The sequence below is a fragment of the Escherichia sp. KTE114 genome (assembly GCF_000407765.1).
Lineage (GTDB): Bacteria > Pseudomonadota > Gammaproteobacteria > Enterobacterales > Enterobacteriaceae > Escherichia > Escherichia ruysiae.
On the sequence record NZ_KE136626.1, the window covers coordinates 2751544 to 2809214 of the forward strand.

The 57671-nt window shown below is 51.7% G+C and carries 51 protein-coding genes and 1 tRNA gene (1 of these 52 running past the window's edge); 28 read left to right on the forward strand and 24 right to left on the reverse strand.

The window, feature by feature from the left end; genetic code table 11:
- The 10 genes from WC5_RS08055 to rlmC all read left to right on the forward strand — a co-directional run.
- On the forward strand, positions 1 to 61 hold the 3' portion of the coding sequence (locus WC5_RS08055; protein ID WP_001201566.1) for a YbjC family protein. It extends 227 nt beyond the left edge of the window; only the last 61 of its 288 coding nucleotides appear in the window; its start codon lies beyond the left edge, outside the window; the stop codon is at positions 59 to 61.
- Entirely contained in the window at positions 45 to 767 is a 723-nt protein-coding gene (gene nfsA, locus WC5_RS08050) for a nitroreductase NfsA (protein WP_000189119.1), read from the forward strand. Before WC5_RS08055 ends, nfsA begins: the two co-directional genes overlap by 17 nt.
- A 60-nt stretch (positions 768 to 827) precedes the next feature.
- A complete protein-coding gene (gene rimK / locus WC5_RS08045; protein WP_000684316.1) occupies positions 828 to 1730 on the forward strand; it encodes a 30S ribosomal protein S6--L-glutamate ligase in 903 nt (300 codons plus the stop codon).
- A gap of 87 nt (positions 1731 to 1817) precedes the next feature.
- Complete coding sequence (locus WC5_RS08040; RefSeq protein ID WP_000203025.1) at positions 1818 to 2294, forward strand: type III secretion system chaperone family protein; 477 nt, start codon at positions 1818 to 1820, stop codon at positions 2292 to 2294.
- Between the two features lie 350 nt (positions 2295 to 2644).
- The gene (potF, locus tag WC5_RS08035; RefSeq protein WP_000126057.1) at positions 2645 to 3757 is read left to right on the forward strand and encodes a spermidine/putrescine ABC transporter substrate-binding protein PotF; all 1113 of its coding nucleotides are present in this window, start codon (positions 2645 to 2647) and stop codon (positions 3755 to 3757) included.
- 94 nt (positions 3758 to 3851) lie between these two features.
- On the forward strand, positions 3852 to 4985 hold the full coding sequence (potG, locus tag WC5_RS08030) for a putrescine ABC transporter ATP-binding subunit PotG (RefSeq protein ID WP_000995983.1): 1134 nt from the start codon (positions 3852 to 3854) through the stop codon (positions 4983 to 4985).
- 9 nt (positions 4986 to 4994) lie between these two features.
- Positions 4995 to 5939 carry a putrescine ABC transporter permease PotH gene (gene potH, locus WC5_RS08025; protein ID WP_016158999.1) on the forward strand — a complete coding sequence of 315 codons (945 nt, stop codon included), beginning with the start codon at positions 4995 to 4997 and terminating at the stop codon, positions 5937 to 5939.
- Positions 5936 to 6781: a putrescine ABC transporter permease PotI gene (gene potI, locus WC5_RS08020; RefSeq protein ID WP_001061658.1), complete on the forward strand. Its 846-nt coding sequence runs from the start codon at positions 5936 to 5938 to the stop codon at positions 6779 to 6781. The genes potH and potI overlap by 4 nt, the downstream gene beginning before the upstream one ends.
- Positions 6782 to 6840: 59 nt before the next feature.
- Positions 6841 to 7329: a YbjO family protein gene (locus WC5_RS08015; protein WP_000389254.1), complete on the forward strand. Its 489-nt coding sequence runs from the start codon at positions 6841 to 6843 to the stop codon at positions 7327 to 7329.
- Positions 7330 to 7369: 40 nt separating this feature from the next.
- Positions 7370 to 8497: a 23S rRNA (uracil(747)-C(5))-methyltransferase RlmC gene (rlmC, locus tag WC5_RS08010; RefSeq protein ID WP_001149758.1), complete on the forward strand. Its 1128-nt coding sequence runs from the start codon at positions 7370 to 7372 to the stop codon at positions 8495 to 8497.
- A 28-nt stretch (positions 8498 to 8525) separates the two neighbouring features.
- On the opposite strand, the gene artJ is transcribed toward rlmC, so the two are convergent.
- The 6 genes from artJ to WC5_RS07980 form a co-directional block, all read right to left on the reverse strand.
- Complete coding sequence (gene artJ, locus WC5_RS08005) at positions 8526 to 9257, reverse strand: arginine ABC transporter substrate-binding protein ArtJ (RefSeq protein WP_010349646.1); 732 nt, start codon at positions 9255 to 9257, stop codon at positions 8526 to 8528.
- 275 nt (positions 9258 to 9532) lie between these two features.
- The gene (gene artM, locus WC5_RS08000) at positions 9533 to 10201 is read right to left on the reverse strand and encodes an arginine ABC transporter permease ArtM (RefSeq protein WP_000895401.1); all 669 of its coding nucleotides are present in this window, start codon (positions 10199 to 10201) and stop codon (positions 9533 to 9535) included.
- Positions 10201 to 10917 carry an arginine ABC transporter permease ArtQ gene (artQ, locus tag WC5_RS07995; RefSeq protein WP_001001680.1) on the reverse strand — a complete coding sequence of 239 codons (717 nt, stop codon included), beginning with the start codon at positions 10915 to 10917 and terminating at the stop codon, positions 10201 to 10203. The genes artM and artQ overlap by 1 nt, the downstream gene beginning before the upstream one ends.
- Positions 10918 to 10923: 6 nt before the next feature.
- Positions 10924 to 11655: an arginine ABC transporter substrate-binding protein ArtI gene (gene artI, locus WC5_RS07990; RefSeq protein WP_000756564.1), complete on the reverse strand. Its 732-nt coding sequence runs from the start codon at positions 11653 to 11655 to the stop codon at positions 10924 to 10926.
- Positions 11656 to 11673: 18 nt separating this feature from the next.
- A complete protein-coding gene (artP, locus tag WC5_RS07985; RefSeq protein WP_000027204.1) occupies positions 11674 to 12402 on the reverse strand; it encodes an arginine ABC transporter ATP-binding protein ArtP in 729 nt (242 codons plus the stop codon).
- Between the two features lie 217 nt (positions 12403 to 12619).
- A complete protein-coding gene (locus WC5_RS07980) occupies positions 12620 to 13135 on the reverse strand; it encodes a lipoprotein (RefSeq protein WP_010349649.1) in 516 nt (171 codons plus the stop codon).
- Positions 13136 to 13260: 125 nt separating this feature from the next.
- Here WC5_RS07980 and WC5_RS07975 point away from each other — a divergent pair, with 125 nt between their 5' ends.
- Together WC5_RS07975 and amiD are read left to right on the forward strand one after the other, a co-directional pair.
- The gene (locus tag WC5_RS07975) at positions 13261 to 13584 is read left to right on the forward strand and encodes a heavy metal-binding domain-containing protein (RefSeq protein WP_001160735.1); all 324 of its coding nucleotides are present in this window, start codon (positions 13261 to 13263) and stop codon (positions 13582 to 13584) included.
- Entirely contained in the window at positions 13581 to 14411 is an 831-nt protein-coding gene (amiD, locus tag WC5_RS07970; RefSeq protein ID WP_001255190.1) for an N-acetylmuramoyl-L-alanine amidase AmiD, read from the forward strand. Before WC5_RS07975 ends, amiD begins: the two co-directional genes overlap by 4 nt.
- Here the strand turns inward: amiD and WC5_RS07965 are convergent.
- The 4 genes from WC5_RS07965 to poxB all read right to left on the reverse strand — a co-directional run bounded on the left by WC5_RS07965 (position 14408) and on the right by poxB (position 19719).
- Positions 14408 to 15421: a 3-beta-hydroxysteroid dehydrogenase gene (locus WC5_RS07965; RefSeq protein ID WP_024191085.1), complete on the reverse strand. Its 1014-nt coding sequence runs from the start codon at positions 15419 to 15421 to the stop codon at positions 14408 to 14410. The genes amiD and WC5_RS07965 overlap by 4 nt on opposite strands.
- 99 nt (positions 15422 to 15520) lie before the next feature.
- Positions 15521 to 16951: an SDR family oxidoreductase gene (locus WC5_RS07960; RefSeq protein WP_001136575.1), complete on the reverse strand. Its 1431-nt coding sequence runs from the start codon at positions 16949 to 16951 to the stop codon at positions 15521 to 15523.
- Between the two features lie 10 nt (positions 16952 to 16961).
- Positions 16962 to 17963 carry a low-specificity L-threonine aldolase gene (gene ltaE, locus WC5_RS07955; RefSeq protein ID WP_000566423.1) on the reverse strand — a complete coding sequence of 334 codons (1002 nt, stop codon included), beginning with the start codon at positions 17961 to 17963 and terminating at the stop codon, positions 16962 to 16964.
- Positions 17964 to 18000: 37 nt separating this feature from the next.
- A complete protein-coding gene (gene poxB, locus WC5_RS07950; protein ID WP_000815333.1) occupies positions 18001 to 19719 on the reverse strand; it encodes a ubiquinone-dependent pyruvate dehydrogenase in 1719 nt (572 codons plus the stop codon).
- A 151-nt stretch (positions 19720 to 19870) separates the two neighbouring features.
- Between poxB and WC5_RS07945 the strand changes: the two genes are divergently transcribed.
- Positions 19871 to 20305 carry a DoxX family protein gene (locus WC5_RS07945; protein WP_000258530.1) on the forward strand — a complete coding sequence of 145 codons (435 nt, stop codon included), beginning with the start codon at positions 19871 to 19873 and terminating at the stop codon, positions 20303 to 20305.
- Between the two features lie 42 nt (positions 20306 to 20347).
- On the opposite strand, the gene hcr is transcribed toward WC5_RS07945, so the two are convergent.
- The 5 genes from hcr to aqpZ all read right to left on the reverse strand — a co-directional run bounded on the left by hcr (position 20348) and on the right by aqpZ (position 26570).
- Positions 20348 to 21316, reverse strand: coding sequence for an NADH oxidoreductase (gene hcr, locus WC5_RS07940; RefSeq protein WP_000178639.1), 969 nt, complete (start codon positions 21314 to 21316; stop codon positions 20348 to 20350).
- A gap of 11 nt (positions 21317 to 21327) precedes the next feature.
- On the reverse strand, positions 21328 to 22980 hold the full coding sequence (gene hcp, locus WC5_RS07935) for a hydroxylamine reductase (RefSeq protein ID WP_000458802.1): 1653 nt from the start codon (positions 22978 to 22980) through the stop codon (positions 21328 to 21330).
- 143 nt (positions 22981 to 23123) lie between these two features.
- Positions 23124 to 24023 (reverse strand): L-lysine exporter LysO, encoded by a 900-nt coding sequence (gene lysO, locus WC5_RS07930; RefSeq protein WP_000491125.1) that lies wholly within the window; start codon positions 24021 to 24023, stop codon positions 23124 to 23126.
- Positions 24024 to 24616: 593 nt separating this feature from the next.
- Positions 24617 to 25642: an IS110 family RNA-guided transposase gene (locus tag WC5_RS07925; RefSeq protein WP_016231645.1), complete on the reverse strand. Its 1026-nt coding sequence runs from the start codon at positions 25640 to 25642 to the stop codon at positions 24617 to 24619.
- 232 nt (positions 25643 to 25874) lie between these two features.
- Positions 25875 to 26570: an aquaporin Z gene (aqpZ, locus tag WC5_RS07920; RefSeq protein WP_010347562.1), complete on the reverse strand. Its 696-nt coding sequence runs from the start codon at positions 26568 to 26570 to the stop codon at positions 25875 to 25877.
- 423 nt (positions 26571 to 26993) lie between these two features.
- Between aqpZ and WC5_RS07915 the strand changes: the two genes are divergently transcribed.
- Entirely contained in the window at positions 26994 to 28652 is a 1659-nt protein-coding gene (locus tag WC5_RS07915) for an ATP-dependent endonuclease (protein ID WP_000599824.1), read from the forward strand.
- Here WC5_RS07915 and WC5_RS07910 read toward each other — a convergent pair.
- Positions 28649 to 29605: a VirK/YbjX family protein gene (locus WC5_RS07910; RefSeq protein WP_016231646.1), complete on the reverse strand. Its 957-nt coding sequence runs from the start codon at positions 29603 to 29605 to the stop codon at positions 28649 to 28651. The two genes, WC5_RS07915 and WC5_RS07910, sit on opposite strands and share 4 nt — an antisense overlap.
- Before the next feature lie 150 nt (positions 29606 to 29755).
- On the opposite strand from WC5_RS07910, the gene macA reads away from it, so the two are divergent.
- Positions 29756 to 30871: a macrolide transporter subunit MacA gene (gene macA, locus WC5_RS07905; protein WP_000797455.1), complete on the forward strand. Its 1116-nt coding sequence runs from the start codon at positions 29756 to 29758 to the stop codon at positions 30869 to 30871.
- The gene (macB, locus tag WC5_RS07900) at positions 30868 to 32814 is read left to right on the forward strand and encodes a macrolide ABC transporter ATP-binding protein/permease MacB (RefSeq protein WP_000188132.1); all 1947 of its coding nucleotides are present in this window, start codon (positions 30868 to 30870) and stop codon (positions 32812 to 32814) included. The genes macA and macB overlap by 4 nt, the downstream gene beginning before the upstream one ends.
- Positions 32815 to 32886: 72 nt before the next feature.
- On the opposite strand, the gene cspD is transcribed toward macB, so the two are convergent.
- Positions 32887 to 33111, reverse strand: a complete 225-nt coding sequence (gene cspD, locus WC5_RS07895) for a cold shock-like protein CspD (protein ID WP_000410785.1) — start codon at positions 33109 to 33111, stop codon at positions 32887 to 32889.
- A 149-nt stretch (positions 33112 to 33260) separates the two neighbouring features.
- On the opposite strand from cspD, the gene WC5_RS25665 reads away from it, so the two are divergent.
- The 3 genes from WC5_RS25665 (at position 33261) to clpA (ending at position 36061) form a co-directional block, all read left to right on the forward strand.
- Positions 33261 to 33335: a hypothetical protein gene (locus tag WC5_RS25665; RefSeq protein WP_212741843.1), complete on the forward strand. Its 75-nt coding sequence runs from the start codon at positions 33261 to 33263 to the stop codon at positions 33333 to 33335.
- Between the two features lie 98 nt (positions 33336 to 33433).
- Complete coding sequence (gene clpS / locus WC5_RS07890) at positions 33434 to 33754, forward strand: ATP-dependent Clp protease adapter ClpS (RefSeq protein WP_000520784.1); 321 nt, start codon at positions 33434 to 33436, stop codon at positions 33752 to 33754.
- Between the two features lie 30 nt (positions 33755 to 33784).
- Complete coding sequence (clpA, locus tag WC5_RS07885) at positions 33785 to 36061, forward strand: ATP-dependent Clp protease ATP-binding subunit ClpA (RefSeq protein ID WP_000934072.1); 2277 nt, start codon at positions 33785 to 33787, stop codon at positions 36059 to 36061.
- Between the two features lie 354 nt (positions 36062 to 36415).
- Here the strand turns inward: clpA and WC5_RS07880 are convergent.
- From WC5_RS07880 to trxB, 6 genes are all read right to left on the reverse strand, one after another.
- A tRNA-Ser gene (locus WC5_RS07880) sits at positions 36416 to 36503 on the reverse strand.
- A gap of 253 nt (positions 36504 to 36756) precedes the next feature.
- Positions 36757 to 36975 carry a translation initiation factor IF-1 gene (gene infA / locus WC5_RS07875; RefSeq protein WP_001040187.1) on the reverse strand — a complete coding sequence of 73 codons (219 nt, stop codon included), beginning with the start codon at positions 36973 to 36975 and terminating at the stop codon, positions 36757 to 36759.
- A gap of 284 nt (positions 36976 to 37259) precedes the next feature.
- Positions 37260 to 37964, reverse strand: a complete 705-nt coding sequence (aat, locus tag WC5_RS07870; RefSeq protein WP_016158981.1) for a leucyl/phenylalanyl-tRNA--protein transferase — start codon at positions 37962 to 37964, stop codon at positions 37260 to 37262.
- A gap of 44 nt (positions 37965 to 38008) precedes the next feature.
- The gene (cydC, locus tag WC5_RS07865) at positions 38009 to 39730 is read right to left on the reverse strand and encodes a heme ABC transporter ATP-binding protein/permease CydC (protein WP_016231647.1); all 1722 of its coding nucleotides are present in this window, start codon (positions 39728 to 39730) and stop codon (positions 38009 to 38011) included.
- Positions 39731 to 41497, reverse strand: a complete 1767-nt coding sequence (cydD, locus tag WC5_RS07860; protein ID WP_016231648.1) for a heme ABC transporter permease/ATP-binding protein CydD — start codon at positions 41495 to 41497, stop codon at positions 39731 to 39733.
- A gap of 122 nt (positions 41498 to 41619) precedes the next feature.
- Positions 41620 to 42585: a thioredoxin-disulfide reductase gene (gene trxB, locus WC5_RS07855; protein ID WP_000537426.1), complete on the reverse strand. Its 966-nt coding sequence runs from the start codon at positions 42583 to 42585 to the stop codon at positions 41620 to 41622.
- Between the two features lie 544 nt (positions 42586 to 43129).
- Here trxB and lrp point away from each other — a divergent pair.
- The 8 genes from lrp to WC5_RS07815 all read left to right on the forward strand — a co-directional run bounded on the left by lrp (position 43130) and on the right by WC5_RS07815 (position 55469).
- On the forward strand, positions 43130 to 43624 hold the full coding sequence (gene lrp / locus WC5_RS07850) for a leucine-responsive transcriptional regulator Lrp (protein WP_000228473.1): 495 nt from the start codon (positions 43130 to 43132) through the stop codon (positions 43622 to 43624).
- 134 nt (positions 43625 to 43758) lie between these two features.
- Positions 43759 to 47787, forward strand: a complete 4029-nt coding sequence (gene ftsK, locus WC5_RS07845; RefSeq protein WP_016231649.1) for a DNA translocase FtsK — start codon at positions 43759 to 43761, stop codon at positions 47785 to 47787.
- Between the two features lie 158 nt (positions 47788 to 47945).
- On the forward strand, positions 47946 to 48557 hold the full coding sequence (gene lolA / locus WC5_RS07840) for an outer membrane lipoprotein periplasmic chaperone LolA (protein ID WP_010352066.1): 612 nt from the start codon (positions 47946 to 47948) through the stop codon (positions 48555 to 48557).
- A gap of 10 nt (positions 48558 to 48567) precedes the next feature.
- Positions 48568 to 49911 (forward strand): replication-associated recombination protein RarA, encoded by a 1344-nt coding sequence (gene rarA / locus WC5_RS07835; RefSeq protein WP_000067772.1) that lies wholly within the window; start codon positions 48568 to 48570, stop codon positions 49909 to 49911.
- Positions 49912 to 50001: 90 nt separating this feature from the next.
- Positions 50002 to 51294, forward strand: coding sequence for a serine--tRNA ligase (serS, locus tag WC5_RS07830; protein WP_000886683.1), 1293 nt, complete (start codon positions 50002 to 50004; stop codon positions 51292 to 51294).
- A gap of 237 nt (positions 51295 to 51531) precedes the next feature.
- A complete protein-coding gene (gene dmsA, locus WC5_RS07825; RefSeq protein WP_000850273.1) occupies positions 51532 to 53976 on the forward strand; it encodes a dimethylsulfoxide reductase subunit A in 2445 nt (814 codons plus the stop codon).
- A 10-nt stretch (positions 53977 to 53986) separates the two neighbouring features.
- On the forward strand, positions 53987 to 54604 hold the full coding sequence (dmsB, locus tag WC5_RS07820; RefSeq protein ID WP_000213098.1) for a dimethylsulfoxide reductase iron-sulfur subunit DmsB: 618 nt from the start codon (positions 53987 to 53989) through the stop codon (positions 54602 to 54604).
- Between the two features lies 1 nt (position 54605).
- Positions 54606 to 55469 (forward strand): dimethyl sulfoxide reductase anchor subunit family protein, encoded by an 864-nt coding sequence (locus WC5_RS07815; RefSeq protein ID WP_000534710.1) that lies wholly within the window; start codon positions 54606 to 54608, stop codon positions 55467 to 55469.
- Positions 55470 to 55505: 36 nt separating this feature from the next.
- On the opposite strand, the gene ycaC is transcribed toward WC5_RS07815, so the two are convergent.
- Positions 55506 to 56132: an isochorismate family cysteine hydrolase YcaC gene (gene ycaC / locus WC5_RS07810; RefSeq protein WP_000165876.1), complete on the reverse strand. Its 627-nt coding sequence runs from the start codon at positions 56130 to 56132 to the stop codon at positions 55506 to 55508.
- A gap of 314 nt (positions 56133 to 56446) precedes the next feature.
- Between ycaC and WC5_RS07805 the strand changes: the two genes are divergently transcribed.
- Positions 56447 to 57595 (forward strand): MFS transporter, encoded by a 1149-nt coding sequence (locus WC5_RS07805; RefSeq protein ID WP_000109306.1) that lies wholly within the window; start codon positions 56447 to 56449, stop codon positions 57593 to 57595.
- Positions 57596 to 57671 lie beyond the last annotated feature (76 nt).

A 57671-nucleotide genomic window follows, 5' to 3' on the forward strand; every position in this document is an offset into this window, starting at 1 on the left:
GAATCATCCACCGGAATCTTCACGTTCAGAAAGAGAAAAAGATAATGACGCCAACCATTGAACTTATTTGTGGTCACCGCTCCATTCGCCATTTCACTGATGAACCTATCTCCGCTGAACAGCGTGAGGCGATTATCAACAGCGCCCGCGCGACCTCCAGTTCCAGCTTTTTGCAGTGCAGCAGCATTATTCGCATTACCGATCCCGCATTGCGTGAAGCCCTGGTGCCGCTGACCGGTGGGCAAAAACACGTTGCGCAAGCGGCGGAGTTCTGGGTGTTTTGCGCCGACTTTAACCGTCATTTGCAGATCTGCCCGGATGCTCAACTCGGCCTGGCTGAACAGTTGTTGCTCGGTGTTGTTGATACAGCGATGATGGCACAAAACGCCTTAACCGCAGCGGAATCGTTGGGGTTGGGCGGTGTATATATTGGCGGCCTGCGCAATAACATTGAAGCGGTGACGGAACTGCTGAAATTACCAAAGCATGTTCTGCCGCTGTTTGGCCTGTGTCTCGGCTGGCCTGCGGATAACCCGGATCTCAAGCCGCGTTTACCGGCCTCCATTTTGGTACATGAAAACAGCTACCAGTCGCTGGATAAAGATGCTCTGGCGCAGTATGACGAGCAACTGGCGGAATATTATCTTACCCGTGGCAGCAATAATCGCCGGGATACCTGGAGCGATCATATTCGGCGGACGATTATCAAAGAAAGCCGTCCTTTTATTCTCGATTATTTGCATAAACAAGGTTGGGCGACGCGCTAAAACCGTTACGGCGATGTATTATACGCGGGCTTTTGACCAGGTCTGACAGAGAGGTGCAGGGTGAAAATTGCCATATTGTCCCGGGATGGAACGCTCTATTCGTGTAAGCGGCTGCGTGAAGCCGCCATACAGCGTGGTCACCTGGTTGAAATTCTCGATCCGCTTTCTTGCTACATGAACATTAATCCTGCGGCGTCTTCCATTCACTATAAAGGCCGCAAACTCCCCCATTTTGACGCGGTGATCCCACGCATTGGCACCGCCATTACCTTTTATGGGACGGCGGCGCTGCGCCAGTTCGAAATGCTGGGCAGTTATCCGCTGAACGAATCGGTCGCGATTGCCCGGGCGCGTGACAAATTGCGTTCAATGCAACTGCTGGCGCGTCAGGGCATTGACCTGCCTGTCACGGGGATTGCGCATTCGCCGGATGATACCAGCGACTTAATCGATATGGTCGGTGGTGCGCCGCTGGTGGTTAAGCTGGTCGAAGGCACGCAGGGAATTGGTGTGGTGCTGGCGGAAACGCGCCAGGCGGCAGAAAGCGTGATTGATGCTTTTCGCGGCCTGAACGCTCATATTCTGGTGCAGGAATATATAAAAGAGGCGCAAGGGTGCGATATCCGCTGTCTGGTCGTCGGTGATGAAGTTGTCGCGGCGATTGAACGGCGGGCGAAAGAGGGCGATTTTCGCTCCAATTTGCACCGTGGCGGCGCGGCAAGCATCGCCAGTATCACGCCGAAAGAGCGTGAAATCGCCATCAAAGCTGCGCGAACGATGGCGCTGGATGTTGCCGGTGTGGATATTCTGCGTGCCAATCGCGGGCCGTTGGTGATGGAAGTGAACGCGTCGCCGGGGCTGGAAGGAATAGAAAAAACCACCGGTATCGACATTGCGGGTAAAATGATCCGCTGGATCGAACGCCACGCCACGGCAGAATATTGCCTGAAAACGGGTGGTTAGTCGCAATTACATTACTGATCATGGTTTTGCCTGCGCTTTTTGCGTAAGCTGTGCCAGTCTTTTTATCGGAAGAGGTTGTACAAAATTATGACATCGCTGGTCGTTCCTGGTCTGGATACGTTGCGTCAATGGCTCGATGACCTGGGGATGAGTTTTTTTGAATGTGATAACTGTCAGGCTTTGCATCTGCCCCATATGCAGAATTTCGACGGTGTCTTTGATGCCAAAATCGACCTGATTGATAACACAATCCTGTTTTCTGCCATGGCGGAAGTCAGGCCTTCAGCTGTGTTGCCGCTGGCGGCGGATTTATCAGCCATCAATGCCAGCTCACTGACCGTGAAAGCATTTCTCGATATGCAGGATGATAATCTGCCAAAGCTGGTGGTTTGCCAGTCTTTATCTGTTATGCAGGGCGTAACCTATGAACAGTTTGCATGGTTTGTACGCCAGAGCGAAGAGCAGATTTCGATGGTTATCCTCGAAGCTAATGCCCATCAGCTGCTGTTGCCGACTGACGATGAAGGGCAAAACAACGTTACCGAAAACTATTTCCTTCACTGATAACTCTCTTCGAGCACGCAGTCGCTGCCGCAGTGACTGCGCGTCGTAATATTTCCTGCTGATTTTAACCTTTCATTAAAGATTAATTCACTTCTATTGTGCCGGGTTTGCTTTATCACATAGAGCAAATACGCATAAAAATTTGTTAAATACCGTTTTTTAATTACAGCTATAGTTTCAAACCCTGGCTAAAGTTATTCTTGCGAGGCTTTTATATAGCGAGCAATGCTGGCCGGGAGAGAGTTCTCTTTTCTTGCACCGCGCCGATAAAAAATATGCACGTTTATTGCATATCTTTCAGTGTGACAACTTTTGTTCGTTTGTTAACGAACTTTCAGAAGGAAAGAGATATGACCGCCTTAAATAAAAAATGGCTATCGGGTCTGATTGCGGGTGCTCTGATGGCCGTCTCTGTCGGCACGCTCGCGGCTGAACAAAAAACACTCCACATCTATAACTGGTCTGATTATATCGCCCCGGATACGGTGGCAAATTTTGAAAAAGAGACCGGTATCAAAGTCGTCTACGATGTTTTTGATTCCAACGAAGTGCTGGAAGGCAAATTAATGGCGGGGAGTACCGGCTTTGATCTCGTTGTGCCGTCAGCCAGCTTTCTTGAACGCCAGTTGACTGCGGGAGTATTCCAGCCACTGGATAAAAGCAAATTGCCGGAGTGGAAGAATCTCGATCCAGAACTGCTGAAGCTGGTCGCCAAACACGATCCCGACAATAAATTTGCTATGCCCTATATGTGGGCGACGACCGGGATTGGCTATAACGTTGATAAAGTCAAAGCGGTACTGGGCGAAAACGCGCCCGTCGATAGCTGGGACTTGATTCTCAAACCTGAAAATCTGGAAAAACTGAAAAGCTGTGGTGTCTCTTTCCTCGATGCGCCGGAAGAGGTTTTTGCCACTGTGTTGAATTATCTTGGTAAAGATCCGAACAGCACCAAAGCGGATGATTACACCGGACCAGCGACTGACCTGCTATTGAAACTGCGCCCGAATATTCGTTATTTCCACTCTTCCCAATACATCAATGATCTGGCGAATGGTGACATCTGCGTGGCGATTGGCTGGGCGGGCGATGTCTGGCAGGCGTCAAACCGCGCGAAGGAAGCGAAGAATGGCGTGAATGTCTCTTTCTCAATTCCGAAAGAAGGGGCGATGGCATTCTTTGATGTATTCGCCATGCCTGCCGATGCCAAAAATAAAGACGAAGCGTATCAGTTCCTGAATTATTTGCTGCGTCCGGATGTGGTGGCACACATCTCTGACCATGTGTTCTATGCCAATGCGAACAAAGCAGCTACGCCGCTGGTGAGCGCGGAAGTGCGTGACAATCCTGGTATTTATCCTCCGGCAGATGTCCGCGCCAAAATGTTCACCCTGCAAGTGCAGGATCCGAAAATTGATCGTGTGCGCACCCGCGCGTGGACCAAAGTGAAGAGCGGAAAATAATCCGCAGCCGTAGATGCCGGACGGGCGCACCACCCCCGCCGGCAATTCGCACCATCATGGTGCGCTTGCACACATTAAATGCCGGAGAGCAGCCGTGAATGACGCTATCCCTCGCCCGCAGGCGAAAAGTCGTAAGTCTCTGACACCACTATTAGAAATCCGTAATTTGACCAAATCTTACGATGGTCAACATGCGGTCGATGATGTCAGTCTGACCATTTATAAAGGCGAAATCTTTGCACTGCTGGGCGCATCCGGCTGTGGCAAGTCCACACTGCTGCGTATGTTGGCAGGTTTCGAACAACCTTCTGCCGGGCAGATTATGCTTGATGGCGTCGATTTGTCACAGGTTCCGCCTTATCTGCGCCCCATCAACATGATGTTCCAGTCCTACGCGCTATTCCCCCATATGACCGTGGAGCAAAACATTGCCTTTGGTCTGAAACAAGACAAGTTACCAAAAGCGGAAATTGCCAGTCGGGTCAACGAGATGCTGGGGCTGGTGCATATGCAGGAGTTTGCCAGACGCAAACCGCATCAGCTTTCCGGTGGTCAACGTCAGCGAGTGGCGCTGGCCCGAAGCCTTGCCAAACGCCCGAAACTATTACTGCTCGATGAACCGATGGGCGCGTTGGATAAAAAACTGCGCGACCGGATGCAGCTTGAAGTGGTGGATATTCTGGAGCGTGTCGGCGTGACCTGTGTGATGGTAACGCACGATCAGGAAGAGGCGATGACCATGGCGGGGCGCATCGCGATTATGAATCGCGGTAAATTTGTTCAGATTGGCGAGCCGGAAGAAATTTATGAGCACCCGACCACGCGATATAGCGCCGAGTTCATTGGATCGGTCAATGTTTTCGAAGGACTGCTAAAGGAACGCCAGGAAGATGGCCTGTTGCTTTATTCGCCTGGGCTGGTGCATCCGTTGAAAGTCGATCCCGATGCGTCAGTGGTGGATAACGTGCCGGTGCATGTGGCGCTGCGTCCGGAAAAAATCATGCTCTGTGACGAACCGCCTGCTGATGGCTGCAATTTTGCAGTGGGAGAGGTGACACATATTGCCTATCTCGGTGATTTGTCTGTTTATCATGTCCGCCTGAAAAGCGGGCAGATGATCAGCGCCCAGTTACAAAACGCCCATCGTTTTCGCAAAGGGTTACCGACCTGGGGCGATGAAGTTCATTTGTGCTGGGAATCAGACAGTTGTGTGGTGCTGACGGTTTAAGGAGCAAAGATGAGTACACTTGAACCTGCTGCCCAGCCGGGTGGATTAAAGCAATGGCTTACACAGTGGCAAATGAAGCACGGGCGCAAACTGGTGATTGCGCTGCCGTATATCTGGTTGATTTTGTTGTTTCTGCTGCCATTTCTGATTGTCTTTAAAATAAGCCTGGCGGAGATGGCGCGCGCTATTCCACCTTATACCGAACTGATGGAGTGGGCTGACGGGCAACTTTCCATCACTCTTAATCTCGGTAATTTTCTGCAACTGACTGACGATCCGCTCTATTTCGATGCTTATCTCCAGTCGTTACAGGTGGCGGCGATTTCGACCGTTTGTTGCTTATTGCTCGGCTATCCGCTGGCGTGGGCAGTGGCGCACAGTAAACCGTCGACCCGCAATATCTTATTGCTGCTGGTGATCCTGCCTTCGTGGACCTCATTTTTGATCCGCGTTTACGCCTGGATGGGGATACTAAAAAACAATGGCGTGCTGAATAATTTTCTGCTGTGGCTGGGGGTTATCGATCAGCCGCTGACCATTCTGCATACCAATCTGGCAGTTTATATCGGCATTGTTTACGCCTACGTACCGTTTATGGTGCTGCCGATCTACACCGCCTTGATTCGTATTGATTATTCGCTGGTGGAAGCCGCGCTGGATCTCGGCGCGCGTCCGCTGAAGACTTTCTTTACGGTGATTGTGCCGCTTACCAAAGGTGGGATTATCGCCGGATCAATGCTGGTTTTCATTCCGGCGGTGGGTGAGTTTGTGATCCCGGAACTGCTCGGCGGCCCTGATAGCATCATGATCGGGCGCGTTCTGTGGCAGGAGTTTTTCAATAACCGCGACTGGCCGGTGGCTTCTGCGGTGGCGATCATTATGTTATTGCTGCTGATTGTGCCAATTATGTGGTTCCACAAATATCAGCAAAAAAGCGTGGGGGAACACGGATGAATAATTTACCGGTCGTTCGTTCGCCCTGGCGAATTGTGATTTTGTTGCTGGGCTTCACCTTTCTCTATGCGCCGATGCTGATGCTGGTCATCTATTCATTTAACAGTTCGAAGCTGGTGACGGTGTGGGCCGGTTGGTCAACGCGCTGGTACGGTGAGTTATTGCGTGATGATGCGATGATGAGCGCGGTCGGCTTAAGTCTGACGATTGCCGCCTGTGCGGCGACGGCGGCGGCGATCCTCGGGACTATTGCGGCGGTCGTGCTGGTACGTTTCGGGCGGTTTCGTGGATCGAATGGCTTTGCTTTTATGATCACCGCGCCGTTAGTCATGCCTGATGTGATCACTGGCCTGTCGCTGTTGTTATTGTTCGTTGCCCTTGCTCATGCCATCGGCTGGCCTGCCGATCGCGGTATGTTAACTATCTGGCTGGCGCACGTGACTTTCTGTACGGCTTATGTGGCAGTTGTTATTTCTTCGCGTCTGCGGGAACTGGATCGCTCCATTGAAGAAGCAGCGATGGATCTCGGCGCGACGCCGCTGAAGGTGTTTTTCGTCATTACACTACCGATGATCATGCCGGCGATCATTTCTGGTTGGTTGCTTGCTTTTACTCTGTCGCTCGACGATCTGGTGATCGCCAGCTTTGTTTCCGGGCCGGGAGCCACCACGTTACCGATGCTGGTCTTCTCCAGCGTGCGGATGGGGGTGAATCCGGAAATCAACGCCCTGGCAACATTGATTCTCGGTGCGGTCGGAATTGTCGGATTTATCGCCTGGTATTTAATGGCGCGCGCAGAAAAGCAGCGGATACGCGATATCCAGCGTGCAAGACGTGGCTGAAGACACTAAAATTTGCCAACCTGGCTACATAATGCCGCGCATGTCGCGGCATTGTTTTCATGGAAGACGAAACGTTGGGATTTTTTAAGAAAACATCTTCATCACATGCTCGCCTGAATGTGCCTGCACTGGTGCAGGTGGCGGCGCTCGCCATTATTATGATCCGTGGCCTCGACGTGCTGATGATTTTCAATACGCTGGGCGTGCGCGGTATCGGCGAGTTCATTCATCGCAGCGTACAAACCTGGAGTTTAACGCTGGTCTTTCTAAGCAGCCTTGCGCTGGTTTTTATTGAAATCTGGTGTGCGTTTTCGCTGGTGAAAGGGCGTCGCCTGGCGCGCTGGCTGTATCTGTTGACGCAAATCACGGCCGCCAGTTACCTGTGGGCAGCTTCGCTCGGTTATGGTTACCCTGAGCTGTTCAGCATTCCTGGTGAATCGAAACGTGAAATCTTCCATAGCCTGATGTTACAAAAGCTGCCGGATATGCTCATCTTATTGCTGTTGTTCGTTCCCGCCACCAGTCGGCGGTTCTTCCAGTTGCAATAATGTGTATAATCCTCGCCCCTGATGATGTGAAGGTCAATGTATGCAGTGCGCACTTTACGACGCGGGTCGCTGTCGCTCCTGTCAGTGGATAACGCAGCCGATTCCAGAGCAACTCTCCGCTAAAACCGCCAATCTTAAAAATCTGTTGGCCGATTTTCCGGTTTCGGAGTGGTGTGCGCCGGTGTCTGGTCCCGAACAAGGGTTTCGCAATAAAGCCAAAATGGTGGTGAGTGGTAGCGTTGAAAAACCACTGCTCGGAATGCTACACCGCGACGGTACGCCAGAAGATCTTTGCGACTGCCCGCTTTACCCTGCCTCATTTGCGCCTGTTTTTGCGGCGCTAAAACCGTTTATCGCCCGTGCGGGGCTGACGCCCTACAACGTGGCGCGCAAGCGTGGCGAACTGAAATATATTCTGCTGACTGAAAGCCAGATAGATGGCGGTATGATGCTGCGCTTTGTACTGCGTTCTGAAACCAAGCTGGTGCAACTGCGTAAGGCGCTGCCGTGGTTACAGGCACAACTGCCACAGCTAAAAGTCATTACCGTCAATATTCAGCCAGTGCATATGGCGATAATGGAAGGGGAGACGGAGATCTACCTGACCGAACAGCAGGCGCTGGCAGAGCGTTTTAATGACGTGCCGCTGTGGATCCGCCCGCAAAGTTTCTTCCAGACAAATCCGGCGGTCGCCAGCCAGCTGTATGCCACCGCGCGTGACTGGGTGCGGCAATTGCCGGTAAATCATATGTGGGATCTGTTCTGCGGCGTTGGCGGTTTTGGTTTGCATTGCGCAACGCCAGAAATGCAGTTAACGGGGATTGAGATTGCGCCAGAAGCGATTGCCTGTGCGAAACAATCTGCTGCTGAACTGGGTCTAGCGCGTCTGCAATTTCAGGCGCTGGACTCCACTCAGTTTGCCACCGCTCAGGGTGAAGTGCCGGAACTGGTGCTGGTTAATCCACCGCGTCGCGGCATTGGTAAACCGCTGTGTGATTATCTTTCGACGATGGCACCGCGTTTTATTATCTACTCAAGCTGTAACGCCCAAACGATGGCGAAAGATATCCGCGAACTGCCAGGATATCGCATTGAGCGGGTACAGCTTTTCGATATGTTCCCCCACACCGCACATTATGAAGTGCTGACGCTGCTGGTGAAGCAATAAAAAAGCCGCATCTGCGGCTTTCTGAATCTTACTGCGGGAACCACTGATCGCTGATTTTCTGATATGTACCGTCTGCTTTAACGGCTGCCAGTGCCTTATTCAGTTTCTCCAGCAGAGCTTTGTTATCCGGGCGTACAGCGATGCCCAGACCGGTGCCGAAGTACTGCGGATCGGTTACTTTCTCAGTCGCAACGCCCAGTTGCGGATTGGTTTTCAGCCACTCATTAACTACCGCTGTATCACCAAATACCCCATCAATACGACCATTTTTCAGGTCGATAAATGCATTCTGATAACTGTCATAAGAGACGGTTTTCACTTCCGGATGCTGATCCTGAATATATTTCTGGTGAGTGGTGCCGTTTTCCATACCAATACGTTTACCTTTCAGGTCGGCAAAAGTCTTATAGGTATCTTTTTTGGCAATCACGACGGCTGAGTTTTCGTAATAGGGGGTGGTAAAGGCTACCTGCTTGCTACGTTCCGGTGTGATGTCCATCCCGGAAATCACTGCGTCATATTTTCTGAATTTCAGTGACGGGATCAGGCTGTCGAAAGCGTGATTAGTAAAAGTACATTCTGCCTGCATTTGTTTGCATAACGCCTTTGCCAGATCGATATCAAAGCCGACGATCTGGTTATTTGCATCCATCGATTCGAATGGCGGATAAGTGGCAGAGACGCCGAAATTGATTTTCTCTGCGGCAGAAGCGCCGAATGCACAGGATGCAAGTAATGCGGCAAGAACTAGCTTTTTCATGATGGAACTCCCGTCTGTCAATCTTATGATTATTAGCCGTGTCTGCGGCATGGATTTACAATGCCATAAAATGAATTTATATGCAATAAATATGATTAAATAGCTCGCATGAGATAAAAAAAGACGGACAACTTAGTGGGTTGTCCGTCTTCATTATAAGGATTTATGCACTATGTACGCCGCATCCGGCACAGGCACCGTGCAGGTGTCTGATGCGACGCTGGCGCGTCTTCTCAGACCTACAAAACCCCCCGGCGAATGTGTACGCAGTCACATTAATTCCGACGTTCAAATGCCAGTGCTTTACGCTCAATCAGACGCATCATCAGCGTCAGCAGGCCGTTGACGACGAGGTAAATAATCCCCGCCGCGCCAAACACCATTACGTCGTAGGTACGTCCGTACAGTAACTGGCTGTAGCCCATCACTTCCATTAGCGTAATGGTGTATGCCAGAGAGGTACTTTTGAACACCAGCACTACTTCGTTGGAATAGGAAGAGAGCGAGCGTTTAAAGGCATACGGCAGGAGGATCGCCAGCGTATCTTTTTTGCTCATTCCCAGCGCGCTACAGGACTGCCATTGACCTTCCGGGATCGCGCGAATCGCCCCGTAAAACAGTTGCGTGGTATACGCCGCACTGTTCAGCGACAACGCAATTAGCGCACACAGCCACGGTTCCGACAGCAAATGCCACAGCGCCGGATACTCCTGCAACGTCGGGAACTGGCCCGGCCCGTAATAAATCAGGAAGATCTGCACCAGCAGCGGCGTACCGGTAAACAGCGTGATATAACCCCGCACCAGCCACACCAGCACCGGCGTTTTCAGCGTCAGGATGATGGTAAAAATCAACGCCAGAATCAGCGCCACAATCAGCGAGGCAACCGTCAGCGTCAGGCTGGTATGCAGCCCTTTCATCAGTTCGGGTAAATACTCAAGCATCAGCCAGGTCTCCGCTCAAAACGTGTCGCGCGCAGGTCAATGCGTTTGAGAATGTACTGGCTCAACAGGGTAATCACCAGGTAAATCGCCGCCGCCACAATGTACCAGGTAAACGGTTCCTGGGTACGGGTGGCGATGCTTTTGGTTTGCAGCATTAAATCATTCACACTAATCAAACTGACCAGCGCGGTATCTTTCAGCAGTACCAGCCACTGGTTGCCGAGACCAGGCAGCGCATGACGCCACATCTGCGGCATCACCAGACGGAAAAAGATAGCCGATTTCGACAGCCCCAGCGCCTGACCCGATTCCCACTGACCCACCGGCACCGCTTTCAGTGCGCCACGCAGAGTTTGCGAAGCATAAGCGGCATACAGCAGTGACAGAGCGATAACACCGCAAAGGAACGGGCTAACGTCGAAGTTCTCAATGTCCATCTGCACCGGGATCTGCACGAATCCAAGATTGATGGTGAAGCCATCCGCAAGCGTCAGCAGTAACTGCGAGGAGCCAAAATAGATAAACAGCACCACCAGAATTTCTGGCAGGCCGCGTAGAATCGTCACCAGCGCCGAACCTGCCCACGCAACAGGGCGCCATTTTGCTGACTCCCATACTGCAAAGAACATCGCCAGCGCCAGTCCGACAATCAATGCACAAACGGCAAGGCCGACGGTCATCCCGGCGGCGCTTGCTAAAGGAAAAAATTCATTCATCAGGAATTACTTCTGGAACCATTTGTTGTAGATGGTTTCGTAAGTGCCATCTTTCTTCACTTTTTCCAGCGCAGTATTAAATTTCTGCTGCAGTTCAGTGTTGCCCTGACGTACTGCGATGCCGAGGCCAGTACCGAAGTAATCTTTATCGGTCACTTTGTCGCCCACAGCCGCCAGTTTTGGATTATCTTTCAGCCATTCGGTTACCACGGCGGTGTCACCGAATACACCGTCGATACGCCCGTTTTGCAGATCCAGTTTTGCGTTCTGGTAGCTGTCATACGGGACAGTGGTGATTTCCGGATGTTTATCCATAATGAATTTCTGGTGTGTCGTCCCGTTCTGCACACCGACTTTTTTACCTTTCAGCTGATCAACGCTGGTGTATTTACCTTGCTGACCCACAAACAGGGCGGAGTTGTCATAGTACGGAGTGGTGAACAGCACCTGTTTTTCACGCTCTGGAGTGATATCCATACCTGCCATAACGGCGTCCACACGGCGGAATTTCAGACTCGGGATCAGGCTGTCAAATGCCTGGTTGGAGAAAGTACAGGTTGCATCAATCTCTTTACACAGTGCCTGTGCGAGGTCGACGTCAAAACCGACGATCTGGTTATTTGCGTCTATAGATTCAAACGGAGGATAGGATGCTTCGGTAGCAAAACGAATGGTTTCGGCAGCTGTGGCGGAAAGACTAAAACCTGCAATTAACGCGGCAATCAGAACTTTTTTCATTGTCGTTATCCCGAATCTTTAGTGAGAGAGATAGTTTTTAAATGCTTCGGTTTGCGGCTCGGTAAAGCAGCGCGCGTCGCCTTGTTCAACGATGTGACCGTTTTCCATATACACCACACGGCTGGCGGTTTTACGCGCCACTTCAACTTCGTGGGTGACGATCACCTGGGTAATATTGGTCTCCGCCAGCTCACGAATGATGCTGACGATCTGTGCCGTAATTTCCGGGTCCAGCGCGGCGGTCGGTTCATCAAACAGCAGTACCTGCGGCTCCATCATCAGCGCACGGGCAATAGCAACACGTTGTTGCTGACCACCAGAAAGGTGCAGCGGGTAACGATCGCTATAAGGTTTGAGACGCAGACGCTCAAGCAGTTTTTCTGCGCGAGCCAGCGCCTGATCTTTACTCAAGCCAAGTACGCGGCATGGCGCTTCGATCAGGTTTTGCTGCACGGTGAGATGCGGCCACAGATTGTATTGCTGAAACACCATGCCGACGTTGCGACGCAGGTCGCGAATCGCTTTGTCAGACGGTGTTTTGGTGAAATCGAAATGGTTGCCTGCAATGTTGAGCGTACCGGAGCGCGGCATCTCAAGCAGATTGAGTACACGCAGCAGCGAGCTTTTCCCCGCGCCGCTGGGGCCAAGTAACACCAGCGTTTCGCCTTGCGGGCAATCCAGCGTGATATCGAACAGCGCCTGGTGTGCGCCGTAGAAGCAATTAATGCCGTTTAATTGAATACTCATTGACACTCGTATACTGGCAGTCTGATAGCTATTGAGGTCGAAGATAGTACCTTTGACAGAATAATTATGCAATATTTCTGCTTTAAAAGTTAAAAGCAAAGCGCATTATTCAATAAACATAGCACAAAATAACGAGGGCGTTGTTCGGCGAGCATAAATGTCGGCATTCCTCACAGAATGCCGGACAATTTATGGGGGTTATAATCTAATCAAGGGATTAACGGTTCTCAATGGACTGGCGTAATGTCCCCGCTTTGGCGTGAACGCTGCCACCTAAATAGCGTACATCGTCGATGACCCAACACTGGCCTTCCTGAATCATCAGCACCTCATCCTGCCAGCTCTGGTCGCCTTGTTTCAGATCCACGCGCAACGGAATATTACGTGCATCGCGATTCGGGATGGTAGAAGCACTGGCGACGCGGGCGCTGTCTGGCAAGGTGGTACGACTGGAGAAGGGATCGCTGCTTAACAATTCACGTTGGTTGTTATTGCGGTTGGCATCGCTGAGCAGTGCCGCCAGTTTGTCACTCAAATACGGGCGCAGAGCGGTAATGTCGTTACTGCGATGCTGAATACGGTAGTCATAGAATTGCTGAGCCACGCTGTCAGGGCCGCCCTGGACGCAAGAACCTGTGCGGGAGCCGTTGTCTTTATAGGCTGGCGTGACGGTGGTGCAAGCACTGAGTAACAGTGCGCAAGGGATAAGCATGGTCAATTTGCTGTAGCGCATAATGATTTCCTTATAAGCGAACACCTTGAAAGCGTTCTACGATAATAATGATATCCTTTCAATAATAGCGTATCAGTCCGATAATGCTTTTGAGATCGAAGGCTTAGCATACAAGGAGATCGATCATGCAATTTTCCACAACCCCAACACTTGAAGGTCAGACCATCGTTGAATATTGCGGTGTGGTGACGGGCGAAGCGATTTTAGGCGCCAATATTTTCCGTGATTTCTTTGCCGGTATCCGCGATATCGTCGGCGGTCGTTCAGGGGCTTACGAAAAGGAACTGCGCAAGGCACGAGAAATTGCGTTTGAAGAATTAGGTTCCCAGGCACGGGCGCTGGGAGCGGATGCAGTGGTCGGCATTGATATCGACTACGATACGGTCGGGCAAAACGGCAGTATGCTGATGGTCAGCGTCAGCGGAACGGCGGTGAAAACGCGTCGATGAGAAGAGTTTTCTGGCTGGTTGCGGCGATCCTGTTACTGGCAGGGTGCGCAGGGGAAAAAGGCATTGTCGAGAAAGAGGGATACCAACTCGACACCCGACGCCAGGCGCAGGCGGCATATCCCCGTATTAAAGTGCTGGTGATCCACTACACGGCGGATGATTTCGACACGTCGCTGGCGACGCTGACCGATAAAAAAGTCAGCTCGCACTACCTCGTGCCAGCCGTGCCGCCGCGTTACAACGGCAAACCGCGTATCTGGCAACTGGTGCCGGAACAAGAACTGGCCTGGCACGCGGGGATCAGCGCCTGGCGCGGGGCGACGCGGATTAACGACACCTCTATTGGCATTGAGCTGGAAAATCGCGGCTGGCAGAAATCAGCGGGGGTGAAATATTTTACGCCGTTTGAACCAGCGCAAATTCAGGCGCTCATTCCTCTGGCGAAAGATATTATCGCCCGCTATCACATCAAACCAGAAAACGTAGTGGCACATGCGGATATTGCCCCACAGCGCAAAGACGATCCGGGTCCACTGTTCCCGTGGCAGCAACTGGCGCAGCAGGGGATTGGTGCCTGGCCCGATGCATCGCGCGTTAGCTTTTATCTGGCCGGGCGCGCGCCATACACGCCGGTAGAAACCGCATCGTTGCTGGAACTTTTGGCACGCTACGGTTATGACGTAAAACCTGAAATGACGCCGCACGAACAGCAGCGAGTGATTATGGCGTTTCAGATGCACTTCCGCCCGACGTTATATAACGGCGAAGCGGATGCAGAAACTCAGGCGATTGCCGAAGCGTTGCTGGAGAAATACGGCCAGGATTAGCGCGGCAGTTTTCCGTGGTCGCGCAGCCAGGCGGCAGTTTGCTCAATACCTTCATTTAGCGTGATGATCGGCTGATAACCTAACTCTTCCTGCGCACGCGTAATATCCAGTGTAAAGTCAAAATTCAACTTGGAGACGCCGTAATGGGTCAGCGGCGGCTCTTTTGCTGACTTGCGTCCTAAACGCTCCATACTACGGGCAATCATATCCAGCATCGGGTAAGGCACCGACCGGATACGGCAATCAATGTTCAGTTCGTCGATCAGTTTCTGCACGATGCTGCGCAGAGTGCGATGTTCGCCGTTGGTAATGTTGTACGTACGACCAGAAGGCAACTTATCGCACGCTTCCTGACTCGCCAGCCACATAGCGTGCACGGCATTTTCATAGTAGGTCATATCGACCAGCGCGCTGCCGCCGTGGGGTAACAGAATGCTGCCGTAGTGGTGCATCATATGTGCCAGACGGGGAATAAAAACTTTATCGTGCGGGCCGAACAGACTTTGTGGGCGCAGAATAGTAAAGCGCGTTTGTGGGTTGGTCTGCGAAAGCATATTGATCACCTCTTCGCTGGCGGCTTTGCTGCGGGCAAATTCGTTGGCGAAGCGGTGAGGGCGAAAATCTTCTTTGATATCGCGATGGTGGTGATAGTCGAAGTACAGGGAGGGTGAAGAGATATGAATAAAATTACGCACGCCCCAGGCGACAGCCCATTCGCCCAGGCGGCGAGTGGCGCGAACGTTTGCCAGATCGAAAGCCTGCTGCGTTCCCCACGGCGAGGTAAAGCTGGAACAGTGCCACAGTGTATCAATGCCTGCGAGCATCACCTTCGCCTGCGATGAGACCAGCTCGGTCAGATCCGCATGGACAAACTCTGCACCTATTTTTTCCAGCAATTTGCCCATCGCTTCGTTGCGACCGGTTGCTCTCACACTGATGCCTTTCCGGCATAAAAACTCAACCGCGTTTCGACCTAAACCGCTGGTGGCGCCGGTAACCAGTACCTTCATATCATTCCACTGTTGTTGATAAAACGACGAGCGCATTCTTCCGTGATTTCCTCCTTGATGCAATGGGAAACGTGAAAGAATAACGCAGGTTTTTTTCGATTAATCTGTGCTTTGTTCTGCCAGTCTGGCGATTCGTTTTGCCATGCCGCGAAAAATAAACAGATGCGCGGGGATCATCAGTAGCCAGTAAAACAACCCTGGCATACCGTGAGGATGCCAGAAGGCGCGTACATCAATAGTGCGATATTCGCCTTTATCTTCCAGCGTAAAACACAGTCGCCCAAGTCCTGGCGCTTTCATGCCAAATAACAGGGTAAGTTGTTTTTCCGGCTCGACGACAATCACTTTCCAGCTATCCACCGCATCGCCCGTTTGCAGATATTCCCGTGCGGGGCGACCTTTCGCCAGTTTGTGACCTATCGCGCGATCCATTAGCGCCCGGGTCTGCCACAAAATATTGCCAAAGAAATAACGTTCTTTACCGCCGATTTGATTCACCACCTGCCATAAAGCCTGAAGGCTGGCGGAAGTTTTAACGGTAAACCCCGCCTGTTTGGCGAAATAACCGTATTCTGGTCGCCAGCGGGCAAAAGCCTGAGCGTCGTATCCCCAGTCGCTGGAGTTAACCAGTTTTTCTTCTTCTTTCAGGGTGTGACGTACCGCGTCATCGAAGGCGATCAGCGGTTGTGGGATGAGCGCGCGTAACGCGGTGTCATCCGCCAGCAGATCGTGTTTCAGCCCCTGAATCAACGCTTTGGCAGTAGTAGAGGGAACGGAGGTAATCACATTGAGAAACCACACCGAAATCCAGCGGGTGGGGAAGGGGACTGGAATCAACCAGCGATGTTTACCGCTCACCGCCATAAAATGTTCAAACTGCTGCTGATAGCTGAGCACCTCTGGTCCGGCGGCTTCGAATACCCGATGTTCGCTGGCCGGATGCTCCAACAGCGCCACCAGATAGTGCAGCAGGTTTTCCAGCGCGATGGGCGTGGTGCGTGAACGTACCCAGCGTGGCGGCGTTAACACTGGCAGGTTGTAAACCATATCACGCATCACTTCGAACGCTGCTGACCCGGCTCCGACGATAATTCCGGCACGCAATTCGGTAACCGGTACATTCGCTTCACGCAGTATGTCCGCTGTAGCCTGACGAGCGCGCAGATGATCCGATTGCTCATGGGGCGGGGCTTGCAGTGAACTGAGAAAAATTAATTGCTTAACCGGCACTTCGCGCAGCGCATCGCGGACGTTGAGAGCCACCTGGCGCTCCTGCGCGATAAAATCGCCGCCTTCGCCCATGCTGTGCACCAGAAAATAGACGGTATCGATATCCTGCAATAGTGCCGGAAGATTATCCGGCCAGCTAAGATCGACTTTATGGCAACTGACATTAGCCAGTTGCAGCTTCGAAAGTCTGTCGACGTGACGTGCCGCCGCCAGAACCTGATGCCCCTGCTGGCTGAGTGTGCGCACCAGATGCTGACCAATGTAGCCACTGGCACCGAGAACTAAAATGCGTTGCGGCACGTCTCTCTCCTTAACGCGTCAGGAAAGCGCGCCAGTGGGCGGCAACTTCAGCCAGTTGTTCACGCGAGACGTCAAGATGCGTCACCAGGCGGACAATCGGCGAGGCGTTGATCAGTACGTTTCGCGCTTTCATGTATTCGCCTAACGCGGCAGCATTTTCTTCCCCGACGCGGACAAACAGCATATTGGTGTCCTGACGCATCACATCCGCGCCTGCCTCACGCAACTGCTCCGCCATCCAGGCGGCGTTGTCGTGGTCTTCCTGCAACCGTGCGACGTTATTTTTCAGCGCATACATCCCGGCGGCAGCCAGAATGCCGGACTGGCGCATCCCGCCGCCGGTCATTTTCCGCCAGCGGATGGCGCGTTTAATGTAATCACGATTGCCGACCAGTAACGAACCGACTGGCGTACCAAGACCCTTCGACAGACAAATGGTGAACGAGTCACAATATTGCGTGATCTCTTTCAGTTCGCAGCCGTAAGCCACTACGGCGTTAAAGATGCGCGCACCGTCAACGTGTAATGCCAGATTACGCTCGCGGCTAAATTCCCATGCTTCTTTCAGATATTCACGCGGCAGCACTTTGCCGTTGTGGGTGTTTTCCAGACTGAGTAATTTGGTGCGGGCGAAGTGAATATCGTCGGGTTTGATTTTCATCGCCACTTTATCCAGCGGCAGCGTGCCGTCGGCAGCCGCGTCGATGGGTTGCGGCTGAATACTGCCCAGCACCGCTGCGCCACCAGCTTCAAACAGATAGTTATGCGCGGCCTGACCGACAATATACTCTTCGCCGCGTTCGCAGTGACTGAGCAGAGCGACCAGGTTAGCCTGGGTGCCGGTCGGCAGAAAGATGGCGGCTTCTTTACCGGAAAGCTCTGCGGCGTAGTCCTGCAAAGCATTAACGGTAGGGTCGTCTCCGTAAACGTCGTCCCCAACCGGGGCGGCCATCATCGTTTCGAGCATGGCGCGGCTCGGTCGGGTTACGGTATCACTGCGTAAATCAATCATGGCATGTCCTTATTTATGACGGGAAATGCCACCCTTTTTACCTTAGCCAGTTTGTTTTCGCCAGTTCGATCACTTCATCACCGCGTCCGCTGATGATTGCCCGCAGCATATACAGGCTAAATCCTTTGGCCTGTTCAAGTTTGATTTGCGGCGGAATGGCTAACTCTTCTTTGGCAACCACCACATCCACCAGCACCGGGCCATCGATGGAGAAGGCGCGTTGCAGGGCTTCATCGACTTCAGACGCTTTTTCCACGCGAATACCCGTAATGCCGCACGCTTCGGCAATGCGGGCAAAGTTGGTGTCGTGCAGTTCGGTGCCGTCTGTCAGGTAGCCTCCGGCTTTCATCTCCATCGCCACAAAGCCCAGCACGCTGTTGTTAAAGACGATAATTTTCACCGGCAGTTTCATCTGCACTACTGAGAGGAAATCGCCCATTAACATGCTAAAACCGCCATCGCCGCACATGGCGACCACCTGACGTTCCGGCTCCGTCGCCTGAGCACCCAGCGCCTGTGGCATAGCATTAGCCATCGAACCGTGGTTAAACGAACCTAACAGGCGACGCTTGCCGTTCATTTTCAGATAACGCGCTGCCCATACTGTTGGCGTGCCGACGTCACAGGTAAAGATGGCGTCATCGGCAGCAAAATGGCTAATTTGCTGCGCCAGATATTGTGGATGAATGGCTTTCTCGCTCGGTTTAGCTAAATCGTCCAGCCCTTTGCGGGCATCGCGGTAATTTTCCAGCGCCTTATCGAGGAACTTGCGATCGGTTTTTTCTTCCACCAGCGGCAGCAATGCACGCAGAGTCGATTTGATATCGCCGACCAGTGCCATATCCACCTTGCTGTGCGCACCAATGCTCGCTGGGTTGATATCAATCTGAATAATTTTGGCATCGGTTGGGTAGAACGCGCGGTAGGGGAACTGCGTGCCGAGCAGCACTAACGTGTCGGCGTTCATCATGGTATGAAAACCCGATGAAAAGCCGATTAATCCCGTCATTCCAACATCATACGGGTTATCGTATTCGACATGTTCTTTACCGCGCAGGGCATGAATAATAGGCGCTTTAATTTTCCCGGCAAACTCGACTAACTCTTTATGCGCTCCCGCACAGCCGCTGCCGCACATCAGGGCGATATTGCTGGAGTAACGCAGCAGTTGCGCCAGTTTGCGTAACTCTTCTTCTTCCGGTGTGACTACCGGCTGTGGCGCATGATACCAGTGCGTGGTCGCCCCTTCTGGCGCAGGTTTTAACGCCACGTCGCCCGGTAACACTACAACCGAAACGCCACGGTTTAACACCGCTTTGCGCATGGCAATCGCCAGCACTTGTGGGATCTGCTCCGGGCTGGAAACCAGCTCGCAATAGTGACTACATTCGCGGAATAACTCTTGCGGGTGGGTCTCCTGAAAATAACCGCTGCCGATTTCGCTGGAAGGGATGTGAGCGGCAATCGCCAGTACCGGAACGTGATTGCGATGACAATCGAACAGGCCGTTGATTAAGTGAAGATTGCCAGGGCCGCACGATCCGGCACAGACCGCCAGTTCTCCCGAAAGCTGGGCTTCAGCGCCAGCGGCAAAGGCCGCGACTTCTTCATGGCGGGTAGGCATCCACTCGATAGTGCCCATGCGATTCAGGCTGTCGCTAAGGCCGTTAAGTGAGTCGCCCGTGACTCCCCAGATGCGTTTCACGCCTGCCGATTCGAGCGTTTTGGCGATATAAGCTGCAACCGTTTGTTTCATGGTTCTCCGTCTCCTGAATGTGATAACGGTAACAAGTTTAGTAGATGCTGCCTGTTGCGCTGGCTGAATACTGATATTTCTGTTGCTTTTAATCCGGGAATCGCCAAGGCTGATGCGAATGATCTTTTTAAGATAAAGGGAGTTAATTCAGATGGTTACACCAATGTTAAATGCAGTGAACCGGATGCTGACGCACGAGGATTTTGGCAAATTATTGTTACGCCTGGCGGTGGGAGGATTGATGCTTTTCCACGGGATACATAAGTTATTTGCCGGAATTGACGGTATTAGTGGAATGCTGGTTGCAAAAGGTTTTCCTGGATTTATTGCCTACGGCGTACTGATTGGGGAAGTGGTTGCGCCGATATTGATTATATTAGGTATTTTGACGCGACCTGCCGCATTGGTTATCGCCCTGACAATGGTCGTGGCGTGGTTGATGGTGGGAATGGGAAAAACAGGGATGCTGGATAAAACCGGCGCGTGGGCGATCGAAAGTCTGGTATATTTTTTTATTGCAGCTCTGGCCGTCGCTTTTCTTGGTGCCGGGCGTTATGCCGTGGCAGGTAATTCTGCCTGGCGATAATTCTTTAAAAAATGCCCGGCTAAGTTTGCCGGGCATTAAACTTTAGGCGAGAACCATATCCCCCTGCGGATGGCAGGAGCAGGCCAGTACGTAACCCTCGGCGATTTCGGCGTCGGTCAGCGTCATTGTGCTGCTCACCGTATATTCACCGGAAACCACTTTCGTCTTACAGCAGCCGCAAACACCCGCACGGCAGGCGGCGACAACCGGAACTTTGTTGCTTTCCAGCGCCTCCAGCAGCGTGGTGCCAACCGGTGCGTAAAATTCTTGCGCCGGTTGCAGTTTGGTGAATTTCAGACCGCTGGTCGCCGCTTCCGCCACTGGCGTAAAGAATTTCTCTTTAAAGAAGCGTGTCACGCCAAGCGCCTTCACTTCCTGTTCTACCCAATCCATATACGGAGCCGGGCCACAGGTCATCACGGTACGTGAAGCTAAGTCAGGAACGCGAGTCAGCAGTTCGCGAGTGAGACGACCAGCGATAAAGCCTTCGGTAACGTTATTTTCCGCCACCAGCGTCACCGGATAGTTGCGCCATTCGTCGGCAAAAATAACGTCCTGCGGCGTACGCACGTTGTAGATCACCTGCACATCTGCCTGCGGACGATTTTTCGCCAGCCAGCGACGCATCGACATAATCGGCGTGATGCCGCAGCCTGCCGCCAGTAACAGGAATTTATCTTCAGATTTATCGTCGCAGGTAAATTCCCCCATTGCGTCCGAAAGCCAGATATAGTCACCGCGTTTCACGTCGCGGGTCAGCCACTGGGAACCGACACCGTCATCAATCCGCCGCACTGTCAGGGTGATGTATTCACTCACGCCTGGCGTGGAGGAAATGGTGTATGCACGCAGCGTTTCCGCTGAGTTACGCACGCTGACCAGTGCATATTGCCCGGCGCGATATGGGTAGTAATCGTGGCAAATCAGGGAAATCGTCCACACATCCGGCGTTTCTTGCTTAATGTGATGAACCTGCATCCGCCACGGGCATTGATTCGTTGGCATCGTCATCGACAAACTCCTTACGCGCTCAACAGTTGCTTCATGTCTTCTTCAACAGTGGTGATAGAACGCAGGCCGAATTTCTCGTTCAGCACCGCCAGCAGATCTGGGGTCAGGAAGCCGGGTGCAGTCGGGCCGGTGACGATATTTTTCACGCCCAGAGAAAGCAGCGTCAGCAGAATGACAATCGCTTTCTGTTCAAACCAGGAGAGCACCAGCGACAACGGCAGATCGTTGACACCGCAGCCCAGTTTTTCTGCCAGCGTTACCGCCAGAATAATCGCTGAATAAGCATCGTTACACTGACCGGCATCCACCAGACGCGGCAGGCCTTCGATATCGCCAAACTCCAGTTTGTTAAAGCGATATTTACCACAGGCGAGAGTCAGGATCAGGCAGTCATCCGGCACGCTAGTGGCGAAATCAGTGAAGTAGTGACGTTCGCCGCGCGCGCCGTCACAGCCGCCAAGCAGGAAGATATGACGCAGTTTTTCGCGGCTCACCAGATCAATCAGCGTATCCGCCGCGCCAAGCAGCGTCTGGCGACCAAAACCAACGGTGATCAGGTGCGGAATTTCGCTGTACGGGAAGCCCGCCATTTGTTGCGCCTGGGCGATAACCGCAGAGAAATCTTCGCCATCCAGATGACGCACGCCCGGCCAGCCAACAATGCTGCGGGTCCAGATACGATCGTCATAAGCGCCGACGGTTGGGTCGATGATACAGTTAGAGGTCATCACGATGGGGCCAGGGAAGCGAGCGAACTCAACTTGTTGATTTTGCCAGCCGCTGCCGTAGTTACCGACCAGATGTTTGAATTTACGCAGTTCCGGATAGCCATGCGCTGGCAGCATTTCGCCGTGGGTGTAGACGTTAACGCCCGTGCCTTCGGTCTGTTCCAGCAGGTTGTAGAGATCTTTGAGATCGTGACCGGAAATCAGGATGCATTTACCCGCCGTCGCTTTCACGTTGACCTGAGTTGGCGTCGGGTGACCGTATTTACCGGTTTCGCCTGCATCCAGAATGCTCATCACTTTGAAGTTCATCTGGCCGATTTCCATTGAACATTCGAGAAGTGCGTTCATATCGGAAGGCCAGGTTCCCAGCCATGCCATGATTTTATGGTACTGGGCGTAAATATCGTTGTCATATTGACCGAGAACGTGTGCGTGTTCCATATAGGCCGCCGCACCTTTCAGGCCATACAGGCAAAGCAGACGCAGGCCGAGAATGTTTTCGCCAATCGCCGCTTTATCTTTGTTCGGGGTAAATTCTGCCGCCTGACGTTGCAGTTCGCCGAGATCGTCGCTCACCAGTTGTAAGTCCGCCATCGGGTTATCGACGTGGGCGTTGGCATCTACAGCCAGGCATTGTGCTTTCAGCGCCTCGCGCAGGGCAATCGCTTCACGGGCGTAGCCGACAATACGCGGAGAATCGAAGTTAACGTTGGTCAGGGTTGAGAAAAATGCGCGTGGCGCGAAGCTGTCAACGTCGTGGTTGATGATGCCGTATTCACGCGCTTTTACTGCCCAGGCAGAAAGCCCTTGCAGCGCCGCGATGAGTAAATCCTGAAGGTCAGAGGTTTCCGCCGTTTTACCACACATCCCCTGCGCGTATGAGCAGCCGTTTCCTGCCGGAGTACGGATAGTTTGTTCACATTGCACACAAAACATGATCACACCTTTTAAAGTTATATTTAATATACATGTTTAAGGTTAAGACTCTTCAAGACGGGATAAAAGGGGTTTTTCATGCAACTTTAAGGGAGATTGATTTAGCGCAATTTTGGCGGCAGGGATCTACCGCCAGAGAGGTATTACGCAGAGAAAAGGGCGATCAGAATTGGCACTAACAGACTAAGAATAAAACCGTGAACAATCGCCGCTGGAACCATCTCCAGCCCGCCTGTCCGCTGAAGCACGGGCAGGGTGAAATCCATTGATGTGGCACCGCACAAACCCAGTGCCGTTGAGCGACTGCGACGGATAAGGCCGGGGATTAACATAATGGCGATCAGCTCACGTGCCAGATCATTAAAAAACGCCGCGCTCCCGATTACCGGGCCAAAAGATTCAGTCAACAAAATACCGGAAAGAGAATACCAGCCGAAACCGGAGGCCATTGCCAGCGCGGTATTGATGGGGAGATCAAGAATAAAGGCATTAATTAAGCCACCAATTAAAGAACTGGCAACCACCACCACAGCGACAATCATTCCCCGGCGATTAAGGACAATCTGCTTTAAGGTCATGCCATTATTGCGTAGCTGAATACCGACGAGGAAAAGTAACAGAATTAATGTGTATTCGCTGGCTTCAGTAGCATGTTGTAAGAAACCTAATCCGCTAAGGCCAATGGCAAAACCAATTACGACTACGCCGCACAGTTTTAGCGACTCCAGCGCCATCGCAATACGTGACGGAAGTTTTTCTTGCTGGTGGTGATTACGCCACGGCAGACCGCGCTCCAGCCACAACAACGCAATAATATTGCAGAGTAAAATAATGGTAATGCTGACGGCGGAATAATGCAGTATCGCCAGCAAATTACTGGCGAGATTATCAAGGAACGCCAGACTGATACCCATAAAAAAGAGAATGAGATAGACCATCCAGCTTAATAGCTGATTAATGCGTTTTAACGCAGCTTTTTGGCGAAGCGGAATGAGGTAACCCACAATCAGGGGAACCAGAATGATTAACAGCCCAGAAAACATGAAAACTCAGTCCTTGCAAAGAAGAAGTCGAAATGCGCGATGACACACTACTGAAAGCAGAAGGATGAGTAAAGTTGCAATTAAAAGGAAACGTTATTCATCAGAAGGGGACTACGTTTAGGTTAATTCTATTTGAGAGTTTAACATTGTTGCGCTCCTTTCATGTGCAATGCCATATAAAGCCACTGGCGCAAGGAGCGCGCAGGGGGCGACCAGTCGCCACCGCCCCCTGCACCCCCGGGCTCTGGCGAACAAAATCGCCGCTGCGCGGTGCCTTCAGCTTATCCCCTTCGGCTACCGGGTCGGGCGCGAGGTAACGTATATGGACGCTCCCGGAATGCAATGCTTTCTTCAGTTATGTAATAAAACGGGTAGGTGCAGCCATATATCCGGTTTCTGATGGGATTTTTATCCCGAACCATGATGAAATCCGCCAGGCAGGTACCAATCATCCTCTACGGGCTAACTTGCCCTTGTTACCTCTCGGTGTATCCTGCCTGCGGTCTTACCTGTTTTGCCATCTTCTGAAGTCACCTGCACCTACCAGGACGTTAACTTTTTTTCAGCACCTCGTCAGATTGACTGACCTTGTGTCAGGCGAGCTGCCGAGGTTGATATTCAGTATGGTGTGACAACATTGACCACATGATCCTCGCTGTTTTTGCCGCCATGGCGACAACAGCTACATTGTAGTGCTTCCGCTCAAGGAGTCCCTGAAGCCAGGAATTCTCCTCAACCGCGCCGTTTCGGTTGACCCAGGCGGTAAGTGCGCGTGCGCCGTGAACCAGCAGGTATCGGAAATATCCATCTCCACGTTTGCTGATCCCTCCCAGTTGCTGTTTCCCGCCGCTGGAATGTTCCTTTGGTGTCAGCCCCAGCCATGAAGCGAACTGCTTTGCGGTACTGAATTGTCGGGCATTACCCACTGCTGCTACCACATAAGTGGCCGTTAGCATGCCAACCCCCGGGATTTTGGCCATTCTCTGGCAGGCTTCCTGCGTTCTATACCAGGAGGCCAGAGCTTCTTCTACCTGTTTAACTTGTTCTTCAAGTTCCCGGATATGTTTAGACTGTCTGTAGATGCTGGTTCTGACAAAGGGAGATAAACCATTTTCGCTATCCTCCAGAATGGCTGGCAGCTCACGGGTTAAATGGCTTTGTCCGGCCGCAATCGTAATACCAAACTCAGCAAGTGTGGCTCTTAAACTATTGGCACAGGCAATCCGCTCACGGATAAGTATTCCCCGTTCAGTGTGTAACGCTAAAACGGCCTGCTGCTCTTCGGTTTTTATCTGAACAAAACGCATATTCGGACGGGTTACCGCTTCGCAGATTGCTTCAGCATCTGCTGCATCCGTCTTGTTCGTTTTCACATAAGGCTTCACATACTGCGGAGGTATGAGTTTTACCTCATGACCATAGCGGGTGAATAATCGCGCAAAATAATGACTGGATGAGCAGGCTTCCATGCCAATCAGACAAGGTTCCAGTTGAATCACAAACTGAACAAACTTAGCCCGGGTGAGCTTTTTACGCAAAATAGTATGGCCTTCATGATCGACACCATGAAGCTGAAAAACGTTCTTTGCCAGGTCGATACCAAGAGTTGATACTTTCATGTGGACGCTCCTAATTTTTCAGGACGTATTGCAACGATCCAGTCTGGTACTTTGATACCGTAAAATCTGGAGCGTCCATCTCATTATCCCTGTAAAACGCGCCCTCAGCCCACATCCATGTGGGCTGCCCCGGCCTTCGGGGAACGCTTCAGCGATTTTGACGCCACCAACACCCGTGCGGTTTGTAACGTCGAAGATAAAACAATCAGGGCAGATAAAATGCCAATGCTAATTAATCACGTTTTTCCAGCAGAGTACGGTAAATCAGACCACCGATAATACCGCCGACAATTGGCACCACCCAGAAGAACCACAGTTGTTCTAGTGCCCAACCGCCCTGGAAGATGGCAACCGCAGTACTGCGCGCCGGGTTAACGGAAGTGTTAGTTACCGGAATACTGATTAAGTGAATCAGCGTTAATGCCAGACCAATGGCAATGGGTGCAAAACCCGCCGGAGCGTATTTGTCAGTTGCACCGTGGATCACCAGCAGGAAACCCGCACTCAGTACCAGTTCAACCACCAGTGCAGAAAGCATGGAATAACCGCCCGGTGAATGCTCGCCATAACCGTTAGAAGCAAAACCGCTGGCTGCCGCGTCAAATCCAGCTTTGCCGCTGGCAATTAAATACAGCAGTGCCGCCGCAACAATACCGCCGACAACCTGGGCAATCACATAGCCAACGACTTCTTTTGCCGGGAAACGACCGCCTGCCCATAAACCAATAGTGACAGCCGGGTTAAAATGACCACCAGAAATATGACCAACAGCGAAGGCCATGGTCAGTACGGTCAGACCAAAAGCCAGCGCGACACCAGCAAAACCAATGCCTAATTCCGGGAACGCCGCCGCCAGCACTGCGCTACCGCAGCCACCAAATACAAGCCAGAAAGTACCAAAACATTCAGCTGCTAATTTTCTGAACATATCCACCTCAATTAAAAATTGACCCTGTGAAAAATATGGTCGTTTTATAGGGTCGTCGTAAAAAAGTGACGACAGAAATAATGCGTGGGTATTTTAAAAACGAAGGCGACTCATTCGCCAGATAAATAAATCCAGTAATTTTGATTTAGGGCAATAGTCAGTTCCCTCATATAGTCATTTGCCTGATTGACATTGTAGTGCAAACAACTGAATTAAGCCTTTGGAGGTAATAAAAATAATTCATAATGTAATTATTTGATTTCATTGTTTTTTCAGGGAGAGCGTCAAGAGGTGGCATAACACAATTATTCGCTCATTTTTCAGACATTTGCCATGCTTAATTGTGATGACATCACGTATTGCCACGGCCTTTCTCGTTATACTGCCGGAGTAAAAGATAAATAACATATTTCTGGAGGGGATATGATTCTTGAGCGCGTTGAAATTGTGGGTTTTCGCGGCATTAACCGATTGTCATTGATGCTGGAACAAAACAATGTCCTGATTGGGGAGAACGCGTGGGGTAAATCCAGCTTGCTGGATGCCTTAACCCTGCTGTTATCGCCAGAGTCAGATCTCTACCATTTTGAGCGCGACGATTTCTGGTTTCCGACGGGAGATATCAATGGGCGGGAACATCATCTGCATATCATTTTGACCTTCCGTGAATCGCTGCCAGGCCGGCATCGGGTGCGCCGCTATCGTCCGCTGGAAGCGTGCTGGACGCCGTGCGCCGATGGTTATCACCGTATTTTTTATCGCCTGGAAGGGGAGAGTGCGGAAGACGGCAGCGTAATGACACTCCGCAGTTTTCTCGATAAAGACGGACATCCAATTGATGTCGAGGATATTAACGATCAGGCACGCCATCTGGTGCGTTTAATGCCAGTGCTGCGCTTGCGTGATGCCCGCTTTATGCGCCGTATTCGTAGTGGCACGGTGCCAAATGTCCCCAATGTGGAAGTCACCGCACGCCAGCTCGATTTTCTCGCCCGTGAGTTATCCTCGCATCCACAAAATCTCTCTGATGGGCAGATTCGGCAGGGACTTTCGGCAATGGTGCAATTGCTTGAGCATTATTTCTCCGAGCAGGGAGCCGGACAGGCGAGATATCGTTTAATGCGGCGGCGAGCCAGCAATGAACAACGAAGCTGGCGCTATCTGGATATCATCAACCGGATGATTGATCGGCCCGGAGGTCGTTCGTATCGGGTTATTTTGCTCGGCCTGTTTGCCACTTTATTGCAGGCAAAAGGGACATTGCGGCTGGATAAAGACGCCCGTCCATTATTGCTGATAGAAGATCCAGAAACCCGTTTACACCCCATTATGCTTTCAGTTGCCTGGCATCTGCTGAATCTTCTGCCATTGCAGCGTATTGCTACCACCAACTCTGGCGAACTGCTTTCGTTAACGCCGGTAGAACATGTTTGCCGCCTGGTGCGTGAATCTTCTCGCGTTGCCGCCTGGCGTCTGGGGCCGAGTGGCTTGAGTACCGAAGACAGCCGACGCATCTCCTTTCATATTCGTTTTAACCGTCCGTCATCGCTGTTTGCCCGTTGCTGGCTGCTGGTGGAAGGGGAAACAGAAACCTGGGTTATTAACGAACTGGCGCGTCAATGCGGGCATCATTTCGATGCCGAAGGGATTAAGGTCATTGAATTTGCCCAGTCCGGGCTAAAACCGCTGGTCAAATTTGCCCGGCGGATGGGGATTGAATGGCATGTGCTGGTCGATGGCGATGAAGCCGGGAAGAAATATGCCGCTACGGTGCGCAGCCTGCTGAATAACGATCGGGAAGCTGAACGAGAACATTTAACGGCGTTACCGGCGCTGGATATGGAACATTTTATGTATCGCCAGGGGTTTTCCGATGTGTTCCATCGTGTGGCGCAAATCCCGGAAAACGTGCCGATGAATCTGCGCAAAATTATCTCGAAGGCGATCCATCGCTCTTCCAAACCCGATCTCGCCATTGAAGTGGCAATGGAGGCCGGACGTCGTGGGGTGGAGTCCGTGCCGACGCTGCTGAAAAAAATGTTTTCACGCGTGCTGTGGCTGGCGCGCGGTCGGGCAGATTAACCGCGAAACATTGTTGTCATCTGTGGCTGAATGGCGTCGAGCATCTCATAGCGCCGACGGTATTCAGCTCGTTTTTTACTGGCGATTTCGGCAATCTCTTTTCGTGCTATCTGTGCCGGAAGGCGGTAATGGTGTTCAGCATCACATATGCCGCCAACCGATTCCCAGAAAGCGTTGTAATCAGCATGGATCTTGCCTTCTTTATCGCGATAACGCAGGCTGCGGTAAATATGCGTTTCATTACTGACGGCAATGATCTGCTCTACCTGTAAACGTTGGGCAAACAGGCAGGCCGCTTCCATCACGAGGCGTTTTGGAAATAGCCCGTGACAGGCTTTCGTCGCATTCTGGATTTCCTGATGCGGAATTTCCCATTTCGCACCTTGCAGTCCGCCAATAAACATCGTTCTTTTCCCCTGATATTCACACAGGGTAAAAGTGATCTCCGCCAGAGGAATACCCTCACTATTACGGAACAGGATTGTGCTGTCACCTTCTTTATCCATTGAGATCATCATGGTCAGCTCAAGCGTGAACTGCTCGCCGTTTTTGCCTTCCAGCTTCGCCAGTTGCAGGCCGGGGGTATTCAAATATAAGCTGAATTCTTCTGCCGACATACACGCACGCAGCAATGCATAATGGTAACGTAGCGCCTCGAGTAATTGCTTACGGTTAAGATTGGCGGCAAGGTAAGGGCGATGCAGACGAACAGGCAGTCGCGGCTGGCGTGTTAACAGCGTATTGAGATTAGGCCAGTGGGATAGTTCGTTCATCCACTCAACGCTTAAGCGCGGCATAATCAACGAGCGCAGCAAAAATTTCTGACGAAAGCTACGTCGGTGCCAGAATTTACCTGGTCGACACTGTCCGCGTGCCAGACTAAGAAAAAGAGACAGGCTGCTGAGAGATTCAGATGGCGTAAAGGACCGTTCAGTTAGCTGCGACATATTCATGAAATCAATGGTTATACATGACGCCGATTTCACTATTGCGTATCTTAACCAAACATCAATAGTGTGATTACTAACGTAAATTTTAGGGTTTTGTTGATATTTCGTTGAAGTTGATGACCCGGATTGGCATATGGAGTATTCAGAATATTTATGAAAAATCGGAGAACCGTGAAGAAACGTTACGTTATTGCGCTGGTGATAGTCATCGCCGGGCTGATTGCGTTATGGAGAATTCTCAACGCGCCCGTGCCGACTTATCAGACACTAATTGTGCGCCCCGGTGATTTGCAGCAAAGCGTACTGGCGACCGGAAAGCTGGACGCGCTGCGTAAGGTTGACGTGGGCGCGCAGGTCAGCGGTCAGTTGAAAACGCTGTCGGTGGCGATTGGCGATAAAGTTAAAAAAGATCAGCTTTTAGGGGTTATTGATCCTGAACAGGCAGAAAACCAGATCAAGGAAGTGGAAGCCACACTGATGGAGCTGCGCGCGCAGCGGCAGCAGGCGGAAGCGGAGCTGAAACTGGCGCGGGTGACGTATTCACGTCAACAACGTCTGGCGCAAACGCAGGCGGTTTCACAACAGGATCTCGACACCGCCGCGACGGAGATGGCTGTGAAACAGGCGCAAATCGGCACTATTGACGCGCAAATCAAGCGCAATCAGGCCTCTCTCGACACAGCTAAAACTAATCTCGATTACACCCGCATCGTGGCTCCAATGGCCGGGGAAGTCACGCAAATCACCACTCTGCAAGGTCAGACGGTGATTGCCGCACAACAAGCACCGAACATTCTGACGCTGGCAGATATGAGCACTATGCTGGTAAAAGCGCAGGTTTCTGAAGCGGATGTTATCCACCTGAAGCCGGGGCAAAAAGCCTGGTTTACGGTGCTTGGCGATCCGCTGACGCGCTACGAAGGGCAGATTAAAGACGTGCTACCGACGCCGGAAAAGGTTAACGATGCCATTTTCTACTATGCCCGCTTTGAAGTGCCAAACCCCAATGGTTTGCTGCGGCTGGATATGACGGCGCAGGTGCATATCCAGCTCACCGATGTGAAAAACGTGCTGACGATCCCTCTGTCAGCGTTAGGTGATCCGGTTGGCGATAATCGTTATAAGGTCAAATTGTTACGTAACGGTGAAACACGCGAGCGTGAAGTGACGATTGGCGCACGTAACGATACCGATGTTGAGATTGTCAAAGGGCTGGAAGCGGGCGATGAAGTGGTGATTGGTGAGGCCAAACCAGGAGCTGCGCAATGACGCCTTTGCTCGAATTGAAGGATATTCGCCGCAGCTATCCCGCTGGGGATGAGCAGGTCGAAGTGCTGAAGGGCATCAGCCTTGATATTTATGCCGGTGAGATGGTGGCGATTGTCGGCGCTTCGGGTTCCGGTAAATCGACCCTGATGAATATTCTCGGCTGCCTGGATAAGGCCACCAGCGGCACCTATCGCGTAGCCGGTCAGGATGTTGCCACACTGGACGCCGATGCGCTGGCGCAACTGCGCCGCGAGCATTTCGGCTTTATTTTCCAGCGTTACCATTTGCTTTCGCATTTAACCGCCGAGCAGAACGTTGAAGTTCCCGCCGTCTATGCCGGTCTTGAGCGAAAACAGCGACTGCTGCGTGCCCAGGAGTTGCTGCAACGACTGGGGCTGGAAGACCGTACAGAGTATTACCCGGCACAGCTTTCGGGTGGTCAGCAACAGCGCGTCAGTATCGCGCGGGCATTGATGAACGGCGGTCAGGTAATACTTGCCGATGAACCGACAGGCGCACTGGACAGCCATTCTGGCGAAGAGGTCATGGCGATCCTGCATCAGTTGCGCGATCGCGGGCACACGGTGATTATCGTCACCCACGATCCGCAGGTCGCGGCTCAGGCCGAGCGGGTGATCGAAATTCGCGACGGCGAAATCGTGCGCAATCCGCCCGCTATTGAAAAGGAGAATGTTGCTGGCGGGACGGAGCCTGTAGTCAAAACGGTGTCTGGCTGGCGGCAGTTTGTCAGCGGTTTTAACGAGGCGCTGACGATGGCGTGGCGGGCGCTGGCAGCGAATAAAATGCGTACCTTACTGACCATGCTGGGGATTATTATCGGTATTGCGTCGGTGGTTTCTATTGTCGTAGTGGGCGATGCCGCCAAACAAATGGTGCTGGCGGATATTCGTTCTATTGGTACGAATACTATTGATGTCTATCCCGGGAAAGATTTTGGCGATGACGATCCGCAATATCAACAGGCGCTAAAATACGACGATTTAATCGCTATTCAAAAACAACCGTGGGTCGCCTCTGCCACCCCCGCTGTCTCGCAAAACCTGCGCCTGCGTTATAACAATGTTGATGTTGCTGCCAGTGCCAACGGCGTGAGCGGCGATTATTTCAATGTCTATGGCATGACCTTCAGCGAAGGGAATACCTTTAATCAGGAGCAACTTAACGGTCGCGCGCAGGTCGTCGTTCTCGACAGTAATACCCGCCGTCAGCTTTTCCCGCATAAAGCGGATGTGGTTGGCGAGGTGATTCTGGTTGGTAATATGCCAGCGAGGGTCATCGGCGTGGCGGAAGAAAAACAGTCGATGTTTGGTAGTAGTAAAGTGCTGCGCGTGTGGTTGCCTTACAGCACGATGTCCGGGCGAGTTATGGGACAGTCGTGGCTTAACTCAATTACCGTAAGAGTGAAAGAAGGCTTTGACAGCGCCGAGGCGGAACAGCAACTGACGCGTTTGTTGTCGCTGCGTCACGGCAAAAAGGATTTCTTCACCTGGAACATGGACGGCGTCTTGAAAACCGTTGAAAAGACCACACGTACTCTACAACTGTTTCTGACGCTGGTAGCGGTGATTTCGCTGGTGGTCGGAGGCATTGGTGTAATGAACATTATGCTGGTGTCAGTGACCGAGCGAACGCGGGAAATTGGCATTCGCATGGCTGTAGGGGCGCGAGCCAGCGATGTACTGCAACAGTTTCTGATCGAAGCCGTGCTGGTTTGTCTGGTGGGCGGTGCGTTGGGGATCTCTCTTTCGCTGTTAATCGCTTTCACCTTGCAGCTTTTTTTACCCGGCTGGGAAATTGGCTTTTCTCCGTTGGCGCTGCTGCTGGCGTTTCTTTGCTCGACCATTACCGGGATTTTATTCGGCTGGTTGCCTGCGAGAAATGCGGCACGGCTGGATCCAGTGGATGCTCTGGCGCGAGAGTAGTATTTGAGATAAAAATGCCAGCCGATCGGGCTGGCATTTTGCCTGTAGGATGTACACAATGAGACAGAAGAGCTATGCGACTGCCGCTTCTACTTCGACGGGCACAATAACACTGGCATGATTGCCTTTTGGCCCCTGGTGGACATCAAACTGAACGGATTGCCCAGCTTTTAGCGTTCTGTAACCATCCATCTGGATGGTGGAATAATGAGCGAAAATATCTTCGCCGCCGCCTTCAGGGCAGATGAAACCAAACCCTTTGGCATTGTTGAACCACTTAACAGTACCCTTTTCCATGCTTCGACATCCTTCGCAAATCTTATACAAGTAAGATGGAATAAACCGGGGTCAGAGAGGGGGCAGTTCAAAACCTCGCCAACTCTAGAAATACAATTTAGAGAAATAGGGCGAGTCGTCAAGCGTTTGACAGGGGCCAGGGGGTAGGTATGCATCAAAAATTTGAAGCAGTTAACGCTATTGACAGTAATGTGACTGATGTCGCTGATGCCAACGATAGATGATACTTATCTATTATGTGGAGTAGATTGGTCAGGCAAATAAGCTCTTGTCAGCGGCAGAGCGTTCTGCCGATAACCGTAACCGAAGATGATAACTGACAATGGGTAAAACGAACGACTGGCTGGACTTTGATCAACTGGCGAAAGAAAAAGTGCGTGACGCGCTAAAACCGCCATCTATGTATAAAGTGATATTAGTCAATGATGATTACACTCCGATGGAGTTTGTTATTGACGTGTTACAAAAATTCTTTTCTTATGATGTAGAACGTGCAACGCAATTGATGCTCGCTGTTCACTACCAGGGGAAGGCCATTTGCGGAGTCTTTACCGCCGAGGTTGCAGAAACCAAAGTGGCGATGGTGAACAAGTACGCGAGGGAGAACGAGCATCCATTGCTGTGTACGCTGGAAAAAGCCTGAATGCAGGCATAAAAATTGGGGGAGGTGCCTATGCTCAATCAAGAACTGGAACTCAGTTTAAACATGGCTTTCGCCAGAGCGCGCGAGCACCGTCATGAGTTTATGACCGTCGAGCACTTGTTACTGGCATTGCTCAGTAATCCGTCTGCTCGGGAGGCGCTGGAAGCATGTTCCGTGGATCTGGTGGCGCTCCGTCAGGAACTGGAAGCCTTTATTGAACAAACCACACCCGTTCTGCCTGCCAGTGAAGAGGAGCGCGACACGCAGCCGACGCTGAGTTTTCAGCGGGTACTGCAACGTGCGGTCTTCCATGTTCAGTCCTCCGGTCGCAGTGAGGTTACCGGTGCGAATGTTCTGGTTGCTATCTTTAGCGAACAGGAGTCACAGGCGGCGTATCTGTTGCGCAAACATGAAGTCAGCCGTCTCGATGTGGTGAACTTTATTTCTCATGGCACGCGTAAAGACGAGCCATCTCAGTCTTCTGAACCCGGAAACCAGCCGAGCAGTGAAGAACAAGCTGGTGGGGAGGACCGTATGGAGAATTTCACGACTAACCTGAACCAGCTTGCACGCGTGGGAGGAATCGACCCGCTGATTGGTCGTGAGAAGGAACTGGAGCGCGCCATTCAGGTTCTCTGTCGCCGCCGTAAAAACAACCCGCTGCTGGTCGGGGAGTCTGGCGTCGGTAAAACCGCGATTGCGGAAGGTCTTGCCTGGCGTATTGTTCAGGGCGATGTACCGGAAGTGATGGCTGACTGTACGATTTACTCCCTCGATATCGGTTCACTGTTAGCGGGCACCAAATATCGCGGCGACTTTGAAAAACGTTTCAAAGCATTGCTTAAACAACTTGAGCAGGATACAAACAGCATCCTGTTTATTGATGAGATCCACACCATCATCGGCGCAGGTGCAGCCTCTGGCGGTCAGGTGGATGCAGCTAACCTGATCAAGCCGTTGCTCTCCAGCGGTAAAATTCGCGTGATTGGTTCGACGACGTATCAGGAGTTCAGCAACATTTTCGAGAAAGACCGTGCTCTGGCGCGTCGCTTCCAGAAAATTGATATTACTGAACCGTCGATCGAAGAAACTGTTCAAATCATCAACGGCCTGAAACCGAAGTATGAAGCGCACCACGACGTGCGTTATACCGCGAAAGCGGTGCGTGCGGCGGTAGAGCTGGCGGTGAAATACATAAACGATCGTCATCTGCCGGATAAAGCGATTGACGTTATCGACGAAGCGGGCGCTCGTGCACGCCTGATGCCGGTAAGCAAGCGCAAGAAAACGGTCAATGTGGCGGATATTGAATCCGTGGTGGCTCGTATTGCACGTATTCCAGAGAAGAGCGTTTCTCAGAGTGACCGCGATACGCTGAGAAACCTCGGCGATCGCCTGAAAATGCTGGTCTTCGGTCAGGATAAAGCCATTGAGGCGCTTACCGAAGCCATCAAGATGGCGCGTGCGGGTTTGGGTCATGAACATAAACCTGTCGGTTCATTCCTGTTTGCCGGTCCAACCGGGGTCGGGAAAACCGAGGTGACGGTACAGCTTTCGAAAGCTTTGGGCATTGAGCTTCTGCGTTTTGATATGTCCGAGTATATGGAACGTCATACGGTTAGCCGCCTGATTGGAGCGCCTCCGGGGTACGTTGGTTTTGATCAGGGTGGTCTGCTGACCGATGCGGTGATCAAACATCCACACGCGGTACTGCTGCTGGACGAAATCGAGAAAGCGCATCCGGACGTGTTCAACATTCTGTTGCAGGTGATGGACAACGGCACGCTGACCGATAACAACGGACGCAAGGCAGACTTCCGTAACGTGGTGCTGGTAATGACCACCAACGCCGGGGTACGTGAAACCGAGCGTAAATCCATTGGCCTTATCCACCAGGATAACAGCACCGACGCGATGGAAGAGATCAAGAAGATCTTTACGCCGGAATTCCGTAACCGTCTCGACAACATTATCTGGTTCGATCATCTGTCAACTGACGTGATCCATCAGGTGGTGGATAAATTTATTGTTGAGTTGCAGGTTCAACTGGATCAGAAAGGTGTTTCTCTGGAAGTGAGTCAGGAAGCGCGTAACTGGCTGGCTGAGAAAGGTTATGACCGGGCAATGGGTGCACGTCCGATGGCACGCGTCATTCAGGACAACCTGAAAAAACCGCTCGCTAACGAACTGCTGTTTGGCTCGTTGGTGGACGGCGGTCAGGTCACCGTTGCACTGGATAAAGAGAAAAATGAGCTGACCTACGGGTTCCAGAGTGCGCAAAAGCACAAGGCGGAAGCAGCGCATTAATCTGATGTTGTAAAGCCTTTTAAGTAGGTTGATAAAGTCCGTAATCCTGTATGGGGTTACGGACTTTTTTCTTTGTGAGGTGAGGGCGGTTGTAACCCTAATTTTTATGGTTACTGTAACTTATTGATAATTAATGCTGCTGGAAGGTAAGGATAAAAAAGGATAGCAGCAGGGAAATTAGATAGTTTTACTTTATTAACAACGGGCTAAACGTGTAGTATTTGAGTTCACTGCCGTACAGGCAGCTTAGAAAAGAAGATGTCTGCATTCATTACTGCGTATACCGTTCACTGCCGTACAGGCAGCTAAAATACAAAAAAAGCTCGTACTTTCGTACGAGCTCTTCTTTAAATATGGCGGTGAGGGGGGGATTCGAACCCCCGATACGTTGCCGTATACACACTTTCCAGGCGTGCTCCTTCAGCCACTCGGACACCTCACCAAATTGTTTTGTTGCCTGACCTCATGGGGGGCAACGGGGCGCTACTATAGGGAGTTGGAGTAAAACGGTCAAGAAGAATTTTAATGATAATTATTGTTTGCTCATACTGTAAACAAGTTGTGCAGTATATCTACATCGAGACAAGTTATGGATTTATACTTCCAAAGTATTTCATACATATCACAAAATAAAAAGGCCGGCTAAACCGACCTTTTACTCGTTCTTTCTCTTCGCCCATCAGGCGGTAAAACAATCAGCGACTACGGAAGACAATGCGGCCTTTGCTCAGGTCGTACGGGGTCAGTTCAACAGTCACTTTGTCGCCCGTCAGGATGCGGATGTAGTTTTTGCGCATTTTACCGGAGATGTGTGCAGTAACCACGTGACCGTTTTCTAACTCTACGCGGAACATGGTGTTAGGCAACGTTTCAAGAACGGTGCCTTGCATTTCAATATTGTCTTCTTTGGCCATCTAATCCTCTGGGGTATCACTACCGTAATTTGAACCGGCAAGATAATGCCGAAGTTCTGTAAATAAGTAAAGATTTGCGCGCTAAATCGCAACAAACAGGTTTGGCACATAACTCCGAAAACACACGGCTAAGCCGCACCAAAAGCGCAACGTATAAGGGAGCGGTGAGATAAACGATGGGCGTTACCTGACGCGAAAAATTCCTTATCGGCAGCGGAGTAATGAGCGTAACCAACTCTGCGACCGCAATTATAACACTCTGGAGAGAAATGTGCCGAAAACATTCATTTCTGAGGCGAAAACAATTGCCGTGGCACCCAGAAGTTATTCGGCAATCGTTCCGGGCGCATTTGATTAAGATAATTGAGGTAATCCCTGCGGGGAATTTCGCAGGCGCCAAGCGAAGCTGTGTGATCATTAAGCACCTGACAATCGATTAATTTGCCACCGTGATAGATAAATTCTTCGCAGAATACCAGGAGCGCCGTTTTGGACGCATTTTCCATGCGGCTGAACATCGACTCACCACAAAATAACGTTCCCTGCGCCACGCCATATATGCCGCCGACAAGCTCGTCTTCACGCCAGACTTCAATAGAGTGGGCATGACCCAGCTCGTGCAGGCGGTAGTAAGCTTCAACCACGTCGCGCGTGATCCAGGTTCCTTCTTCGCGATCGCTGGCACAACCTTCAATAACCTGACCAAATGCGTAATTCATCGTGACACGATAGGGCGAGCGTCTATGAAAACGTTTCATACTGCGACTAATATGCAGTGATTCTGGCCATAATACCGCGCGAGGGTCGGGCGACCACCACAGAATAGGGTCGCCAGGAGAAAACCACGGAAAAATACCGCGTTGATAAGCCATCAACAGACGCGCAGGGCTTAGATCGCCCCCCAGCGCCAGCAAGCCGTTAGGCTCACGTAATGCGCCTTCCGGGGAAGGGAAGGCTATTGAATGGCGAGAAAGCTGAACCAGGCGCATGACCGCAAAACTCCACTACGCAAGTCGGATCGTTCAATAATAGCTTACAAACCCTGCTTAAACTGGTAATAACGCCCCTGTCTGGCAAGCAGTTCTGCATGAGTACCTTGCTCAATAATTTGTCCGTTGTCCATCACAATTATTTGTTGGAAACGAGAGAGTCCGCGAAGTCGATGTGTAACCATTAATACCGTTTTCTCGTGCATCATTTCTGCAAGTAATTCAAGGATCTGACTTTCAGTTGTGGCATCCAGGCCTTCGGTTGGTTCGTCCAGCAATACCAGCGGCGCATCGTGTAATAGCGCACGGGCGATAGCCAGACGGCGCAGTTCGCCACCGGAGAGTTGGCGTCCACCTTCACCCAGCCAACTGTTGAGTCCTGCGTCTTCAAGCAGCTTCTCCAGACCGACGCGGCGCAAGATCTCCGCCAGAGCCTCATCACAGCTGCCTGGTGCTGCAAGTAACAGATTATCTCGCAGCGTTGCGCTAAACAGATGTACACGCTGTGGCACAACGCTGATGGCCTTACGCAGAGCCGTTTCATTCAGGCTGGCTATAGGGCTACCGTTAAGCAAAATCTCGCCCTGTTGCGGATCCCATGCGCGGGTCAGCAGTTGTAATAGTGTCGACTTGCCGCATCCCGTTCGACCGAGAATCGCAATATGTTCTCCGGCGTTTGCCTGAAGGGAAATCTCTTTAAGAGCTTGCTGTGATTGCTCAGGATAAGTGAACTGAACATCACGTAACGTCAGGGAAACCTGATCGGCAACATGGGTTTGGGTATCAGGGAAGGTGACTTCTGGTTTTTGATCCGTTAAGTCAGTGATCCGTACTGCAGAGGCAATGACTTGCCCCAGATGCTGAAATGCACCTGTCACCGGCGCCAGAGCCTCAAACGCAGCTAACGCACAGAAGACAAACAAGGCAATTAACGCGCCGGGTTGAGCATTGCCGCCAACGCCGCCAGACGCCATCCACAGCATCAGGATCACCGCTAACGCACCAATTAGCAGCATTATCGCTTGCGATAAAGCGGTCAGTTCAGATTGACGGCGTTGCGCTTCCAGCCACTGAATTTCAGTATTCTCTAACTGCGTGCGATAACGATCGCTGGCACCAAAAATGGTCAGTTCAGCTTGCCCTTGCAGCCAGGCGGTCAGTTGCTGGCGATACTGCCCGCGAAGATGAGTCAGATTATGCCCTGTGCTTTTACCAGCACGATAAAATAGCGGAGGCATCAGGAACAACGTCAGCAACATAATGCCGCCCAGCGTGAAGGCGAGGGTGAAATCAAGGAAACTTAACCCGATTGTCACCACCATAATCACCACAAAAGCGCCCACCAGCGGTGAGATAACGCGCAAATAAAGATGATCGAGCGTATCAACATCCGCCACGACGCGGTTGAGCAATTCGCCCTGACGATAGCGCGCAAGCCCGGCAGGGGAGAGCGGCAAAAGTTTACTGAATGTGTAAATGCGCAGATGCTGCAATACGCGGAAAGTCGCGTCATGACTCACCAGACGTTCAAAATAACGCCCTGCGGTACGGGTGATTGCTGCGCCACGCACCCCTGCGGCGGGGAGCATATAGTTGAAGCTGTACAGTCCTGCAACGCCCGCAACCGCAGAGGCGGAGAGGAACCAGCCGGAAAGTGTCAACAGACCGATACTGGCGAGCAGAGTAATAATCGCCAGCACAATACCAAGGCTTAACATCCATTTATGACGTTTATACAGAGCCAGATAGGGTAGCAAAGCGCGCATTTAAATCTCCTCCTGACGATGGGCCAGCAATGTAGCGAAAGGACCGTTAGCCACGCTTAATTCCGCGTAACGTCCTTGCTCGACAATCTGACCATCCTGCATTACCCAAATGACATCCCAGTCAGCAAGATCTTCTAACTGGTGGGTGACCATTAACGTAGTCTGGCGTAGCGAGGCGGCATTCAGCGCCTCCATTACGCGCTGTTCGCTGTGTGCATCCAGGCTGGCAGCGGGTTCATCCAACAGTAATAGCGAACAGGGATGCAGTAATGCACGCGCCACCGCCACGCGCTGCGCCTGACCTACGGAAAGGCGGGCAGCCTGGTCGCCAACAGGCGTATCAACTCCTTGTGGCAGGAGCGGTAGAAACTCACTGACCCATGCGTTATCCAGTGCTGTTTGTAACTCTTGTTCGCTGGCATCAGGTCGCGCCAGTAGCACATTGTCCCGTAGTGTTGCTGCTGGTAGTTGTGGATTCTGCCCAACCCAGGAGAGATGTTTGCGCCATGATTCCGGTGATAAATCGCGCAATTCGATACCGTTGACCCGTAGCGATCCCTGATATGAGAGGAAACCGGAAAGTGCATTCAACAGTGAGCTTTTACCTGAACCGCTACGGCCAACCAATACAGCTCGTTGGCCTGCTGGCAAAGTAAAGTTCAGCGGTCCGGCCAGCGTTTTACCTTCCGGCGATGTGATAAACAGATCCTCGGCCTCAATGGTCACCGGATCGGTTGATGCTAATTCCGTCTCACCGCGCTGCGGATGGGCGAGCGGGGTTTCCATAAACGTTTTCAGACTGTCAGCCGCGCCAACAGCCTGGGCTTTAGCATGATAAAACGTACCAAGATCGCGCAATGGCTGGAAAAACTCCGGCGCAAGGATCAGCGCCAGAAAACCCGCAGCCAGCGTCACGCCAGTATCATAGTGACCAAAATCCAGCTCGCCGAGATAGGAAAAACCAAAGTACACCGCCACCAGAGCAATTGACAGCGAGGTAAAGAATTCCAGAATGCCGGAGGATAAAAATGCCAGTCGCAACACTTCCATTGTCCGTTGACGGAAATCTTCAGAAGCAGAACGAATGCTTTCAATTTCAGCTTCACCACGACCAAAAATACGCAGCGTTTCCATGCCGCGCAGGCGATCGAGGAAATGCCCACTTAAGCGAGCAAGTGCGAGAAAGTTACGTCGGTTAGCATCGGCGGCGCCCATTCCAACTAACGCCATAAACAACGGGATTAACGGCGCAGTGCCCAGCAGAATAAGCGCCGCAGCCCAGTTAGAAGGGAATATTGCTACCACAATCAGCAGCGGCACTGACACCGCCAGCGCCATTTGTGGCAGGTAGCGAGCATAGTAATCATGCATATCGTCAATTTGCTCGAGTACCAGCGTCGCCCAACTCCCCGCAGGTTTGCCCTGAATCCACGCCGGTCCTGCTTGCTGCAAACGGTCGAGAACCTGGCGGCGGATGGCAAAACGGATATGCTGCCCGGCGTGATACCCCACCCGTTCGCGCAACCAGACCACCCATGCGCGCAATACAAAGGTCAGAACCAGTAACGTAAAGGGCAGCAGCAGGGCTTCACGGGGGATGTTCTCCATAATCATGTGCTGCAGAATACGCGCCATGAACCAGGCTTGGGCAATTATCAATATGCCACTCACAAAGCCCAACAGACGAGAAATATTCAGCCAACGTTGGGAGATGACGCTTTGCTGTTTTAACCAGCGGGTTAACTCTTTTTGACGGGATTTATTCATTGCACGCTTAGCAGGTGAGTTATCAGAATTTTTTGCAGGGCAATGTTACAACGGAGGAATAATAAAGGCGACCCATAGTCGCATGGTGTCGCCTTCTTTACTTTTGTTACTGATTTGTAAAATTATTTTGCGTCAGCTAAACCGTCGAGGTAGCGTTCAGCATCCAGTGCCGCCATGCAGCCTGTACCGGCGGAAGTAATAGCCTGGCGATAAATATGATCCATCACGTCACCTGCGGCAAAGACGCCCGGAATGCTGGTCTGGGTGGCATTACCATGAATACCCGATTGTACTTTGATGTAGCCGTTTTCCAGTTCCAGTTGCCCTTCGAAAATGGCGGTATTCGGGCTGTGGCCGATAGCAACAAACAGACCGGCAACGTCGAGTGACTCGATGTTATCGCTGTTTTGCGTATCGCGAAGACGAACGCCAGTGACGCCCATCTGATCGCCGGTCACTTCTTCCAGCGTACGGTTGGTGTGCAGAATGATGTTGCCGTTCTCCACTTTATCCATCAGACGCTTAATCAGAATTTTTTCTGCGCGGAAAGTATCGCGGCGGTGAATCAGGTGTACTTCAGAAGCAATGTTAGACAGATACAATGCCTCTTCAACAGCGGTATTACCGCCGCCGATAACCGCAACCTTCTGATTACGGTAGAAGAATCCATCGCAGGTCGCACAGGCAGAAACCCCACGTCCTTTAAAGGCTTCTTCAGAGGGCAGGCCGAGATAGCGTGCAGAAGCTCCGGTAGCAATAATCAGCGCATCGCAGGTGTACTCGCCGCTGTCGCCAGACAGACGGAACGGACGATTCTGCAAATCCACTTTGTTGATGTGATCAAAGATGATTTCAGTTTCAAATTTGGTGGCATGTTCATGCATGCGTTCCATTAATAACGGACCGGTCAGATCGTTTGGATCGCCTGGCCAGTTTTCCACTTCCGTGGTGGTGGTCAGTTGGCCGCCTTTTTCCATGCCGGTAATCAGCACGGGTTGCAGGTTGGCGCGCGCCGCGTAGACAGCAGCGGTATATCCCGCCGGGCCTGAACCCAGGATAAGCAGTTTACTGTGTTTGGTCGTGCCCATGAGATCCCCATAGTTGTTGGCAGACAATGGGCAGGATTGTAGGGAATTTACAGACGTAAAAAAAGAGTATGACGATTTTGTTAACGATTTGTGCAATCGTCAGAAGCGATAAGCGTGTCAAATTCTTCGGTCATTATCACGCCTGCTACTTAATTTTTTCGGTTTATAAGCCGATTAAATGATGATTAAACGCGACTGTTAATGAATAACTGGCATGTTGTACTAAAAAACGATGTTTTGCTTTGACAATCACCTGGTGTTTTGCGAAAACATTCGAGGAAGAAAAAAACAGTATTCTTATATGCGCATAATCATGCATGTAAATACCATGTTTACCGTGCTAGTGAAATCTACGCATGGCGTGGACAGACGCCATTCGTGATGTCGATAGCGGCCTCCAGGCAACGGTCTTCTCACCGTAGACCCAGGCATTGCGCGCCGTGAATCTTAATGATTTCGGTCTATCGTGACGGGTAGCGACTCTGAACAGTGATGTTTTCAGGGTCAGACAGGAGTAGGGAAGGAATACAGAGAGACAATAATAATGGTAGATAGCAAGAAGCGCCCTGGCAAAGATCTCGACCGTATCGATCGTAACATTCTTAATGAGTTGCAAAAGGATGGGCGTATTTCTAACGTCGAGCTTTCTAAACGTGTGGGACTTTCCCCAACGCCATGCCTTGAGCGCGTGCGTCGGCTGGAAAGACAAGGGTTTATCCAGGGCTATACGGCACTGCTGAACCCGCATTATCTGGATGCATCACTTCTGGTATTCGTTGAGATTACTCTGAATCGTGGTGCTCCGGATGTGTTTGAACAATTCAATACCGCTGTACAAAAACTTGAAGAAATTCAGGAGTGTCATTTAGTATCTGGTGATTTCGACTACCTGTTGAAAACACGCGTGCCGGATATGTCAGCTTACCGTAAGCTGCTGGGGGAAACTCTGCTGCGTCTGCCTGGCGTCAATGACACACGGACATACGTTGTTATGGAAGAAGTCAAGCAGAGTAATCGTCTGGTTATTAAGACGCGCTAACACGGAACAGGTGCAAAATCGGCGTATTTTGATTACACTCCTGTTAATCCATACAGCAACAGTACTGGGGTAACCTGGTACTGTTGTCCGTTTTAGCATCGGGCAGGAAAAGCCTGTAACCTGGAGAGCCTTTCTTGAGCCAGGAATACACTGAAGACAAAGAAGTCACATTGACAAAGTTAAGCAGCGGGCGCCGACTTCTGGAGGCGTTGCTGATTCTTATTGTCCTGTTTGCCGTCTGGTTGATGGCAGCTTTATTGAGTTTTAACCCTTCGGATCCTAGCTGGTCGCAAACGGCCTGGCATGAGCCTATCCATAATTTAGGCGGGGCACCTGGTGCGTGGCTGGCCGATACCCTGTTCTTCATTTTTGGCGTGATGGCTTACACCATCCCCGTCATCATTGTCGGTGGCTGTTGGTTTGCGTGGCGTCATCAGACCAGCGACGAATACATTGATTATTTTGCCGTTTCGCTACGTATTATTGGCGTGCTGGCGCTCATCCTTACCTCCTGTGGTCTAGCAGCCATTAACGCCGACGATATCTGGTATTTTGCCTCCGGTGGCGTAATCGGTAGCTTATTAAGCACCACGTTGCAGCCTCTGCTACACAGCAGTGGGGGAACAATTGCGCTGCTTTGCGTCTGGGCAGCGGGCCTGACGCTGTTTACCGGCTGGTCCTGGGTGACTATTGCCGAAAAACTGGGCGGCTGGATTTTAAACATTCTCACCTTCGCCAGTAATCGTACCCGTCGCGATGATACCTGGGGCGATGAAGATGAGTATGACGATGACGAAGAGTACGAAGATGAAAACCACGGTAAACAGCATGAATCGCGCCGTGCTCGTATTCTTCGTGGCGCGTTAGCGCGTCGTAAACGCCTGGCGGAAAAATTCATTAATCCGATGGGGCGACAAACGGACGCTGCGTTGTTCTCCGGCAAGCGAATGGATGATGAAGAAGATGTTACCTACACTGCGCGCGGAGTAGCGGCCGATCCTGATGACGTCCTGTTTTCGGGCAATCGTGCAACGCAGCCAGAATATGACGAATACGATCCTTTATTAAATGGTGCGCCGATTACCGAGCCTGTCGCTGCCGCAGCGGCTGCAACCACGGCGACGCAAAGCTGGGCCGCGCCGGTTGAACCTGTTACTCAGACGCCGCCTGTTGCCTCTGTTAATGTTCCACCTGCGCAACCTACTGTAGCTTGGCAGCCTGTACCGGGGCCGCAAACGGGCGAGCCGGTTATTACTCCTGCAGCGGAAGGTTACCCACAGCAGCCACAATATGCGCAGCCTACGGTGCAATATAATGAGCCGCTGCAACAGCCTGTACCGCCACAGCAGTCATACTATACGCCTGCAGCGGAACAACCGGTTCAACAGCCGTATTATACATCTGCACCGGAACAGCCGGTGGCAGGTAACGCCTGGCAAGCCGAAGAGACGCAATCCACTTTTGCTCCACAGCCTACATACCAGGCGGAGCAAACTTACCCGCAGCCAGCCGTTCAGGAGCCGTTGTACCAACAGCCGCAACCTGTTGAACAGCAGCCTGTCGCGACACCGGAGCCTGTTGTAGAAGAGACAAAGCCTGCGCGTCCGCCGCTTTACTATTTTGAAGAAGTGGAAGAGAAGCGTGCCCGTGAACGTGAACAACTTGCGGCCTGGTATCAACCAATTCCTGAACCGGTTAAGGAACCAGAACCGATCAAATCTTCGCTGAAAGCACCTTCTGTTGCAGCAGTACCTCCAGTAGAAGCCGCTGCCGCTGTTTCACCGCTGGCATCGGGCGTGAAAAAAGCGACCCTGGCGACGGGAGCCGCAGCGACGGTTGCTGCGCCTGTTTTCAGCCTGGCAAATAGCGGTGCGCCGCGTCCGCAAGTGAAAGAGGGCATTGGCCCGCAGTTACCTCGACCGAAGCGTATCCGCGTACCAACACGTCGTGAACTGGCGTCATATGGCATTAAGCTGCCATCGCAGAGAGCGGCGGAAGAGAAGGCTCGTGAAGCGCAGCGCAACCAGTACGATGCTGGCGGGCAGTATAACGATGATGAAATCGATGCGATGCAGCAGGATGAACTGGCACGTCAGTTCGCCCAGACACAGCAGCAACGCTATGGCGAACAGTATCAACATGATGTGCCCGTAAACGCAGAAGATGCAGATGCTGCGGCAGAGGCTGAGCTGGCTCGTCAGTTTGCCCAGACTCAGCAGCAGCGTTATTCCGGTGAACAACCGACTGGGGCGAATCCGTTCTCGCTGGATGATTTCGAATTTTCACCGATGAAAGCGTTAGTGGATGATGGTCCACACGAGCCGCTGTTTACGCCAATTGTTGAACCTGTTCAACAGCCGCAGCAACCAGTCGTGCCGCAGCCGCAATATCAACAGCCGCAGCGATCGGTAGTGCCGCAGCCGCAGTATCAACAGCCGCAGCAACCGGTAGCACCGCAGCAGCACTATCAGCAGCCGCAGCAACCGGTAGCGCCACAGCCGCAGTATCAGCAGCCGCAACAACCGGTAGCGCCACAGCAGCACTATCAACAGCCGCAACAACCGGTAGCGCCGCAGCCGCAGTATCAGCAGCCGCATCAACCGACGGCACCACAGCCGCAGGATACCCTGCTTCATCCGCTGTTAATGCGCAATGGCGACAGTCGTCCGTTACACAAACCGACGACGCCGTTGCCTTCTCTGGATTTGCTGACGCCGCCGCCGAGCGAAGTGGAACCCGTAGATACCTTTGCGCTTGAACAAATGGCGCGTCTGGTAGAGGCGCGCCTGGCTGACTTCCGCATTAAAGCCGATGTCGTCAACTATTCTCCGGGGCCAGTTATCACTCGCTTTGAGCTGAACCTGGCACCGGGCGTAAAAGCTGCGCGTATTTCTAACTTGTCACGTGACCTGGCCCGTTCGCTATCAACTGTGGCGGTTCGTGTCGTTGAAGTTATTCCGGGTAAACCTTACGTAGGTCTGGAGTTACCTAACAAAAAACGCCAAACCGTTTACCTGCGCGAAGTGCTGGACAACGCTAAGTTCCGCGATAACCCATCGCCATTAACGATAGTGCTGGGTAAAGATATCGCTGGCGATCCGGTCGTTGCCGATCTGGCAAAAATGCCGCACTTGTTGGTTGCGGGGACTACCGGTTCCGGTAAGTCTGTCGGTGTGAACGCCATGATTCTGAGTATGCTCTATAAAGCGCAGCCGGAAGATGTGCGTTTCATTATGATCGATCCGAAAATGCTCGAGCTTTCAGTTTATGAAGGTATCCCGCACCTGTTAACGGAAGTCGTGACCGACATGAAAGATGCTGCCAACGCTTTACGCTGGTGCGTCAACGAAATGGAGCGTCGATATAAACTGATGTCGGCTTTGGGTGTACGTAACCTGGCGGGTTATAACGAAAAAATTGCTGAAGCTGACCGTATGATGCGCCCAATACCAGACCCGTACTGGAAACCGGGCGACAGTATGGATGCTCAGCATCCGGTGCTGAAAAAAGAGCCTTATATTGTTGTTCTGGTGGACGAATTTGCCGACCTGATGATGACGGTGGGTAAAAAAGTGGAAGAGCTGATTGCACGTCTGGCGCAAAAAGCCCGTGCCGCAGGAATCCACCTCGTACTGGCAACGCAACGCCCATCAGTTGATGTTATTACTGGTCTGATTAAAGCGAATATTCCAACTCGTATCGCCTTTACGGTATCCAGTAAGATTGACTCGCGTACCATTCTTGATCAGGCTGGTGCCGAATCGTTACTGGGAATGGGCGATATGCTCTACTCCGGGCCGAACTCCACCATGCCGGTACGTGTTCATGGTGCCTTTGTTCGCGATCAGGAAGTTCATGCCGTGGTGCAGGACTGGAAAGCGCGTGGTCGTCCGCAGTATGTCGATGGCATCACTTCCGACAGTGAAAGTGAAGGTGGAGCCGGTGGTTTCGATGGCGCAGAAGAGCTGGATCCGTTGTTCGATCAGGCGGTGCAGTTCGTCACTGAAAAACGCAAAGCGTCAATTTCAGGCGTACAGCGTCAGTTCCGCATTGGTTATAACCGTGCGGCGCGTATTATCGAACAGATGGAAGCGCAGGGGATCGTCAGCGAACAGGGTCACAACGGTAATCGTGAAGTGCTGGCTCCACCGCCGTTTGACTGATTAGGGCATTGTAGGCCGGATAAGACGCGATAGCGTCGCATCCGGCACACTATCAACTGAAAATTCAGTATTTTCTTCTTTCCTCAAGCTGATTATTAGCCTGGAATAGAGAGTAGAGGGAACTCCCGTTTGGGAGTGACGTAATTTGAGGAACCATGATGAAAAAAATTGCCATCACCTGTGTATTACTCTCAAGCTTTGTGGCGAGCAGCGTTTGGGCTGATGCCGCAAGCGATCTGAAAAGCCGCCTGGATAAAGTCAGCAGCTTCCATGCCAGCTTCACGCAAAAAGTGACTGACGGTAGCGGCGCTGCAGTACAGGAAGGTCAGGGCGATCTGTGGGTGAAACGTCCTAACTTGTTCAACTGGCATATGACTCAACCTGATGAAAGCATTTTGGTTTCTGACGGTAAAACACTGTGGTTCTATAACCCGTTCGTTGAGCAGGCTACGGCAACCTGGCTGAAAGATGCTACCGGTAATACGCCGTTTATGCTGATTGCCCGCAACCAGTCCAGCGACTGGCAGCAGTACAACATCAAACAGAATGGTGATGACTTTATCCTCACGCCGAAAACCAGCAATGGCAATCTGAAGCAATTCACCATTAATGTGGGGCGTGATGGTACGATCCATCAGTTCAGTGCGGTGGAGCAGGACGATCAGCGCAGCAGTTATCAGTTAAAGTCCCAGCAGAATGGCGTTGTGGATGCAGCGAAATTTACCTTCACCCCGCCGCAAGGCGTAACGGTAGATGACCAACGTAAGTAGAGGCACCTGAGTGAGCAATCTGTCGCTCGATTTTTCGGATAATACTTTTCAACCTCTGGCCGCGCGTATGCGGCCAGAAAATTTAGCACAGTATATCGGTCAGCAACATTTGCTGGCTGCGGGGAAGCCGTTGCCGCGTGCTATTGAAGCCGGGCACCTGCATTCTATGATCCTCTGGGGGCCGCCAGGTACGGGTAAAACGACCCTTGCCGAAGTGATCGCCCGCTACGCAAACGCTGATGTGGAACGTATTTCTGCCGTTACCTCTGGTGTGAAAGAGATTCGCGAGGCGATCGAGCGGGCGCGGCAGAACCGCAACGCCGGACGCCGCACCATTCTGTTTGTCGACGAAGTGCACCGCTTCAACAAGAGCCAGCAGGATGCTTTTCTACCGCATATTGAAGATGGCACCATCACTTTCATTGGCGCGACGACTGAAAACCCCTCGTTTGAGCTTAATTCGGCGCTGCTTTCCCGTGCCCGCGTTTATCTGCTGAAATCCTTGACGACCGAGGATATTGAGCGAGTACTTACTCAGGCAATGGAAGACAAAACGCGTGGCTATGGCGGGCAGGATATTGTTCTGCCAGATGAAACACGCCGTGCGATTGCTGAACTGGTGAATGGTGACGCGCGCCGGGCGTTGAATACGCTGGAAATGATGGCGGATATGGCCGAAATCGATGGCAGCGGCAAACGTGTTCTAAAGCCTGAATTACTGACAGAAATCGCCGGTGAGCGTAGCGCCCGCTTTGATAACAAAGGCGATCGCTTTTACGATCTGATTTCCGCGCTGCATAAATCTGTGCGTGGTAGTGCACCCGATGCGGCGCTGTACTGGTATGCGCGCATTATTACTGCTGGTGGTGATCCGTTATATGTCGCGCGTCGCTGCCTGGCGATAGCGTCGGAAGATGTCGGTAATGCTGATCCACGTGCGATGCAGGTAGCGATTGCTGCCTGGGATTGCTTTACCCGCGTTGGTCCGGCAGAAGGCGAACGCGCCATTGCCCAGGCGATTGTTTACCTGGCCTGTGCACCAAAAAGTAACGCTGTGTATACCGCGTTTAAAGCCGCGCTGGCCGATGCTCGCGAACGTCCGGATTATGACGTGCCGGTTCATTTGCGTAATGCGCCGACAAAATTAATGAAGGAAATGGGCTACGGGCAGGAATATCGTTACGCTCATGATGAAGCAAACGCTTATGCTGCCGGTGAGGTTTACTTCCCGCCGGAAATAGCACAAACACGCTATTATTTCCCGACAAACAGGGGGCTGGAAGGCAAGATTGGCGAAAAGCTCGCCTGGCTGGCTGAACAGGATCAAAATAGCCCCATAAAACGCTACCGTTAATGTTATCGTTGCGGTAATGTTGTTACTGTATCCCTGTGGTCGCAGGCTGTGGCCACATCTCCCATTTAATTCGATAAGCACAGGATAAGCATGCTCGATCCCAATCTGCTGCGTAATGAGCCAGACGCAGTCGCTGAAAAACTGGCACGCCGGGGCTTTAAGCTGGATGTAGATAAGCTGGGCGCTCTTGAAGAGCGTCGTAAAGTATTGCAGGTAAAAACGGAAAACCTGCAAGCGGAGCGTAACTCCCGATCGAAATCCATTGGCCAGGCGAAAGCGCGCGGGGAAGATATCGAGCCTTTACGTCTGGAAGTGAACAAACTGGGCGAAGAGCTGGATGCAGCAAAAGCCGAGCTGGATGCTTTACAGGCTGAAATTCGCGATATCGCGCTAACCATCCCTAACCTGCCTGCAGATGAAGTGCCGGTAGGTAAAGACGAAAATGACAACGTTGAAGTCAGCCGCTGGGGTACCCCGCGTGAGTTTGACTTTGAAGTTCGTGACCATGTGACGCTGGGTGAAATGCACTCTGGCCTCGACTTTGCAGCCGCAGTTAAGTTGACCGGTTCCCGCTTTGTGGTAATGAAAGGGCAGATTGCTCGCATGCACCGCGCACTGTCGCAGTTTATGCTGGATCTGCATACCGAACAGCATGGCTACAGTGAGAACTATGTTCCGTACCTGGTTAACCAGGACACGCTGTACGGTACGGGTCAGCTGCCGAAATTTGCTGGCGATCTGTTCCATACTCGTCCGCTGGAAGAAGAAGCAGACACCAGTAACTACGCGTTGATCCCAACGGCAGAAGTTCCGCTGACCAACCTGGTTCGCGGTGAAATCATTGATGAAGATGACCTGCCGATTAAGATGACCGCCCATACTCCATGCTTCCGTTCTGAAGCCGGTTCTTATGGTCGTGATACCCGTGGTCTGATCCGTATGCACCAGTTCGACAAAGTTGAAATGGTTCAGATCGTGCGCCCGGAAGACTCTATGGCGGCGCTGGAAGAGATGACCGGTCATGCAGAAAAAGTCCTGCAACTGTTGGGTCTGCCGTACCGTAAAATCATCCTTTGCACTGGCGACATGGGCTTTGGCGCTTGCAAAACGTACGACCTGGAAGTATGGATCCCGGCGCAGAACACCTACCGCGAAATTTCTTCCTGCTCTAATGTCTGGGACTTCCAGGCGCGTCGTATGCAGGCACGCTGCCGCAGCAAGTCTGACAAGAAAACCCGTCTGGTGCATACCCTGAACGGCTCCGGTCTGGCTGTTGGCCGTACGCTAGTTGCGGTAATGGAAAACTACCAGCAGGCCGATGGTCGTATTGAAGTACCAGAAGTTCTGCGTCCATACATGAACGGACTGGAATATATTGGCTAATACCCAATTTTTCTGAATCTAAAAAGCGCCTGCGGGCGCTTTTTTTGTCTCCCTTTGATACCAAACAATAATTACTCGTTACTTAAGCGCAATACTACTTACGAGTGAAAATCTACCTATCCCGTTGATTTTCAAATCATTCGATGTATACAAACCTATATAGCGCCAGCTATAAAAATAATTACACAATACGGTTTGTTACTGGAATTAATCGTGAGCAAGCTTGAGTGAGCCATTATGAAAACGAAAATCCCTGATGCGGTATTGGCTGCTGAGGTGAGTCGCCGTGGTTTGGTTAAAACGACAGCGATCGGTGGCCTGGCGATGGCCAGCAGTGCATTAACATTACCTTTTAGTCGAATAGCGCACGCTGTCGATAACGCCATTGCGGCAAATTCTGACGAGAAGGTTATCTGGAGCGCATGTACAGTTAACTGCGGTAGCCGCTGCCCACTGCGAATGCATGTCGTGGACGGTGAAATCAAATACGTCGAAACGGATAATACCGGTGATGACAATTACGACGGCCTGCATCAGGTACGCGCCTGTCTGCGTGGGCGTTCGATGCGTCGTCGCGTTTATAACCCAGATCGCCTGAAATATCCGATGAAACGCGTCGGGGCGCGCGGTGAAGGCAAATTCGAGCGTATTAGCTGGGAAGAAGCCTACGACATTATCGCTACTAATATGCAGCGACTGATTAAAGAGTACGGTAACGAATCCATCTATCTGAACTATGGCACCGGTACGCTGGGCGGCACAATGACCCGTTCCTGGCCACCGGGAAATACCCTGGTCGCGCGCCTGATGAACTGCTGCGGCGGTTATCTGAACCATTATGGTGATTATTCCTCCGCGCAAATTGCAGAAGGGCTGAACTATACCTATGGTGGCTGGGCGGATGGCAACAGCCCGTCAGATATCGAAAACAGTAAGCTGGTGGTGCTGTTTGGTAATAACCCGGGCGAAACGCGAATGAGCGGTGGCGGGGTAACTTATTACCTTGAACAGGCTCGTCAGAAATCAAATGCCCGCATGATCATCATCGATCCGCGCTATACCGACACCGGTGCCGGGCGTGAAGATGAGTGGATCCCGATTCGTCCGGGGACAGATGCCGCACTGGTTAACGGTCTGGCGTACGTCATGATCACCGAAAATCTGGTTGATCAGGAATTCCTCGATAAATATTGCGTTGGCTACGACGAGAAAACCCTGCCAGCCAGTGCGCCGAAAAATGGTCACTACAAAGCCTATATTCTGGGTGAAGGGGCAGACGGCGTTGCCAAAACGCCGGAATGGGCATCGCAAATCACTGGCGTTCCGGCAGACAAAATCATCAAACTGGCACGTGAAATCGGCAGTACCAAACCGGCGTTTATCAGCCAGGGGTGGGGGCCGCAGCGTCACGCTAATGGTGAAATCGCTACTCGAGCTATCTCAATGCTGGCAATTCTGACCGGCAACGTCGGGATTAACGGTGGTAACAGCGGCGCGCGCGAAGGTTCATACAGCTTACCGTTTGTGCGGATGCCGACTCTCGAAAACCCGATCCAGACCAGCATTTCCATGTTTATGTGGACCGATGCCATTGAACGTGGCCCGGAAATGACGGCGCTGCGTGATGGTGTTCGCGGGAAAGATAAGCTGGATGTGCCGATCAAGATGATCTGGAACTATGCCGGTAACTGCCTGATTAACCAGCATTCAGAAATTAACCGTACCCATGAAATCCTTCAGGATGATAAGAAGTGTGAGCTGATTGTGGTTATCGACTGCCACATGACATCATCCGCGAAATACGCTGATATCCTGCTGCCGGACTGCACCGCTTCCGAACAGATGGACTTTGCGCTGGATGCATCCTGCGGGAATATGTCTTACGTGATTTTCAACGATCAGGTGATTAAACCGCGCTTTGAATGTAAGACCATCTATGAAATGACCAGCGAACTGGCAAAACGTCTTGGCGTTGAGCAACAGTTTACGGAAGGTCGTACTCAGGAAGAGTGGATGCGTCACCTGTATGCGCAGTCGCGGGAAGCGATCCCTGAGTTGCCGACCTTTGAAGAGTTCCGCAAGCAGGGGATCTTTAAAAAGCGCGACCCACAAGGGCATCACGTTGCTTATAAAGCCTTCCGTGAAGATCCGCAGGCTAATCCACTGACCACGCCATCGGGCAAAATTGAGATCTATTCCCAGGCGCTGGCTGACATTGCCGCTACCTGGGAATTGCCGGAAGGCGACGTGATCGATCCACTGCCGATCTACACGCCAGGTTTTGAAAGTTATCAGGATCCGCTGAACAAACAGTATCCGCTGCAACTTACAGGTTTCCACTATAAATCTCGCGTTCACTCCACCTACGGCAACGTAGACGTGCTGAAAGCGGCTTGCCGCCAGGAAATGTGGATCAACCCGCTTGATGCGCAAAAACGCGGTATCAGCAACGGCGATAAAGTCAGGATCTTTAACGATCGTGGTGAAGTTCATATTGAGGCGAAAGTGACGCCACGAATGATGCCGGGTGTGGTCGCACTGGGCGAAGGCGCCTGGTATGACCCGGATGCAAAACGTGTCGATAAGGGCGGTTGTATCAACGTACTGACCACTCAACGTCCGTCTCCTCTCGCCAAGGGGAATCCGTCGCATACAAACCTTGTTCAGGTTGAAAAGGTGTAAGGAGTAACCGATGACAACCCAGTATGGATTTTTTATTGATTCCAGCCGTTGCACCGGTTGCAAAACCTGCGAACTGGCTTGTAAAGACTACAAAGATTTGACGCCAGAAGTCAGCTTCCGCCGCATTTATGAATATGCTGGCGGCGACTGGCAGGAGGATAACGGTGTCTGGCATCAAAACGTGTTTGCCTACTATCTCTCGATTTCATGCAATCATTGCGAAGATCCGGCGTGTACCAAAGTCTGCCCGAGCGGTGCGATGCATAAACGTGAAGATGGTTTTGTCGTTGTTGATGAAGATGTGTGCATCGGCTGTCGTTACTGCCATATGGCTTGCCCGTATGGCGCACCGCAGTATAACGAAACCAAAGGGCATATGACCAAATGCGATGGTTGCTATGACCGTGTCGCGGAAGGTAAAAAGCCGATCTGCGTCGAATCTTGCCCGCTGCGGGCGCTGGATTTCGGCCCCATCGACGAGCTGCGTAAAAAACACGGCGATCTGGCGGCCGTTGCGCCATTGCCACGAGCGCACTTTACCAAACCGAATATTGTGATCAAACCTAACGCCAACAGCCGCCCAACCGGGGATACCACTGGCTATCTGGCAAATCCGAAGGAGGTGTGAGATGGGAAGTGGATGGCATGAATGGCCGTTGATGATCTTCACGGTCTTCGGGCAGTGCGTCGTGGGCGGTTTTATCGTTCTGGCATTCGCCTTGTTGAAAGGCGAGCTTCGGGCCGATACCCAACAGCGGGTGATTACCTGTATGTTTGGCTTGTGGGTACTGATGGGCATTGGCTTTATCGCCTCAATGCTTCACCTTGGCTCACCCATGCGCGCTTTTAACTCACTCAACCGGGTTGGCTCTTCGGCATTGAGTAACGAAATCGCCAGTGGTTCGATCTTTTTTGCCGTAGGTGGCATCGGCTGGTTGTTGGCAGTGCTGAAAAAGCTGTCACCGGCATTACGCACGCTGTGGCTGGTGGTGACGATGATTCTCGGCGTGGTGTTTGTCTGGATGATGGTGCGAGTTTATAACAGCATCGATACCGTACCGACCTGGTACAGCATCTGGACACCGATGGGTTTCTTCCTGACTATGTTTATGGGAGGCCCGCTGCTGGGATATTTGTTACTGCGTCTGGCGGGGGTTAATGGTTGGGTGATGCGTTTACTTCCGGCCATTTCAGTGCTGGCGCTGGTGGTGAGCGGTGTAATGTCTGTAATGCAGGGGGCTGAACTCGCTACGATTCACTCTTCTGTACAGCAGGCAGCGGCGTTAGTGCCGGATTACGGTGCGCTGATGGCCTGGCGGATTGTGCTTATCGCCGTGGCACTGTGCTTGTGGATTGTACCGCAGTTAAAAGGTTCTCAGCCTGCGGTATCGCTGCTTTCCGTGTCATTCATCCTGCTTCTGGCTGGTGAGTTAATCGGGCGCGGCGTGTTCTACGGGTTGCATATGACTGTAGGGATGGCCGTTGCCAGCTAAGATGTTTATAACCGGGGTCTCGGCCCCGGTTTTCTTTTATTTCTGTTTCGTTAAGGTGTCATAACTGGTCATCAAATTACGATAATCAGGAATGTGGTTAGAGAACAGCGTCGCCAGACCTTCGATATCGTTGCGCCAGTCACGGTGCAGTTCGCAGGCGACACCAAACCACGTCATCAATTGTGCCCCTGCTTGTGACATACGATCCCATGCCGAATGCCGGGTAATTTCGTTAAAGGTTCCTGACGCGTCAGTCACCACAAAGACATCGAAACCTTCTTCAATCGCCGAAAGTGCCGGGAATGCTACGCAAACTTCGGTGACCACTCCGGCGATAATCAACTGCTTTTTACCTGTCGCCTTGACCGCTTTAACAAAATCTTCGTTATCCCAGGCGTTAATATTTCCCGGACGGGCAATATACGGTGCATCCGGGAACTGTGCTTTCAGTTCAGGGACCAATGGGCCGTTAGGACCGGTTTCAAAACTGGTAGTAAGAATGGTGGGTAGATTGAAATATTTGGCTAAGTCACCCAGCGCCAGCACGTTATTTTTAAATTTGTCAGGTTCAATATCCCGCACGAGGGAAAGTAAACCGGCCTGGTGATCAACTAACAAAACAGCAGCATCATTTTTATCGAGACGAACATACGGTTTGGTCATTCTCTTCTCCTTTCGAGAGTCAGTGGTACGCCTGAAATCGTTCAGACGCGATGCGTTGCCCTGAAAGCATAGACGGGAAATTCAGGTTTGCAGTGACCATGAAATTTTTCGACTGAACTAAACATATGAACGTTATGTTAGATCAATAAAAACAATTAGATGAGACTGATTATCTTTTCGTTATTAGTGTTATGAATGAGTAATATAAATCGATAATACAGCCGCTGCGTTATGTACGTATTTTCACCCATTGACAATGTTTTTGGCGGTGGCATGATGCGCATGAAATTTGAACTTCCTCACGGTTTTCATTCATGTCCACGTATACCCGGCCTGTCATGCTTTTGCTGTCTGGCCTACTTTTGTTGACTCTGGCGATCGCGGTGTTAAATACACTCGTGCCGCTATGGCTCGCCCAGGTACACTTGCCCACATGGCAGGTCGGCGTCGTCAGTTCGTCTTATTTTACCGGCAACCTGGTCGGTACTTTACTGACAGGGTATGTCATTAAACGCTTTGGGTTTAATCGCAGCTATTACCTTGCTTCCTTTATTTTTGCTGCGGGTTGTGCCGGGCTTGGCTTGATGATTGGTTTCTGGAGCTGGTTAGCCTGGCGTTTCGTCGCAGGCGTTGGTTGCGCCATGATTTGGGTGGTGGTAGAAAGCGCGCTGATGTGCAGCGGTACGTCACGTAACCGTGGGCGGTTACTTGCCGCCTATATGATGGTTTATTACGTGGGGACGTTTTTAGGTCAGTTACTGCTCAGTAAAGTTTCAACAGAGTTGATGAGCGTATTGCCGTGGGCTACAGGGTTGACCCTGGCAGGAATCTTGCCGCTGCTGTTTACTCGTATCGTGAATCAGCAGGCTGAGAACCATGCTTCGACGCCAATTACGTCAATGCTAAAACTTCGTCAGGCGCGGCTTGGCGTGAACGGCTGTATTATCTCGGGAATCGTTCTGGGTTCTTTGTATGGCCTGATGCCGCTGTACCTCAATCATAAAGGGATTAGCAACGCCAGCATTGGCTTCTGGATGGCGGTTCTGGTTAGTGCTGGTATCCTTGGGCAATGGCCAATTGGTCGTCTGGCAGATAAATTTGGTCGCCTGCTGGTACTACGCGTTCAGGTATTTGTCGTCATTCTCGGTAGCATTGCGATGTTAAGTCAGGCGGCAATGGCACCTGCGTTGTTCATCCTCGGTGCAGCCGGTTTTACGCTCTATCCGGTGGCGATGGCCTGGGCTTGCGAGAAAGTTGAACATCATCAGCTGGTGGCAATGAATCAGGCGTTATTGTTAAGCTATACCGTCGGTAGTCTGCTTGGCCCGTCTTTTACTGCCATGTTAATGCAGAATTTCTCTGATAATCTGCTGTTTATCATGATCGCCAGTGTGTCGTTTATTTATTTACTCATGCTGCTTCGTAACGCCGGTCATACACCAAAACCCGTTGCTCACGTGTAAATGAATGAGTGCAGAGTGTGAACTGCCTGTTTCGCACTCTGTTTTTTGTTTCCTCTGTACAACTATTTTTTAGCAA

Excerpts from the sequence above, each read along its gene's own strand:
- nfsA (WP_000189119.1), top strand. The coding sequence starts at position 45 with ATGACGCCAACCATTGAACTTATTTGTGGTCACCGCTCCATTCGCCAT.
- WC5_RS08040 (WP_000203025.1), top strand. The coding sequence starts at position 1,818 with ATGACATCGCTGGTCGTTCCTGGTCTGGATACGTTGCGTCAATGGCTC.
- potF (WP_000126057.1), top strand. The coding sequence starts at position 2,645 with ATGACCGCCTTAAATAAAAAATGGCTATCGGGTCTGATTGCGGGTGCT.
- potH (WP_016158999.1), top strand. The coding sequence starts at position 4,995 with ATGAGTACACTTGAACCTGCTGCCCAGCCGGGTGGATTAAAGCAATGG.
- potI (WP_001061658.1), top strand. The coding sequence starts at position 5,936 with ATGAATAATTTACCGGTCGTTCGTTCGCCCTGGCGAATTGTGATTTTG.
- WC5_RS08015 (WP_000389254.1), top strand. The coding sequence starts at position 6,841 with ATGGAAGACGAAACGTTGGGATTTTTTAAGAAAACATCTTCATCACAT.
- rlmC (WP_001149758.1), top strand. The coding sequence starts at position 7,370 with ATGCAGTGCGCACTTTACGACGCGGGTCGCTGTCGCTCCTGTCAGTGG.
- artJ (WP_010349646.1), bottom strand. The coding sequence starts at position 9,257 with ATGAAAAAGCTAGTTCTTGCCGCATTACTTGCATCCTGTGCATTCGGC.
- artM (WP_000895401.1), bottom strand. The coding sequence starts at position 10,201 with ATGCTTGAGTATTTACCCGAACTGATGAAAGGGCTGCATACCAGCCTG.
- artQ (WP_001001680.1), bottom strand. The coding sequence starts at position 10,917 with ATGAATGAATTTTTTCCTTTAGCAAGCGCCGCCGGGATGACCGTCGGC.
- artI (WP_000756564.1), bottom strand. The coding sequence starts at position 11,655 with ATGAAAAAAGTTCTGATTGCCGCGTTAATTGCAGGTTTTAGTCTTTCC.
- artP (WP_000027204.1), bottom strand. The coding sequence starts at position 12,402 with ATGAGTATTCAATTAAACGGCATTAATTGCTTCTACGGCGCACACCAG.
- WC5_RS07980 (WP_010349649.1), bottom strand. The coding sequence starts at position 13,135 with ATGCGCTACAGCAAATTGACCATGCTTATCCCTTGCGCACTGTTACTC.
- WC5_RS07975 (WP_001160735.1), top strand. The coding sequence starts at position 13,261 with ATGCAATTTTCCACAACCCCAACACTTGAAGGTCAGACCATCGTTGAA.
- amiD (WP_001255190.1), top strand. The coding sequence starts at position 13,581 with ATGAGAAGAGTTTTCTGGCTGGTTGCGGCGATCCTGTTACTGGCAGGG.
- WC5_RS07965 (WP_024191085.1), bottom strand. The coding sequence starts at position 15,421 with ATGAAGGTACTGGTTACCGGCGCCACCAGCGGTTTAGGTCGAAACGCG.
- ltaE (WP_000566423.1), bottom strand. The coding sequence starts at position 17,963 with ATGATTGATTTACGCAGTGATACCGTAACCCGACCGAGCCGCGCCATG.
- poxB (WP_000815333.1), bottom strand. The coding sequence starts at position 19,719 with ATGAAACAAACGGTTGCAGCTTATATCGCCAAAACGCTCGAATCGGCA.
- WC5_RS07945 (WP_000258530.1), top strand. The coding sequence starts at position 19,871 with ATGGTTACACCAATGTTAAATGCAGTGAACCGGATGCTGACGCACGAG.
- hcr (WP_000178639.1), bottom strand. The coding sequence starts at position 21,316 with ATGACGATGCCAACGAATCAATGCCCGTGGCGGATGCAGGTTCATCAC.
- hcp (WP_000458802.1), bottom strand. The coding sequence starts at position 22,980 with ATGTTTTGTGTGCAATGTGAACAAACTATCCGTACTCCGGCAGGAAAC.
- lysO (WP_000491125.1), bottom strand. The coding sequence starts at position 24,023 with ATGTTTTCTGGGCTGTTAATCATTCTGGTTCCCCTGATTGTGGGTTAC.
- WC5_RS07925 (WP_016231645.1), bottom strand. The coding sequence starts at position 25,642 with ATGAAAGTATCAACTCTTGGTATCGACCTGGCAAAGAACGTTTTTCAG.
- aqpZ (WP_010347562.1), bottom strand. The coding sequence starts at position 26,570 with ATGTTCAGAAAATTAGCAGCTGAATGTTTTGGTACTTTCTGGCTTGTA.
- WC5_RS07915 (WP_000599824.1), top strand. The coding sequence starts at position 26,994 with ATGATTCTTGAGCGCGTTGAAATTGTGGGTTTTCGCGGCATTAACCGA.
- WC5_RS07910 (WP_016231646.1), bottom strand. The coding sequence starts at position 29,605 with ATGAATATGTCGCAGCTAACTGAACGGTCCTTTACGCCATCTGAATCT.
- macA (WP_000797455.1), top strand. The coding sequence starts at position 29,756 with ATGAAAAATCGGAGAACCGTGAAGAAACGTTACGTTATTGCGCTGGTG.
- macB (WP_000188132.1), top strand. The coding sequence starts at position 30,868 with ATGACGCCTTTGCTCGAATTGAAGGATATTCGCCGCAGCTATCCCGCT.
- cspD (WP_000410785.1), bottom strand. The coding sequence starts at position 33,111 with ATGGAAAAGGGTACTGTTAAGTGGTTCAACAATGCCAAAGGGTTTGGT.
- clpS (WP_000520784.1), top strand. The coding sequence starts at position 33,434 with ATGGGTAAAACGAACGACTGGCTGGACTTTGATCAACTGGCGAAAGAA.
- clpA (WP_000934072.1), top strand. The coding sequence starts at position 33,785 with ATGCTCAATCAAGAACTGGAACTCAGTTTAAACATGGCTTTCGCCAGA.
- infA (WP_001040187.1), bottom strand. The coding sequence starts at position 36,975 with ATGGCCAAAGAAGACAATATTGAAATGCAAGGCACCGTTCTTGAAACG.
- aat (WP_016158981.1), bottom strand. The coding sequence starts at position 37,964 with ATGCGCCTGGTTCAGCTTTCTCGCCATTCAATAGCCTTCCCTTCCCCG.
- cydC (WP_016231647.1), bottom strand. The coding sequence starts at position 39,730 with ATGCGCGCTTTGCTACCCTATCTGGCTCTGTATAAACGTCATAAATGG.
- cydD (WP_016231648.1), bottom strand. The coding sequence starts at position 41,497 with ATGAATAAATCCCGTCAAAAAGAGTTAACCCGCTGGTTAAAACAGCAA.
- trxB (WP_000537426.1), bottom strand. The coding sequence starts at position 42,585 with ATGGGCACGACCAAACACAGTAAACTGCTTATCCTGGGTTCAGGCCCG.
- lrp (WP_000228473.1), top strand. The coding sequence starts at position 43,130 with ATGGTAGATAGCAAGAAGCGCCCTGGCAAAGATCTCGACCGTATCGAT.
- lolA (WP_010352066.1), top strand. The coding sequence starts at position 47,946 with ATGAAAAAAATTGCCATCACCTGTGTATTACTCTCAAGCTTTGTGGCG.
- serS (WP_000886683.1), top strand. The coding sequence starts at position 50,002 with ATGCTCGATCCCAATCTGCTGCGTAATGAGCCAGACGCAGTCGCTGAA.
- dmsA (WP_000850273.1), top strand. The coding sequence starts at position 51,532 with ATGAAAACGAAAATCCCTGATGCGGTATTGGCTGCTGAGGTGAGTCGC.
- dmsB (WP_000213098.1), top strand. The coding sequence starts at position 53,987 with ATGACAACCCAGTATGGATTTTTTATTGATTCCAGCCGTTGCACCGGT.
- WC5_RS07815 (WP_000534710.1), top strand. The coding sequence starts at position 54,606 with ATGGGAAGTGGATGGCATGAATGGCCGTTGATGATCTTCACGGTCTTC.
- ycaC (WP_000165876.1), bottom strand. The coding sequence starts at position 56,132 with ATGACCAAACCGTATGTTCGTCTCGATAAAAATGATGCTGCTGTTTTG.
- WC5_RS07805 (WP_000109306.1), top strand. The coding sequence starts at position 56,447 with ATGTCCACGTATACCCGGCCTGTCATGCTTTTGCTGTCTGGCCTACTT.